The sequence below is a fragment of the Nocardia sp. bgisy134 genome, from assembly GCF_057708325.1.
Genome location: NZ_JBYIRW010000002.1, coordinates 459,801 through 517,471 on the forward strand (window position 1 = coordinate 459,801; position 57,671 = coordinate 517,471).

A 57,671-nucleotide genomic window follows, 5' to 3' on the forward strand; every position below is an offset into this window, starting at 1 on the left:
ATGTGGGAGCGCCGCGCGGGGGACAAGGACTTCTGCCACGCCCGCATCGGCATCGGCGGGCAGCGCCTCGCCACACGGCTCGTCGCGCCGGAGACCGGCCCGGTCGAGGAACTGGAACCGATCGCGGCGGTGTCGCTGCGCCGTTTCGTGCGCGCCCACTCGACGGTGCCCGACCTGCCGACCGCGATCGCGGTGAAGGGCTTCGCGACGATCGCGCTGGACGGCGATCGGGCCGAGGCGCGCGACATGGTGCGCGCGATGTTGTTGCAGCTGTGCATGTTCCAGGGCCCGGACCAGGTACTCGTCGCGGTCGTCTGCGGTCCGGACACCGCACCCGAGTGGGAGTGGACCAAGTGGCTGCCGCACACCCAGCACCCCGACGCCCAGGACGGCATCGGCACCCAGCGCATGTTCTTCGGATCGATCCGGGAGGCCACCGCCGGCCTGCATCCGCTGCTGGCCAACCGCGTCCGCTACTCGCGTAACCAGCCGGCGAATGCCGGTCTCGTGCAAGTCATTCTCGTGGTCGACGGCGGTCTGCTCGAGGCCGAGGACGACCACCTGCGCGAATCCGGCTACGAGGGCGTCACCATTATCGACCTGTGCGGATACGCACCGCGGCTGGCGGTTTCGCGCGGCATCAAGATGATCGTCGAGAACGGCGAGTGCGTCGGTCGTGGCGCCACCGGCAACCAGGAGCGGTTTGCGCTCATCGACCGGGTCAGCGCGCACCAAGCGCAGCAGGCCGCGCGCAGGCTCGCGCCGTACCGCGCCGCCACCCAGCGCAGCAGCGACGTGGAAACCGAGGACGCCGAGGTCATCTCGACGTGGGCGCAGCTGATGAACCTCGGTGACATCGGCTCGTTCAACCCCGAGAGCGCGTGGCGCCCGCGCTACGGCCGGGAGCGGCTGCGCGTCGCGTTCGGTGTCGACGCCGCGGGTCTGCCCATCGAGCTCGACATCAAGGAAGCCGCCGAGAACGGCATGGGCCCGCACGGTCTGTGCATCGGCGCCACCGGTTCCGGTAAGTCCGAGTTCCTGCGCACCCTGGTGCTGAGCCTGCTCGCGACCCACTCGCCCGACCAGCTCAACCTGGTCCTGGTCGACTTCAAGGGTGGTGCGACGTTCCTCGGTCTGGACGGCGTGCCGCACGTCGCGGCCGTCATCACCAACCTCGAGGAAGAGGCCGACCTCGTCGACCGTATGAAGGACGCGCTGGCCGGTGAGATGAACCGCCGCCAGGAAGTGCTACGCCAGGCGGGCAACTTCGCCAACGTTTCCGAGTACGAGAAGGCCCGCGCGGCGGGCGCCGATCTCGACCCGCTGCCCGCGCTGTTCGTGGTGCTCGACGAGTTCTCCGAACTGCTCACCCAGCACCCGGATTTCGCCGAGCTGTTCGTGATGATCGGCCGCCTCGGCCGCTCGCTGCATGTGCACCTGCTGCTCGCCTCGCAGCGGCTGGAAGAGGGCAAGCTGAAGGGCCTGGAGAGCCACCTGTCCTATCGGATCGGTCTGAAGACGTTCTCCGCCAACGAATCCCGCCAGGTGCTCGGCGTACCCGACGCCTACAACCTGCCCAACAGCCCCGGTGGCGGCTACCTCAAGTCCGACTCCGGCGAGATCCAGCGGTTCCAGGCGTCCTACGTCTCCGGCGCGTACGTCGGCGGCGGCTCGCAGCGCGAGGTCACCCAGGCCGGTGTCGCGGGCGGCGAGATCGACGTGAAGGCAAGGCCTTTCACCGCCCACCACGTGGACTTCCGTGCCATCGACCGGGTGCCGCTGCCCTCCCAGGCGAGCCACGAGCCGGAGGAGCATCGCACCGAAGAGGGCGAGCAGATCTCGAACGTCAACATGCTCGTCTCGCGCATCCGCGGGTACGGCCGTCCGGCGCACGAGATCTGGTTGCCGCCGCTGGACGAGGCGTCCACCCTGGATCAGCTCATCCCGCGCTCGATCCTCACCGGCGAATACTCGGCCGTCGCGACGCTGCGCGCGCCGATCGGCATCGTCGACCGCCCCTACGACCAGCGTCGCGATCCCTTGGTCGTGGACCTCTCCGGTTCGCGAGGCAACGTCGCGGTGGTCGGCGGTCCGCAGTCCGGCAAGTCGACCGCGCTGCGCACCATGATCATGGCGATGTCGATGACGCACACCGCCGAGCAGGTGCAGTTCTACTGCCTCGATTTCGGTGGCGGTACCTTGGCCAGCCTGGAGGGCCTGCCGCACGTCGGCTCGGTGGCCAGCCGTCTGGAAGAGGACAAGGTCCGCCGCACCATCGCCGAGATGACCACCATCGTCCGCCAGCGCGAGGCCCGCTTCCGTCAGCTCGGCATCGAGTCGATGGCGGAGTTCCGCCGCCTGCGGTCGATGGATCCGTCCAGCAGCCCGGGCGCTGCGGGCGCGCACGAGGACCCGTTCGGCGACGTCTTCCTGGTGATCGACGGCTTCGGCTCGATCCGCCAGGATTTCGATCCGCTCGAGCAGCCGATCATGAACCTTGCGGTGCAAGGCCTTTCGTACGGCGTGCACGTCGTCATCGCGCTGGCCCGCTGGGCCGAGGCCCGTCCCGCGCTCAAAGACCAGATCGGCACCCGCATCGAGCTGCGGCTCGGTGACCCGATGGACTCCGACCTCGGCCGCAAGTTCGCGGCGCTGGTCCCGATGGGCCGCCCCGGCCGCGGTATGACGCCGGACTGCCTGCACATGCTGACCGGTCTGCCGCGCATCGACGGCAGCGCCGACCCGACCACCCTCGGCCAGGCCGTTGCCGACGCCGTCGCGACCATCGCGCGCCTGACCCCGGGCAGGCACGCGCCCGCCGCGCGCATGCTGCCCGAGGTGCTGCCCCGCGAACAGCTGCTGCACCTGGCCGGGAATTGGCCCTCACAGCTCACCGTGGGTGTCAAGAACATGCGAATCCCGCTTGGCATCAACGAATCCGAGCTCGCGCCGGTCTACATCGACTTCAACGAGAGCCCGCACTTCGTCATCATCGGTGACACCGAGTCGGGCAAGACGACGCTGCTGCGCTCGATCATCGAGGGCATCGCCGCCGCCAACTCGCCGAACGAGGCCCGCTTCATCCTCGGCGACTACCGGCGCACCATGCTCGGCCTGGTGCCCGACGGCTATCTCGCCGGATATGGTTCCACCGCACCGCAGTTTACGCAGAACATGACCGACCTAGCCGCATACGTCGCCCAGCGAACGCCCGGCCCGGACGTCACGCCGCAGCAGCTGCGCGAGAGGTCCTGGTGGAGCGGACCGGAGCTGTTTGTCATCGTCGACGACTACGACCTGGTCGCCACCTCCATGGGCAACCCGGTCTCGGCCCTCGTCGAACACCTGCCGCACGCCCGCGATCTCGGCTTCCACCTGATCGTGGCTCGTCGCGCGGGTGGCGCCAGCCGGGCCATGTACGAGGCCACCATGGCGCGAATGAAGGACCTCGGCTCGGCAGGTCTGATCATGAGCTGCCCGAAGGACGAGGGCGTGCTGATGGGCACGGTGCGGCCGAGCCCGCTGCCGACCGGCCGCGGCACGTACATCACCCGTAACGCGCAGGAGCTGATCCAGCTGGCATGGATGCCGGCGGCCGAGTGATGTCGACGGTCGACCTTGTCCTGACGGACACCCGTATCTGGGCGCGCGGCCCAGCCACGCACTGGGACGCGCCGCCCTCGGTCGTGTTGGGCAGCAACGGAAATCTGGTCATCGGGGAGTCGTTGAACCCGCCGACCCAGGTCAGCTCCGCCGTCCAATTCGTACCCGCGGACCGGATCGCGCTACTGCCGCGCGTCCCGGCGGTGTCGGAGGCGTTGACCGCGGTCTTCGGCACGGCGTTGCAGAACCTCGGCGTCGCCGTGCCGTGTGAACGCATCACCCTCGTCTGCCCGACGCAGTGGGGCGGCCCGCGGCGCGCCGTGCTGGACGCCGCCGCCCGCCGGTTCGCGCACGACGTGGCATTCGAGGACATGGCCGCGCGCGCGGTGGCCGCCGACGAGCGCACATCGCGCAGCCGCCGCACCATCGTGCTGGAATTCGGCGCCACCACCACCGCCGCCACCGCGGTGACGCGCAGCCATCTCGGCGTCCACGTCGAAGCCTGCGAATACGAACCGAATCTCGCCCTGGCCGACCTCGGTCTCGACCAGCGAGCGTTCGACCTGCTGACCGCCCTGATCACCCGTCTGCTCGACGGCAGGCCTGCGGATGTGATTCAGGCCGTGGGTGTTTCCGATCCGGCCAAGCTCGACCTCATCGGCGCCGCGGTGCAGCAGTCCTGCGGTGCAGACGCCGAGCTGCGTCCGATCTCCGGGGCTGAACTGGTCCGCGGGACACATCAGGAACCGGAGTACCGGCCCGAAGCGGCCCCCGCCCTGCCTACCAACGAATGGCTCCAGCCGCTGCGCGAACGCGCCGCCGCCCAGGCCCCGGACCGCCCTATCGCCAAGTACGTCCTCGCGGGCGTTGCCGCGGTCGCGGTGATCGCTGCCGTCGTCGGTGGTGTCGTCGTGGCGGGCGGTTCCGACGAGGCCACGACCGCAGCCCCGACCTCCACCACAGCGGCCGCAGCGACGACCACTGCTGCCCCTGTCCGCCCGCCGCACCCGACGGGTGCACCTGGGGCACAGGAAACCTTGGGCCGCATCCGTTTCCAGGTTCCGGAGGGCTGGCGCCTCGCTCCGCCTTCCGCTCAGAGTGGCGGTCGCGTCGACCTGTCTCCACAAGACGGCGCGCGCCTGCGCATGACCCTCGTCCAGACCCCGGTCGCCCCCAACGCAGGCTACGAACAGATCGCCGCCAATCTCGAAGCCCAGATGAGAACGAAGCCGTCCATCGGCGACCTCCGCAGCGACGTCGTCTTCGGCGGCCGCTCCGGCCTCTCCTACGTGGAACGCCCGGAAGGCTCCACGGTCCAATGGCATGTGCTGGTGGAACACGGAATCCAGGTCAGCATCGGCTGTCAGTACGTGGGCAACACGTGGAGCGGTTTCGAGCCCACGTGCGAGAATTTCGCGTCGACGGTGCACGTGATTCCATAAGCGGGAACCTGCTCGGCACAAACTGATTCGGGCCCCCAGCGAAACGCTGGGGGCCCGAATCGTTCGAGTCGATCCAGTCGAACTCAGAAGAGGTTGGCGAGCGCGACGTCGGTGCCCTGCAGCTCAGCATTGCCCGTACTGACGAGCTGGCCCGCGCCGCGAAGCGTGTCGTTCAGCTGGCCGACATGCTGGTTCCAGACCCCCTGGAACTCGAGGACGGCGTTGCGGGCCTGACCGCCCTGCTCCATGAAGAACGCTTTGATCTCCGAGTGGAACCGCTGCAGCTCATCCCCGATGTCCTCGGCGCGACGGACGATCTGCTTCGCGCCCTCGTCGACGCCGGCGAAATTGGCGGAAATCGGCTTGCTCATGTTTGAAGCTCCTTCTGTGCGGGATTCTGGGTTAGACGGCAGGAAGGTCGAGGCTCGAGACCTGTGCCTGCACCTTGGCGGCGTGATCCTGGTCGTGTTCCGAGAACTGACTGGACATCTTGAAGAGCTTCTCAGAGGTTTCCATCAGCTTGTCGTTCATCTTGTCGGCCTGGAAGTAGTACCGCTCCATGAACGCGTTGAACGCGTCGCGGGCCGCTCCCTGCCAGTTGGCGCCGTTGGTGACATTGTCTTCATCCGACTTCAGCTGCCGGATGGCCTGCATGAGCCGGTCATGCTGCTCCTGGAACTGCTTCGCCTTCGCATTGATGCCCTCGGTATCAGCACTGAAGTTCGTGGAATTCCCTGCTTCAGACATTGCGATTCGCTCCTGCTTCTGCTCACGGTCAACGTCGCAACAGTCAGCTGACCTCGTTCATATGGTTGGACGCGTCTTCGGCTCGATCGGTTCCATCGAATGACGAAAAATTCGATGGATTCCGTCGCGTCTTGCCGTCTTGCGCGTTGTCGACTGGCTACACCGTGGACTGGCGGGCCTGGATGAGATCCCCCGGACATCTCGGACCGCGGTGTCTCCACGTCGGTCGCTGCCAGCGCTACGCTCCCCTCCTTCCCCCTGCTCGCGACCACTTGAACTGGCGAGTGGGCTGGCTTCGCATACCCTACCGAATGGCGCCTTGGAACGCTACAGCGTTAGCGACACTGCGGAGCGTCCGTGAAGCTTGCACGCCTGGTGGTAGGCCTATTTCACTACCTTTGCGATGACGGGCACCATCTTCTCCGCGAGTCGGCCGGGGGACTGGTCGGTCCACACCTGGAACGCTTGCACAGTCGACAGGTCGTCCACCACGACGATTTTCGCCGCACTGTTGAGCAGACTGCTCGGAAGTCCGCGCAAGCCACCGTTTCCGGCTTCGCTGTCACTGCGCAGAACGATCACCACTTCGGAATCCAGGTCGGACAGTGTGCCGCTCACCGACAATGGACGCGGTGACTTCTCCTCACCAACGGCTTTGTACTTGTTGCTGTACCGGAAACCGATGTCCTGCAGGAACTCCGCCTGATCACTCGGATTCAAGATCGCCGAGAGCGTTGCGTTGCCGAAATTCAATGCAGTGACTGTCTTGCCGTCGAATTGCGGATAGTTCTTTCGGACCTCGGCCAGCGTCTCGCCGCCGGGTCCGGCATCGGAAGGGCGAGTGAAGAAATACGTGCCCGCTGCGACGGCGATGGCGGCCACCAACGCGACAATCGCGGGCGCAAGCAGCTTGCGTGCCCGTGACGGCCGGTTCCCGTTACGCAGGGTCGTTACGCGACTCTGATCGGTGCTCTCCTGCGGCGGTTCGTACCTGGCCACCGACATGTGCGGAGCGGTCGGATAGGCGGCGCTAGGCGTGTGGGGTTCCGTCGGCTGGTGGGTAAAAGACGTGCGAGGATCGGTGTCGTGCGCGGGGCCGGGCGCCCGAAAGTGCTGCGCGCCGTACAACGCAGCCTCCGCATCGTGGATGAACTCGCGGCAGGTGCTGTATCTGGCGTTGGGATTCTTCGCCAGTGCCTTTTCCAGGACCGCGTCCAGCCCGTGGGGCAGCCCAGGGCGAGTCGCGCTCAGCTTGGGCGGCTGTTCATGGAGATGCCCCATCATGACAACCGCCGGCATGGTCGACGGATACGGGTTTTGCCCCGTCAGGAGCCGGTACAGGGAGCAGCCGAGACTGTAGATGTCGGCGCGGTGATCGAGACGGTTGCCTAGCAGCTGCTCAGGAGAGGCATACGCCACCGTGGCCATGAAGTTGCCTGTGGCGGTTAGATCCTGGCCGTCTTCGGCGGACTTGGCGACACCGAAGTCGGTCAGCAGCACGCGTTCTTCATCGCCCTCATCAGCGGCGGAGAGCAGGAAGTTGGCGGGCTTGATGTCACGGTGCAGCAACCCTCGCCGATGCGCGTAGTCGAGTCCCTTGCCGACCTCGGAGATGATCCGCAGCGCCCGCTGCGGCGTCATGATCGACGGACCCTTCTTTGCTTCTTCCGCGGCGTCGGTGCCATCGACATACTGCATCGCGATCCAGAGCTGGCCGTTTTCCTCACCGCGGTTGTACACCGCGACGATATTCGGATGATCAAGCCCCGCAGCTAGATTCGCCTCCCGCTCGAAGCGGGCGCGGAACTCGGCGTCGGTCGAGAGTTCGGCGCTCAGGACTTTCAGTGCGTCGCGTCGCGGCAGGATCGGGTTCTGGGCCAGGTAGACCGTGCCCATCCCCCCACTGCCGAGAGTTTGGATCACCCGGTATCCACCCACGATTGCGCCGGGTCGCAACGCCATTCGGTCCTCCTAGCGATATCGAAAGCACGGGCCCCGAGCCTTCCGAAGAAAAATCTAGCAAGCCGCCGTCGGGTGCACGACTCAGATCAGGCGTCGGACGAGGGTGTCCGCGGCGAACATCTGCTCAGGTCGCGCCCGCGAGGAGATCGTCTTTGCCGCGATTCACCGCGCGAGGCCCAGTCTCATCGGCAGTGCGGGACAGCGCGAGCCGGTTGGGGCTCGGCGTCGGTCACCTGCTGGTAAGCAAGGCGTACTGTGCCGAGGTCCGCTGGTGCAGGTCTTGCAGCTGCTTCCCGGATGCCTGCACCACGTAGCGATCCACCTGGAACGTGCAGAAATTCATGAGGACGGTTTCCACGCCATCGGTTTTACGAACGATCGCAAGGCATTCGACGCGATCTCCCAACCCGGACGGGCTGGCGACGATCTTCTGGTCCGGCTTCAGGTCTGCCGACGACTTCATATGCGCCCAGAACTTCTCAGAAGACTTGCTGGTTCGGCTGCGAAACACGACGGCATCTCCGAATGCGACCAGATCGACTTCACTCTGTTCCAACTCGGTGAGCAGGCTGTGGCCGGGCTGCTCCATCAGCGACAAGATGCCGCGGCCGGTGTAAGTTCCATCGGGCTCGCCTCTTGCCGGCGACTCGGGATTGCTCGCGAGCGTGCGCCCGAGGAGGCCCTGGGGGTCGAGCGGAATGCGGGGCAACTCGGCAGCCGGTGTGGGCTGGAACTTGCCGAGCAGTGGGATCTGAACATCGAGCATGCGCTCGACATGTCCGACCAGCGCCGGTAGATCGGGCGCTGCGGTGTCGTCCACGAGCTTTATGAAGACGACATAGCGGTCGTGTACGGTCCAAGAGCCGATCGATGAGACGCCAGGGCGCCAATGAGCCTGGGTATTTGGGTATTTGGCAATCTCGACCGGCTGATTGTCATGGTTGTAGGTGAAGTCGTCGTGCTCTAGCGCCGGCCCAACCGCTGCGGCCGTTGCCGCGTCGGGGAACATCAGCACGGCAATGTTCATTGTGCGCCGCTTTTCGTCTGGAGCGCCACCGGTCGACCATGAATTGACCCAACCGGCGACAAGGTCCTCTGCCACATCGTCGAACGTGTCGTTGATGACAAGATTGCCCAGTGTCTTTCGGTTGAGCACGATGTGCGGGCGAAGAAACCACGCATCCTCCACGTACGAGGGGTCGGCCTCGTAAGGAAGGGCGACATAATCCGCGAGGCGTTGCGACTCACGGGCCCTGGCTTGCTTGTCGCCCTTGGCGTTTCCGATGGTGCGCGGCTCGGTGGGGTAATTGCCGACTTCGAGTGTCGACTTGTCCGGCTCGACGCGCACGGCGGTTCCGGAGATGCTCGCGGAGCACGCGGCCGACCCGAACACCAGCAAGCCCGTTGCGCATACCGCCCAGATCGCCTGGGCTGGCCGCGATCTCGTGGTTCTGAACCTCATTCCTGCTCCCTAGCGATCGTGAGCTAGCAGCTTGTATTGCGCGGCTGCCTTCTGGTGCAGTTCTTGGATGTTCTTGCCCTGTACCCGCGCGACGTACCGGTCGTAGGCGAAGTAGCAGACCGGCGGGTAGCGATCAGTGCTGATCTTGGGACTCTTGGCTTCGAAGCACTTCGCGCTCGGCAGATTGGGCGGGCCGTCGATCGACTTGTACCCCTCGGAGGCTTGGTCGATCAGCGCGGCAATCAACCGCACCGTGCTGGCTGCGTTTTCGGTCCGATACAACCTGCCCGCGGCATTGGCAACGAGATCGACCCCGGCGTCATCGAAGGCCGCCTTCATGCGATCGGGTCGATGTTCGCGGTGCAGAGCGGTCTGTTTCGGTCCGACCGTGGACGGATCCTCGCCGTTGGCGTACTTCTCCTTGTCCTCCAGTGGCAGTGTGCGTCCGAGGAGTCCTTCCGGGTCCATGGGCAACGAAGCGAGTTGATCGACGGGGGTCGGCGTATAGCCTTTCAACATCTCCAGTTGGGTATTGAAGGCTCGCGTGGTGAAATCGATCAGCGGCGCCGTTTCGGAGGGCTCGGTGACCGGGTCTTCGATGTGTGTGTAGAGCAGAAGTGTGTCGCGGGTTAGCCAGGAGTCGAGGGTTCTCTTGCTCTCCGACCATCGCGCCCTGACTTGCGGGTGGTCCGGAATCGTTACCCGCTCGCCAGCGGTGGTCTCTGCTTGCCGATCGGCGATCCGCTGCGCAGCGGTCTCGGCCTGCGCAGCGGTTCCGAAGCGCATGACCTTCATGACAACCTGACGACCGAGCGACGGACTTCGCCGACGCTCGCCGTTGGTTTCCCATCCCGCGATGAGTCCCTCGGTCAAGCCCGAGAATTCCTCGAGGGAGCTCACATGCGGAATGTATCCCCTGAGAACCGAGCTGAGCCGCGGATCTGGATAGATCAACCGCATGTACGCGTACTTTCGATCCACGTCGTATGCCAGCGGAAACGCGTTGCCGATACGCATCGCCTCGAGGGCGAGACCCGTCTTATCCGTCCTGGTGGCATTGACGTCACGAGGTGCCGTCGGGTAGTTGCCGGAGTCCAGCTTCGAGATGTCGACTGCGGGCTCATCGAGGCGATTGTCGTTGTCGCCGCACGCGGCCGTCAGCGCGACGGTGGTTGCGATCATTGCACACAGCGCATGCCGAATTCGCATGAGTATCACTCGCTTTTCGCCAGGACGGCATACTGCGCGGCGGCCCGCTGATGCAACGTGTAGTCGACCCGGCCCGACAAGCGTGACTTCGCCACGACGACCCCGACGTAGCGGCCGAACACGACGGCGCAGAGTTCGTCGAAGTTTCGGTTCTCGTCGATCTTGTCCAACTTCACGCAGCGGGCATCGGGTAGACCCGGTGGTGGCTCGAGCTCCTCATCGTTCTTGCCGATGCGGACAAGCGTGGACTGGAGGCGAAACGCGCCGGCCAAGTCCCGAGCGCGGTACACAACGCCGCCGCGGCGCCCGATCAGGTCGACACCGCTCTCCTCGAATGCCTTCTCGAGCTCGACCGGATTGCGCTCGAAATGCAGCTCGCCTGCGGGTTGGTAGGCGGCGAAGTCCTGGTCGTCGCTGAATGGGTCACTGTAATCCGGCGCCTTCGGTAGCGCGCGTCGCATGATGCCATCCGGATCGAGCGGTGTGTCCAGAATGTCGTCCCAAGCCGGTGGCGTTTGGTTGTCCAATGCGGCGATCTGTTGATCGAGGGTGTTCTTCAGCACGCTCGACAGCGCGGCTCTATTCGGCTGTGGAACTCCGGGATTGGCCAGAATCACGTACGTCCCGTGTGCGAGGAAAGACAGCGCCGTGATGTCGTCGCCCGAAGACACCTTGGCCTGAGGATGGCCCTCGACAGGAATCGAGTGCCGTCCCGGAGCCGCGTTGGTCGCCTGATCGAACTGCTCGACCGCCTTGACGCTCGCGGCCGCGGTGGGGAATCGAAGCACTCCTATATTCAGCTTCTTGTGAGCTCGCGCGTTTCCGTTGGAGCGGGAGACGTAGGCTCCAGCGAGCATGTTGTTATCGACTACGGCGGGCCGATAACTCTCCGGGAAGACCTCGCGGATGAATGGGTACTCAGGTATGTGGAATAAATGGACTTCGCCGACCTCGGAAAGTTCGTTGTCGATATCGAACGGATGCACGACGTGGTTGATCAGGCGTTGTGCTTCGATCCTCCGCAGGTCAGTCTTGTAAGAGAGCGAACTAGGTTCGTAGTCACTAGGTTCTGGCGAATGGGCCCCGGTGTTCAGCGTCGATACGTCAACGGGCGCCAGCCCAGGCAGTGGGTGGCCGACAACAGTCGCGGAGCACCCTGCGCAGGCGACTGTCGTCGTCGCTACCAGCGCCAGCAAGCCGCTTCGAAACCTCATGGTTCCCCCTCGGATTCGCGGACCGAGTCCGCACGACTCAGCGTCGTCCTCACACACAGCATTGCCGCCCCCATAGATCGCGTACTTCCTGCCGGATCCTACGTCAACCCGCTGCACTGTGGGCGAGCAGCAGGTACTGGGCGCTCGTCCGCTGCGCGAGGTCCTGCGGTTGATTCGCCGTGACCTCTGCGACGTAGCGGCCGTGGGAGAAGTAGCAGCGGTGTTCCAGGATGATGCGGGCGCTCTGCGGTGGACCCGAGTCTTCGCGGAAGCATCGAGTCTCGGGGAGGCCGGGAGGGGCGGCTATCGGGTCGTAGCCCGATGGGGCTTGGGCGGCAAGGAAAGCGGTGAGGCGGGCCGCGGCGGCGGGGTCGCCCGCACGGTAGACACGAGAGCCCGCGTAGGCGACCAGGTCGACCCTCGCGTCGTCGAAGGCGCGGCGGGCCAGATCCGGGCGGCTTTCCAGATGCAAAGCGGCGGGCACGGTGTAGGTGCCGGTCACGTCGTCGAGGGTGCCGGGGCGTTCGGCGGCGAGAGTGCGGGCGAGCAGGTCGTCTGTGGGAGTGTCGGCGAATTCGCCGACGGGAGCCGGGGTGAAGCCGCGCAAGAGCTCGAACTGCCGGTCGAAGAGCTTCTTGGTGAAGGCCAGCAGCGGCGCGGGGTCGGGTGGGGTTGCGAGACCGTCGGAGACGAAGGTCCATAGCAGGTATACGCCCTGGGCGGTCCACGACTGCACGGAATCGTGGGCGCTGAGATAGGTGCGGCCGGTGGGGTACCCGGGCATTTCGAGGGTCTGCTTGGGCGGATACTTTTCAATTCCCTTGTTCGCGAGCAGGTGCATGGCATGGGTGGCCTGCTCGGGCGTGCCGAATCGCAGCAGCGCGATGCTGACATCGAGTCCGAAGTTGCGATTCGCGCGGCGGGAACCGCCGGTGTGCCACCCGGCGACCAGACCGGGCACCCGCTCGCCGAAGTTCTCGAGATTGCTGATCCCGCTGCCTCGGTACGGTGGATTCCGGGCTGTGTAGTGGTGACCCGCGAAGTTGGTGCGGCCGTAGACGAGCCGACTATCGAGATCCATGGGCAGCGGGACCAGGCTGCCGAGTCGGATGGATTCCCGGACGGCTCCGCTGTCCGCGGTGCGCAGCGCGGACAGGTCCCGAGGTGCGGTCGGGTAGTTGCCTGGATCGAGAGCCGAGGTGTCGACGCTCGCCTCGGGCTCGGAGCCGCAGCCGACGGTGAGGGCGAGCAGCGCCGTTAGGCAGGCGAAGGCGATGCGGGAACGGGGCATTGGTCAAGCACCCCGCGACAGGATCGAATATTGCGCAGCCGCACGCTGATACAGGCTCGGATCGAATGGCCCGCCGGGCAGCCCGTCGGCTTCGACGACCGCGACGTAACGACCGTGGACCAAGACGCAGGTGTAGTCGTAGCGCGGGTCGAAGGCGTCCGCATCGCGCTGCAGACACTGGGCGTCGGTGATGCCAGGCGGGCTCTGGAAGAGTTGCTCGTCGTCCTGGAGATCGGTGAGGGCGTGCTGGAGGCGGAACGCCGAGTCGAGATCGCGGGTGCGGTACACGGTCGCGTCGTTGCGCGCGACCACGTCGACGCCCGCGGTCGTCAGCGCTGCCTTCAGCTCGGCGCCGCGCGGCTCGAAATGCGCTTGCCCCATAGCGTCGTAGACGCCGACCGGCTGGGCGCGCTGTGAGGTCGGGCTGCCGCCCGCGGGCAGCGGCGGCAACGCCAAACGCATGACGCCGTCCGGGTTCAGCGGCAGATCGAGGATCTGGTCGACCGGTGTCGGCACGAACCCGGACAGCCGTTCGAGCTGTAGATCGAGCATCTTTCGCATTTGTGTCGCGAGGGCGGTCGGGTCGGGCTGCGGGACCGTGGACATGCTCATGATCACCATCGGTCCGCGGGCGGTGAACACATAGCCCTTCTGGTCGTTCGCGGTGGAGGCCAGGACGGCCGGGTGACCCGTGATGTCGAGGGCGTGGCGGTTCAGTGTGAGTTCGTCCATGGCGCGGTCGAATTCCGTTGCGGCGGATCGAGCCGCCTCCTCGGAGGGAAACCGCAGCAACGCGATCGACATGTTGCGCATGGCCCGCAGTTTTTGATTCGAGCGGGTGGTGACGACGCCCGCGATCAGCTGGTTGCGTTCGGCGATCGGCTCGAACTGGGCGGGCAGGGCGCCGAGAGAATCGCTGAACACCGAACCCGGGGCGGAGACAATACGCGTTGTGTCGAGGGCGGACATCTCGCTGTCGACTTCGTACGGCGCGACGAGATAGCTGAACAACCGCCGCGATTCGATCGCGAAGACGTCGACCTTGGTTTCCAACTTCGGCTCGTAGTCGACGGGCGCGGAGGGAAACGGTCCGACTGTGAGACTCGCCGGATCGACGGGAGTCATACCGGGCACGCCCCGCCCTTCGACAGTCTGCGCGCCGCAGCCAGACGTCACACCGGCGATTACGACGAGCGCCGCGGCAGCGAAAGGAAGGGCGCGGAATCCCGAAGCGGGGCGCGGCACGGTTCTCCCTTCGATCGAATGCGCGCGGCGACGGACTTTTTCACAAGGACGTGCCGACGTCCGGGTCCGGCGGGTCCGGTCCGCCGCCGTGCTCACAAACTGTTCGCGAGCAGCGCGTACTGGGCCGCCACTTTCTGGCGGACGTCGGGCTCCTTGTCGCTGGTCACCACGCCGACGTAGCGCTTGTACGGCACGTAGCAGCGGTACTTGTACTCGCGCTCCGGGTCGCCTTTGCTGTTGAGCTGCAGGCATTTCGCGCCGGGGACGTCGTTGGGGGCGCCGATCGGGTCGAATTGGTCGCCGACGGTATCGATGAGGCCGGTGACGAGTTTCTGGGCGGCGTCGTTGTCGCGGGTGCGGGTCACCGAGCTGGCGTCGACGATGGCGATCTTGTCGACGCCCGTCTCCTCGATGAGGCGCTGGGTGGCGGCTTCGTCGTCGGAGGAGTGGATGCCGTGGTTGCCGCTGTAGATGGCGAAGGTGTCCGGATCGGGGGAGTGGCCGCCGCGGTCGGCGACGGCGACGCGTGCCAGCAGGCCGTCCGGATCGACCTTCAAGGTGTCGAGCTTGGCGACCGGGGTCGGTTGGAACTTGTCCAGTGCGGGCACCTGGGCGGCGAAGGTCTTGTCCACCCAGTTCACCAGGTCGGTGCTGTCGGCGCGGGGACGCTGCACGAACAGTGAGATGACGAACTCGCGGTGGGCGAGGAAGGCGCCGACGTTGGGAACGCCTGGGCGCCAATGCAGATAGGCATCGGGGTATTTGGTGGATCCGAGCCTGCGGTTCTGGTCGGAGACGCCGATGTCGGCGTCCTCGAGTTCGCGGGCGGCGAGCTTGGCGGTGGCCTCGTCGGGGAAGCGGAACACGACATTGGTGACCGCGGTGGCGTCGGAGGCGGGGCGGGTCTGCCCGGCGGGATCGGCCTTGTCGGAACCGCTCGCGGCGAACCCGGTCACCATCTTGCGGTTGTCCAGCACCGGTTTGGAGACGTTGGCGACGAAGTCGAGGGCGGCTTCGGTGTCGGTGAGCACGGTGCTGCCGCGGCCGAACTTCAGCGACGGATCGATGCGCACGGTGGGCACCACGGCTTCGGACATGCGCATGCCCTCCAGCAGCGCGCCGTCGCCACCCGAATCCTGGTCGTAGGCATGCTTGTCCACCGGATAGGTGCCCACTTCGAGTTTGCGGACGTCGAGCTCACCTGGTAGCGCGGTGCCCGCCACGCCGCTGCACCCGGTCAACGCACCGGCCGCCACCACACACGCCGCCAAGATCGCGATGCGCGAAGTCCGAACCATGACAGGCCCCTCGTTCCTCCCGTACCTGCCCTTGAAGTTACCCGACGAACGCCGGGCAGAGCGACCGATCAGACACCGATTGCAATACGCTGGGGGACATGGCGACGACCTTGAACCAGACCCCCGGTGGAGGCCGATAACGGTGAAGGATCGGCAGGTCGAGGTCGTCGCGGGAAATCACGCCGTCGCCCGGGTCGCGGGCGCGGTGCTGGTGGTCGCGCATCGGGGCCGGGACGAGCCGACCGAGAACGCGCCGGCCGTCATGGCGCTGGAATCGCTTGCGGAACTGGTCAGAGCGGCCGTCGAGCAACAGCCGAACGGCCCCGGCGCGCTGGTCGCGCGGCAGGCGACGCGCTGGCTCATGAAGCACGCCGAGCAGATCAGCCCCGGCGTGCCGATCGATTTCGGCATTCTCTCCGCCGCGGAGAACGGCGGGGTGGCGATCTTCCTGCACGGCGCGGTGACCGCGGTGCTCGCGGGCGACGACAGGGTCGAGCGGTACCGGGGCAGCGACGCGGCGTTCACCGTCGACCGGGTCGCGTCCGTTCCTGCGCTCGGTGTCGCGCTGTTCGTCGACGACACCAAGGGCCGGGTCCCCGAAATTCCCGAGCAGCGCGGAATCGGCTGGCTGGTCGAGGGCATCGCGCAGGCCGGAGGCGCGATCGTCTGGTCGGACGGTGCCCGTTCGCGTCCGGCGCCGGTCGCGCAGCCGGAGACCGCCGAGCAGCGAGCGCCGCAGCACCACCGCACACCCGCCGCGCCGCTGCCGACCGCCCGCATCGATCCGGAACCGCGTCAGCGGCCCCGACCCGAACCGCAACCCGCGGCGACGCAGGCGTCGACCTCGATGCTGGACTCGGTGACCGACCAGGCCGATCCGCACGAGGCCGACACCCAGATCGGCGGCACCAACCCGGCGCCGCTGCCCGATCCCGATCTGCAGCGTCGCCTCGAGGCCACCGCCAAGGCCACCGCGCTCACCGTGAAGGTGATGGGATTCAAGTGCGCGCGAGCCCATCCCAGCGATCCGCGCGCGGCGTTCTGCACCGTCTGCGGCATGCCGGTGGATCAGACTCAGGCGCTGATCGAGGTGGTCCGCCCACCGCTCGGCATGCTCATCCTCGATGACGGTATGACCTACATGCTGGCCGCCGACGCGGTGCTCGGCCGCGATCCTGAGCACTCCGAGGCGGCGCAGCGCGGGCTGATTCCGCTGAAGGTCGAGGACAACTCCGGCGGAATGTCACGCGCGCACGCGGAGATTCGGCTGATCAACTGGGACGTGACCGTGGTGGACCGCGGCTCGACCAACGGCACCCGCACGCGGCTGCCCGGCTACCGCGACTGGATTCGCCTCAATCCCAACCAGCCGATGATCCTGGTGCCGGGCACCGAGGTGATGATCGGCAACCGGGTCCTGCGCTTCGAACCGGCCGCGCCGCCGCCGTTCGGGGGCTGACGGCCCGATCGACGCGTTCGCGCGGGGCCAGGGCTAGGAGTACCGCGACATGCAGGTGTTCTCGCCGTTGAGCACACCCGCGCGGAAGGCGTCCACCCTGGCGAACCCGCTCGGCACCGTCTTGCCCTGCACGTCGCTGGCCGCCAGGCCGTCGGTGAGCAGCCCCGACACCGCCTCGTCGAGATCGCCCGCGGCCAGGGAGATATCGCCCTGGGTGCGTTGGCGATTCGGGTCGGCTAGCTTGCCGGTGACCACGCCGGCCAGGCAGGCGGCGCGCAGCCCGGTCTTGGCGCCGACCAGCGACTGGCCGTGGCTCTGCTGCACCGCGAGAGTGTAGCGGGCGATGAAGACGACGTAACCGTTGTAGTCGCCGGTCACCTTGAGCGGTAGCGGATTGTCTTCGTCGATGTCGGCGGTGCCGCGTTTGGCCAGTTCGGGGATGTCGGTGGCGATGAGATTCTCGGCGGGACAATAGGAGACCGGTTCAGTGGTGGTGCCGTCGCGGCAGTCGATCTTCGCGCCGTTGTAGTCGTAGGTCGGGTTGTCCTCGACGGGCAGGATTGCGGCGAGCGCCTTGGTGAGCTCGATCAGGCTCTCCTTGTCGATCGGGTACTCGCCGGTGCTGCTGCCCAGCGTCTGCGGCAGACCGCCACGGCGCTGGTTGATCTCGTCGATGTCGATGCTTTTGCACGCCTTGGGGCCATCGGTGAATCCGATCTGCACCGCGGTGACCCGCTCGAACGCGGAGCCGTGCACGCTCTCCGGGTCGTCGGGGTCGGAGTCGCGGATCGCGACGGTGGCGGCGAGCACCGTGTTCAGGCCGTCGGAGGTGTTGATGGTGAAGTGCTTCGACTTGCCCTCCGCCACGTGACGAATGAACGCGCCCGCGAAGCAGTCGGCCTGCTGTTCCTTCACGATCACCGGATCCTTCGGATCGACGATCTTGGCCTGCGCCTGCACGGCGTGCCCGTACTCGTGGGCGAGCACCATGACCACGGCCATCTTGCCGAAAGTGTCCTCCATGGTGGGCAGCAGCACTGAGCGGTCCCACCCGATGGAGTTGTCCAAGCGACAGAAGGCCGCGTTCACCAGTCGGTAGGTGGTCTCCTTGCAGAACTCCGGCGCGTCGTTGCGCGGCGCCTTCGCACTCCAGGAGATGAGCCGCTCGACCGGTTCGAATTCGCCGTCGAACTCCTTGCCGTATTCGCCGCGCCAGTAGGTCTGGATGTCGTCGATGGCGTTGAGCGCCAGGGTGTCGGTCGCGCCGCCGTCGCCGTTGGCCGCGGTGAGGTCGGAGTCGGTCACCCCGGGACGCGGTCCGCTCGGGCCGCTCGTCGTGGGCAGTCCGGCCACCTTGAACGGGTCGTCGTAGACCGAGACCGCGCGGCCGTCCACCTCCCGCGTACATCCCGCGATCAGGGCCATCGCGCACAGCACAACCGTAATGACAGCGGTCGCTTGGAGTTTCGGCAAAGCTCCCCCTAGTCGGCCGGTAGCACGTTCTCGTCGGTCGCCGGATCGGGGCGAGAGGCACGTCGGGGGCACCGCCGATGTCCGGTTGATGGCATAGTATCCGCTGCATGTCTTTACCGGGGGCGCAGACCATCACCGTGCGCCATGATGGAACTGAACGGGTCTTCGATTCGAATCAGAAAGTCACCATGGGCCGTGCGCCCGAGGTGACGCTGTTCGTCGACAGCCCGCTGGTATCGCGGGTGCACGCGACGCTGGCCTGGCAGGGGAGCGGCTGGGTTCTCACCGACAACGGCAGTACCAATGGCGTTTTCGTGGACGCGCGCCGGCTGAGTCAGCCGGTGTCCATCGATCGGCCGACGCAGGTCAGGCTCGGCGACGCGATCAGCGGTCCGCTGCTGCACCTGCTGCCCGCCGCGGCGCCGGTGCGGCACGCGCACACGCCGCCACAACCGTCTTCGCAGCCGCAGCAGGCGGTTCGGCAACGGCCGAGTTACCAGCATCCGAACCGTCCGCCGATCGGGCAGGCATCGCATCAGCCCGCCCCATCGCATCAGCCGCCGACGCCGCATCATCCGCCGCAGCAGCACCAACCTGTCGGTGCGCACCCACCGCCTTCGCAGCCGACGCCGCAGCAGCCGAACTTCAACATGACCACCAAGGCCGACACCTCGGCGCTGCCGCCGCTGCGCACGAGGGCGTCGACCGCGCCGATCGCCAGGGCCGACCGGATCCCGTCCGGCGGCTTGGCCATCGGCCGCACCACCGACAACCAGATCGTCGTCAACGATCCGCTGGCCTCGCGCAAGCACGCCCGGCTCGTCGCGGCCACCGAGGGCCTCACCATCGAGGATCTCGGCTCCGCGAACGGCACTTTCGTCAACGGCACCCGCCAGCAGCGCGCGGCGCTGCGCGAGCGCGACATCGTCACCATCGGCAACGTCGACTTCGTCGTCCAGCAGGGCACCCTGGTGCACCGGCAGAAGCCGGTCGCCGAACAAGGTCTGCACGTGCACGGCGTCGGATTCACCGTCGAGGGCAACAAGCAGCTGCTCGTCGACGTGAACATGCAGGCGGGTCGCGGCACGCTCACCGCGCTCATCGGTCCGTCGGGCGCGGGCAAGTCGACGCTCTCGAAGCTGATCGCGGGTACCACTCAGCCGTCCGGCGGTGTGGTGACCTTCGAGGGCCGCAACCTGCACGCCGAGTACGAGGCGCTGCGTTCCCGTATCGGCATGGTCCCGCAGGACGACGTGCTGCACCGCCAGCTCACGGTGCGCCAGGCGCTCGGCTACGCCGCCGAGCTGCGGCTGCCGCCGGACACCACCAAGGCCGACCGTCAGCAGGTGATCGACGGTGTGCTGAAAGAGCTTTCGCTCACGGAACACGCCGACACCAGGGTCGACCGGCTCTCCGGCGGTCAGCGCAAACGCGCCTCGGTGGCGCTCGAACTGCTCACCGGTCCCTCGCTGCTGATCCTGGACGAGCCGACCTCGGGTCTCGACCCGGCGCTGGACCGGCAGGTCATGGTGATGCTGCGCGAGCTGGCCGACGCCGGTCGCGTGGTCATCGTGGTCACTCACTCGGTGGCCTGCCTCGACATGTGCGATCAGGTGCTGCTGCTGGCGCCGGGCGGCAAGACCGCGTTCTGCGGGCATCCGGCCGGTGTCGGCGGGGCCTTGGGCACCAGCGACTGGGCCGAGATCTTCGCGAACGTGGCGGCCAATCCGGATCAGGCGTTCGCCGCGTACCGATCCAGACAGGCGTTCGCGCCCCCGCCGCCCCCGCCGCCGCGCTACGGGCCCGCGGGCAGCCCGCCGCAGTCGAGCGGGTTCAAACAGTTCTCCACGCTGGTGCGGCGACAGATCCGGCTGATCTTCGCCGACCGCGGCTATCTGGTCTTCCTCTTGCTGCTGCCGTTCATTCTCGGTGTGCTGTCCCTGGTGGTGCCGGGCAAGAACGGTTTCGCGCCCGGCGGACTGACCACGTTGCCCACCGGTGAGATCGTGCGCGTCGGCGGCGGCGAGACCCAGCAGTTGCTCGTCGTGCTCATTCTCGGCGCCTGCTTCATGGGCGCCACCCTGACCGTGCGCGACCTGGTCGGCGAGCGCACGATCTTCTACCGCGAGCGCGCGGTCGGCCTGCTGCCCTCGGCATATCTGATGGCCAAGATCGCGGTGTTCAGCGTCACCGCGTTCCTCCAGGCGGCGGTGCTGGTCGGGATCACGCTAGCGGGCAAGAACCCGCCCGGCGCGGGTTCGTTGTTCTCCTCCGGCAGTGCCGAGCTGTACATCGACATCGCGCTGACCGCGGTGTGCTGTGTGGTGTTCGGTCTGCTGATCTCGAGTCTGGCGAAGTCGAACGAGCAGGTCATGCCGATGCTCGTCGTCATGATCATGGTGCAGCTGGTGATGGCGGGCGGGCTCATCCCGGTCACCGACCGTGTCGTGCTCGAACAGCTGTCCTGGGTGTTCCCCTCGCGCTGGGGTTACGCGGCCGGGGCGTCGACGGTCGATATCAAGACGATCTTCGCCAACGCCCAGCAGGACAAACTCTGGGACCACACCTCGGGAATCTGGATCCTCGACGTGACGCTGCTGCTGGTGATCACCGCGCTGCTCGCGTTCGTGACCTGGCAGCGGCTACGGCTCAAGAAGTCGGCGGCGTGACCACCTACTCGGGCCGCCACGACCTGGGGTCGGCCGGGATCGCGCGCGTGTCGCTCACGCAGCAGGCACACTTATGACTGTGACGGTGCGAGTAGGGGCAGTACATCTCGGCTGGGATGTGGTGTCCGTGGCAGCGGGCGGTCGACGTACTCCGATCCGGCCGGTGCAGGTGGAGGGTACGTACACGCCGCCGGCGTATTTGCTGGCCGATTCGTCGGGACGGCTGCACACCGCGGGCGTCGACCGGCAGCGTCCCGATCTCGGGATGGCCATCGCCGACGTGCGCGACATCCTCGGCCACCCGCAGATCGTGGTGGCCGGGGCGACCTGGCCCGCGGAGATGGTCTTCCGCGCCCGGATGTACAACCCGCTCGCCGCCATCGGCAAATACCTGCGCGGCAAACCGGATGTGGTGGCGCTGCCCTTCCCGGACGGCTGGCCGGACGAGAAGGTCGAGGTGTACGCCGAACTCGTCGAGACGCTCGACGTGGTGGTGGAACCGCTGCCGGAGAGCGTCGCGCTCTCGGGGTACGTGCGGGCCCTCGGTTTGGTGCGCGCGCCCGATGAGCGCAATCCGCGCGGAATCGGCGCCACCGGCGTGTACTCCGACGGCCGCACGATGCTCGTCGTCGCGGTGCACGGGGACGACGAGCAGCCCACCGAATCCGTCGACGTACCGGTGACCAGCGACGCGATGCGCGACGCGCGCTCGGCCGACAACGTGGTGATCGAGGTCATGGCCGCGGCTCGCTCCATCGGGGCGGACACCTCGACGGTGCTGCTGAGCGGCAATGTCTGTTTCAACGAGGCGTTGCGGCTCGCTTTCCAGAACCACCTCGGCCATCGGTTGCATGTCGCCGATCATCCGATGCACGCGCTGGTGCTCGGGGCCACCCATCTGCTGGTGACAGACAGCGAGGCGGGCGAGCCGGAGCAGGGCGGCAGGCATGCCGAGGGCGGGCCGCGCAACGACTACGCCCCGCCGCAGCAGGCGCATCCTCAGCATCAGATGCAGGCGCCGCAGTGGCAGGCGGATGCTGGGCAGCGGGCGCCCGAACCGCCTCAGCGTCCTGTCGAGCCGCAGCGCCCACCGGAAACGGTTCAGCGGCCCGACCTCGGTCCGCCGTCTTCACCGGGATCGCCCGTAGTCACCTACGGCCCCGGCTACCCGACCGCTCCACCGAACGCCGAACCGCCGCCCAGCGAGGAGCCGACCACCCGCGTCACCCGCGAGGATCTGGCGCGCGGTCTCCCGCCGAACCTGGCGGAGCTCGGCAGCCGGTTCACCAGGCCGCCCGGCCAGCACCCCGAGGATCAGCGGACCACCGCGCTGGGTCGGCAGGCGCCCGGCTCGCAGCCGCCCGGTTCCCCGACACCGTACCCGCCGCCCAGCCACCAGGGCTCCTGGCAGGAGCCGTCCGACGAGGACGACGAAGACGGCAAGGAGCGCAAGGGCAAGCTCTGGAACAAGATGAAGGGCAATCTGTTCGGTGCGAACGCCGTGGTGGGCGCGGTGGCGCTTGCCGTCGTGGCCATGCCTTCCGACGGCAACCGGGTCGAGTTCACCGGCGCCGAAGAGCCGGTCCGCTCGGTGATCGGCGAGGTCGTTTCCGTGTCCTGCGGGCTGACGCCGCACGTTGCGCCCGAGGACCGCAGGCAGGGGATCGCCACGGTGCGGGTGCCCTCGTCGACGGAGTCGGAATGCGCGCCGCCGAGCATGGACACGCTCCGGTATGTGGTGCCGGGACCACCGGGCGCGATCGATCCGGGGGCCCCGGTCGAGATCTGACCGGATTCGGGTCTCTCGATACCTTCCTGGTATCGTTCTGCGTTGGCGTGTGGGCGGCCGGGCGATTCCCCGTGGATCACCAGGTCGTACACCGAGGCCCGGGTCTCAACCGGCCGCCGGGGTCACCTCGACCGCACGCTTGGCCGGCAACACCGACTACAGACAGGGAAGCACTGTGCCTACGTACAGCCCCAAGGCGGGTGACGTGACCCGTAAGTGGTACGTCATCGACGCCACTGACGTAGTGCTCGGCCGTCTTGCCGTCCAGGCAGCGAATCTGCTGCGTGGCAAGAACAAGCCGACCTACGCGCCGAACTTCGACGGTGGCGACTTCGTCATCATCATCAACGCGGACAAGATTGCCATCTCCGGCAACAAGCGCACCGACAAGCTCATCCACCACCACTCCGGGCACCCGGGCGGCCTCAAGTCGCGCACTGTCGGTCAGGTGTTGGAGACCCGTCCGGACCGTCTCGTGGAGAAGGCCGTCAAGGGCATGATCCCGAAGAACAAGCTGGGCAACGCCATCGCGGGCAAGCTCAAGGTCTACGCGGGCCCGAGCCATCCGCACGCCGCTCAGCAGCCCGTTCCGTTCGAGATCAAGCAGGTGGCCCAGTGACCGCTCCCGAAGAATTCAACGAGGACTTCGCCGAAGAGGCCGCCGTCGAGGTCGTGGAGGAGGACTACGGCTACGAGGCCGAGCCCGCCGCCTACGCCCCGGTCGTCATCGACCGTCCGGTGCAGACCGTCGGCCGCCGCAAGGAGGCCGTCGTCCGCGTCCGGCTGCTGCCCGGCGCCGGTAACTTCGTGCTCAACGGCCGCACCATCGAGGACTACTTCCCGAACAAGGTGCACCAGCAGCTGGTGAAGTCGCCGCTGGTGACCGTGGAGCGCACCGAGTCCTTCGACGTGCACGCCCGCCTGGTCGGCGGCGGCCCGTCGGGCCAGGCAGGCGCCCTGCGTCTGGCCATCGCCCGCGCGCTGATCGAGGTCACCCCCGAGGACCGTCCCGCCCTGAAGCGGGCGGGCTTCCTGACCCGTGACCCGCGTGCCACCGAGCGCAAGAAGTACGGTCTGAAGAAGGCGCGTAAGGCGCCTCAGTACTCGAAGCGCTGATTTTGGCTTCGTCGATCTCCGCCATCCGGCACCCTGGAGGTGCCGGGGGCGGTATGGTCGGCGCTGCAGCTGTACGAGAGCAGGCTTCCAGCACCGCTGGTCGCCTGCTCTCGTTGTATTGACGTTCGCGGGCCTCGCACGGTTGACAGGCCGACGCCTGCGGGCTCATTCGCATGTCGCGAAACCACCTATGAGGGGCGAGGTATGGGACGTTTGTTCGGCACCGACGGTGTCCGCGGGCTTGCCAACGGATCGCTGAGTCCGGAACTGGCCCTGCGGCTTTCCGGAGCGGCGGCGCAGGTGCTCGGCCGCGGCAAGAAGCGTGCGCTCGCGGTGGTCGGCCGCGACCCGCGGGCATCCGGCGAGATGCTGGAGGCCGCCGTGACCGCCGGGCTGACCGCGGCGGGTGTCGACGTGCTCTCGGTAGGGGTGCTGCCGACTCCGGCGGTCGCCTACCTCACCGGCCTCTACGACGCGTGTCTCGGCGTGATGATCTCCGCCTCGCACAACCCGATGCCGGACAACGGCATCAAGATCTTCGCCGCGGGCGGTCACAAACTCGACGATGCCGTCGAGGATCGGATCGAGGCGCTGGTGGCCGAGGACGCCATGGTGCGCCCGACCGGCGCCGGTATCGGGCGGGTGCTGAACGCCTCCGGCGCGCGCGATCACGGCCTCGTCATCCCGGACCAGTACAGCCTGGAAGGCACCCACGAGCGGTACGTCGAGCACTTGGTCGAAGCCACCGGGCAGGACCTGAGCGGGCTCACCGTGGTGGTCGACTGCGCGCACGGCGCGGCCGCCGAGGTCGGTCCCGCCGCGTACCGCGAGGCCGGCGCGACGGTGTTCGCCATCAATGCCGAACCCGACGGCCTCAACATCAACGACGGCTGCGGCTCGACCCACCTGGAGCAGGTGCAGCGTGCGGTCCGCGAGCACGGCGCCGACCTCGGCCTCGCCCACGACGGCGACGCCGACCGCTGCCTCGCGGTGGATGCCGAAGGCAATGTCGTCGACGGCGACGCGATCCTCGCGATCCTCGCCCTCGCCATGAAGGACGCGGGCGACCTGGTCGGCGACACACTGATCGCCACCGTCATGAGCAACCTCGGCCTGCACATCGCGATGCGCGAGGCCGGAATCACCCTGCGCACCACCGCCGTCGGCGACCGCTACGTGCTGGAGGAGCTGCGCCGCGGCGGATACAGCCTCGGCGGCGAACAGTCCGGTCACGTGGTGCTGCCGAAGTACGGCACCACCGGCGACGGCATCCTCACGGGCCTGCGCCTGATGGCCAGGATGGCCCAGACCCACCGCACCCTCGCCGACCTGGCGAGCGTGCTGCGGACCGTGCCCCAGGTGCTGGTGAACGTGCCGGTCGGCGACAAGGCGGCTGTCGCCGCTGCGCCGGAGGTGCGGGATGCGGTGCTGGAAGCCGAGCGTGTGCTGGGGGATACCGGACGGGTTCTGTTGCGGCCCAGCGGTACCGAGCAGCTGGTGCGGGTGATGGTCGAGGCGACCGATCTGGTGCAGGCCAAGCAGCTTGCGGACGATCTGGCGAAGCGGGTTGCGTCGGTTTAGGTTTCGCTGAGTGATGCGGCTCGGGCGGTAGGATTTCGCACCGCGTTCAGTGGTGGCATCTGCCGCGATACTCCTGGCTCGGTCGGGTCGGTGACGGCGGCTGAGCTGCGGGGTTGCGTGTGTATCCCTGGGGTTCTGCCTGTTCGGATTTGCCTGTCTGCCATGGTTTCACCGTGAGCGGTGCTGGGCGCGTCGTGCGGCGTACCCGGCTTACCTCCCGCTGCCGGGTGGGCTGGTTCGGCTTCCGGCGTGGTCGACCGGCTGTGGTTGCGTTTCGGTCGGGTTGAGGGGGAAGTGATCGCACGTTCGTTGAGCGGCTGAGTACTTCGGACCCGAGCACTTTCGACCTGCCTTGGCTGTCAACCCCCGAACCACCATTTCTCTCCCGTCGATTTCCTCTCCTCCTCCAGCTCTTTGGACGGGACCACAGGCGGTTGACCGGGCTGGGACTTGCGCCCACTCACCTGACCGCGGGAGGTAAGCCGGGTACGGCACGCGACGCGCCCAGCACCGCTTCGAGGAATACCTGAGCACGCACCCCTTAAAGAGGACCCTCAGCAGCGGGAGTCTCGCCTCAGCCACCGCGATCACGCGAGTTGTCGGCGGAATCCGGCCTTGGCGGGCTCGCCTCAGCCACCCCGATCACGCGAGCTGTTCGTGGAATCCGGTCCGGCGGGCTTGCCTCAGCTACCGCGATCACGCGAGTTGTCCGTGGAATCCGGCCGGCGGGCGCGTCTCATCCACTCCAATCACGCGAGTTGTCGGCGGAATCCGGCCTTGGCGGGCTCGCCTCAGCCACTCCGATCACGCACGTTGTTCGCAGAATCCAGCACCAGCGGTCTCGCCCCGCCCACGCCGAACAGGCGAGTTATCTTCCACCCAGCGGCGGTCTCGCCTCGGCCGCGTTGATCAGGCGAGCTGGTCGCAGAACCGAGCGGCGGTCCCACCACGGCCGCCAGATGAGGCGAGTTGGCCGCAGAATCCGGCGGCGGTCTCACTTCAGCGAACACGGATTGCTGAGTTGCCGCGAGCCCAGTCACGGAAGCCTCACTGCACCGGCCGGACAGGGCTGTTGACCTGCAATCCAGCAGAGAGAGCCCCGAATCCGCCACCACGTACAGCCGAGTTGTCCACAGCTCCCGCGTTATCCACCGCCCAACCATTTCCGCAGGTCACCGAAACGCGTTCGCGGCGAGGTGACCGATGGTGGTCTCATGCGACCGGGACTGATGGAAGTTCGAGACAAGCAATTCGGCGCCTTCACCGCCTGGCAGGCCTTGTGCGAGTACACCCGCGCCGAAATGCGCACTCGCGTGGACCGTGGCGATTGGGTGCGCGTGTTCCACGGCGTCTACCGCGAGGCCGCGACACCGCCGACTCCGCAACTGCGGGTCGAGGCGGCGCGGCTGTCGATCGGCGCCCAGTCACTGGCCGCCGCATACGGGACCAGCGCGGAGCTACATGGATTCGCGGTGGGCGAAAGCCGGGCGACACATGTGCTCGGCGCTCAGCGGTCGCGAACCTCGCGTCTGGTCGTGCACAGCGACCGGACCGAGCCGGGCGAACTGGACCTGATCAAAGGCACCGTGACGACGAACGCCATCCGCACCACGGTCGACGTCGCGCGCACCACCGATCGGCTCGACGCACTGGCGACGCTGGATTCGGCCCTGCGCCTCGGGGTCTCCCGTACCGCATTGCTCGCGGAGAGTGAGCGGCACCGAGGACGTCGCGGCTATGTGCAGGCGGTGGAGCTGATCGAACTGGCCGACGGCCGCGCGGAGTCGCCGATGGAGTCGCGGACGCGCCTGCGCTGTATCGACGCCGGATTGCCGCGACCCGAGCCGCAGGTGGACGTGCTGACTAGCAATGGGCTACGAAGACTCGACCTGGGCTGGCCCGAGTGGCGTATCGGCCTGGAGTACGACAGCGCCGCATGGCATTCGGGCGACGCGGCGGCAGCGCGTGACGACCTGCGGCACAACTGGCTCTCGGCGGATGGGTGGACCGTCTACTACGCCACCGCCTCCGACGTGTACTTGCGACCCGAGAACTTCGTAGAACCCATCCGATGCGCGATGAGGGGGCGGTAGCTAGTGGTTGGGTTTCGCATGCTGAAGCCGCGTCGTGCGCGAGGATCAGTCTTCGATGAGCCGCCCGTTGTCCATATGCCAGCGGCGGTTCGCGCGGACCGAGTCAAGCATCCGCCGGTCGTGCGTGACGAGCAGCATTGTGCCGGTGAAGGATTCGACGGCCTGCTCGAGCTGTTCGATCGCGGGCAGGTCGAGGTGGTTCGTCGGCTCGTCCAGCACGAGCAGGTTCACTCCGCGTGCTTGCAACAGCGCCAGCGCGGCGCGGGTGCGCTCGCCGGGCGAGAGAGTGTCGCAGGCGCGCAGCACGTGCTGCCCGCGCAGGCCGAACTTCGCCAGCAGCGTGCGCGCCTCCGCGTCCGGCCAGTCCGGCATTTCCGCACTGAAAGTGTCCGCGAGGGAAGCGGTTCCGCGGAAGAGTCCGCGCGCTTGGTCGACCTCGCCGATCTCGACACCGGAGCCGAGCGACGCGGTCCCCGAGTCGGGCTGGATCTTGCCGAGCAGCAGCGCGAGCAGCGTCGACTTGCCGGAACCGTTCGCGCCGGTCAGCACGATCCGATCGGCCCAGTCCACCTGGGTCGTCACCGGGCCGAGGGTGAAGTCGCCGCGGGTGACCGTCGCGTCGGAGACCGTGGCGACCACCGATCCGCTCCGTGGCGCCGCGGCGATAGACATCCGCAGCTCCCACTCCTTGCGCGGTTCCTCCACCACTTCCAGCCGCTCGATACGGCGTTGTGTCTGACGGGCTTTGGCAGCCTGCTTCTCGGTCGACTCCGCGCGCATCTTGCGGCCCGCCTTGTCGGAATCGAGCCTCTTCGGGTCGCGTGCCTTGCGGCGGGCGTTGCGCACACCGTGCTCGAGCCAGTTGCGCTGCATCTGCGCGCGCGCCTCCAAGCCCGCCTTGGTGTCGGCGTACTCCTCGTAGGCGTCCCTGGCGTGCTGGCGGGCGATCGCCCGTTCGGCGAGATACGACTCGTAGCTGCCGTCGTAGACACCGACCTGCTGCTGCGCCAGATCCAGTTCGACGATCCGGTTCGCGGTGCGCGCCAAGAACTCTCGATCGTGGCTGATCACCATCAGCGGCACTCGCACGCCGGTGACGAACTGCTCGAGGCGAGCAAGTCCGTCCAAGTCCAGATCGTTCGTCGGCTCGTCGAGCAGCAGAATGTCGAAGCGGGACAGCAAGACCGATGCCAGTCCGGCCCGCGCCGCCTGACCGCCCGAGAGACCGGTCATCGGCGTGTCCAGCCCGCTCGCGAGGCTGGAAGTGAGACCCAGCTCCGCGGCGACCTCCTCGGCCCGCTGATCGAGGTCGGCTCCGCCGAGCGCGAGCCAGCGTTCCAGCGCGGGCGTGTAATCGTCCGCACCGCCCTCGGCGAGCCGTTCGGCGGCGGAGTCCATGGCGTGCTGCGCCGCCGTGACCCCCGTCCGTCGGCCGAGGAACTCCAGGACGGTTTCGCCCGGAATCCGATCCGGCTCCTGCGCCAGGTAACCGACCGTCGCGTCCGGCGGGCTGAGGGTGATCGAGCCGGTGGGCGCCGTGCGGTCGGCGAGCATGCGCAGCAACGTCGACTTGCCGGCGCCGTTGACGCCGACCAGGCCGATCACGTCCCCCGGAGCCAGCGTCAGGTCCAGCTCGTCGAACAGGGTGCGTTCGCCGTGTCCGGCGGAGAGTCCGCGCGCATGCAAAGTGGTGCTCACTGGGAGAAGTCTGCCGTGCTCGCGTCAGCGCACCGCACGGGGTCGCACTCGGAAGACCCTCACCGGCCGCCGAGCAGGGCGGGTTCGCGGTCGTACTCGGGGTTCCACCCTGAGTCGAGGCTTCGAGAATTCAGGGTGCCGATGGGTCACCGGACCGATGTGCGTGAGCGCGATTGTGCGGAGAGTGGATGGCACAGCGTTCGACACCAGAGAGGGAAATCCGATGACCGCACCCGCCCGCCGCCTCACCCGCACCTCCCACGACAAGTGGATCGCCGGAGTCTGCGGTGGCATCGCACAGTACTTCGGCTGGAACGCAGGCATCGTCCGGCTGCTGTTCGTTCTGTCCTGCCTGCTGCCCGGACCGCAGTTCATCCTGTACCTCGTTCTCTGGCTGGTGATTCCGAAAAAGTGACCACCACGACCGGGTCGGGGGCTGCGCCAGGGACTCGTGGATGACAGGATGGAGTGATTCCCCGCGTCCTGCGGGAGTTCCGTACCATCGCACGAGTCCCGTCCGAGGAGGAGCCATGATCACGTCCGGCGAGTTCCCGGGCATGGATCTACCCGACATCGACGCGTCCACGCCGTTGGGCGGACTCGGTGCGGTCGAACTGGACCAGCCCACCCAGGACATCAACGCCGACGGCATCCTGGATTCCATCACCACCCAGGGCGACGACGCGATGCAGGTCTGGACCGACTACGACCACGACGGCTTCGCCGACCACGTCACCGTCGTGGAAAAAGACGGCGACTACGCCGCCTGGGAATTCCACCGCCACCCCGACGGATCCTCCGAATGGGTGCGCACCGATCAGGGCAAACTCGGGCAGTAGTCGAGTCCGCCGGCGGGTGCGCCGCCAAAAGCCACCCGCCACCGACTCTTCCGAGAGGCGCCGCGCGGCCTCGTGATTCCGCACCGGCAAGACTCGTCCGACGGCGGTCCCGCACGCGGCCGAAAGCCGAGCGCCCCCAGAGGAACCCGACGATTGCGCTCGCCTCCGACTACACTCCCTCCCATACGGCCCCCGAACGCCGACCCCATGGAGGGGTGAAACAGGCCGCAGGCTGCAATGATCCGCACATCATCCGTGCGGATCATTGGAACCTGCGTCCACGTCCCCACGAGCCCGATTGAGCCTCGTTCCGGCGCCCAGTAAGTTCTCTGTACGACTGCGGCGCAGTGCTAGAGATCCGACGGAACCGAGCAACGCCCAAGCGCGTCGAAGAAAGTAAGGCGATTCTCGGCGTGCCTAGGCTCCCTAGGGTTCCGAGCTGGGGATCGGACGAAGCGACTACGGAGGGGCCCCGTACTGATGACCGACTCGAGCAGCACGCTTGGTGTGAAGACCGGTGAGCTCGGCAAGTTGAGCAACGAGCTTCAGGCGTCGACCGACGTCGTCAAGAATCAGATCAAGAAGATCAGCGACAACCTCTTCGGGCCGGGCGACGCCGGAACGAAGTACCAGAGCAAAGGCAAGGACATTCAGAGCGGGCTCGAAGCGCTGCGGCAACGCATCGACGACTGGTCGAACGCGAGCGGCGCCACCGCGGACGTGATCGGCGCCGCGGTGGTCAGCTACTCCACTGTGGACGAACAGCGTGCCAGCGAACTGAACACCAAGTGACCTGGGGGACCGAAGAATGACTGATGCGCCCGTCTCCAGCACTATCGCGCAGCTGCTGGACTACGGATCGAGGATGCTGCTGTACTTCGAAAACTTCGAGCCGCGCTACAAACGAGCCTTCGGTGACTTGCCCAGCAGCCTGAAGAGCTACGAAGACCTGCACAAGCGGTACTACGAGCAGAACGGGCTGAACGAGGACAAGCTCACGAATACGGTCGACGCCTTGAAAGAGGTCGTCAAGGCGATGCAAGAGCAGTACGGTGCGCAATCGAAGACCTCGGAGAGCATTTCGCAGGCCTGGCAGGGTGACGCGGCGACCGCGGCGCTGAACATGATGTCCACTCAGCTCAGGCTGGCCGACGCAGATGCCAAGATCGCCCAGGAAATCCTCGGGGCTTTCGAAAAGGCTCCGCAGAGCCTTCGTTTGGCCGTCAAAATCAAGTCGGACCAGGTTCTCCAGATTTTGGAGAATGGCGAACATGTAAAGATCGACGGCAAAACGCCGGAGGATGTAGACGCGATCATCTCGGGAGCGGGGGGCGTGTCGTGGACTAACACTTGGTCCGGGGACAGTGAGGCCAATAAGGTCGTCCGTATCTTCCCCGACATGCTGGAAGGGGCCAAAGACGGCTTCACAGGATGGGTCACAAACAATTTCATGGGTGGCGTGATATTCCCGGGCTCGCCCTACGAGCAGATGATCAAAGACAGATGTCAGCACTGGCTGGACAACGTCTTCAAGCCCGATTACACATCGAAGACAACGAAATTCATCGAAGCCTGTGACAAGACGGATACCAAGGTCACGGAAGCTTACGATCTGATCATCACCGCGGTGAAGAAAATCTCCGAGGAGCCGTATCCCCGGCCCGCCGGGACACCCAAGACATCCAATCCCGCACCAGGCAATAACAATCCAGGCCCGAGCCCCGGTCCTAGCCCTGGACCCAGCAACAACCCTGGTCCGAGCACCACGCCGGATGACACGACGACCGACGACGATGACGACGACTCGACGCAATCGGTGTCGTTGGAGGGTCTCGCGAGCTTGGCCGAGTCGCTGTCTTCGGCGGCGAGCACCATTGCCACGGGGTTGAGCTCGGGTCTCAGCGCGCTGAGCGGTGTCATTCAAGACGGCGTCGACACGGCGTTGGAACAGTTGGAAGCGGCTACCACACCGACGGAAGACGACGCCAAGACGGACGAGGAGAACAAGGACGACAAGGCGAAGGCCGAGTTCGATCTCGCGGGAAAGCATGTGACGGTCGAAATGGGACCGGACGGACAGTTGAAGCTGGTCGCCACCGATCCCGATGGCACATCGCACGAATACGGCATGAAGTTCGACGAGAACGGCAATCCGGTCATCACCGATACCGAGCAGAAGCCTGGCGAGGACGAGACTCCTCCTCCCGGGGAGGAGAAGCCCGCCGACGGTGGTCAGAATCCGGAGGGCGGTACCGGCAATCCCGGTGGGTCCACGCCGGTTCCGCCGGGTACCAAGCGGGAAGAGGACGGCGAGTACAAGCCGGAGCCCATTCCGGCGCCTGTCATCGAAGAGGACACCACAGAACCGGAAGAGCCGTTCGACAGCGGTGCGCAGCTGGCCGAGGCGGGACCATTGTGATTCCGGCTCGCGCAGCATGATCGGGATCGGCTAGGAGTGCAGCCATGGTGAATTACGCCCAGGAGATGGAGCGGATCGGTGACGAGTGCCGCCGGATATCCGCAGCGATCTCAGAAGATTTGATCGAGATAAACCGGAGGACGGCCGACAAGAGCCGCGAACTCGCGGAGCAGTCCGCGGCGGCGATGCGGGAGTTCTGGGAAGAGCACGGCGAAGAAATCGCCAAGGCCCAAGCCGAGGCCGAGGAGAAGGAACGGCAAGAGGTCGAGGCCAGGGCCGAACAGGAGCGGCTAGCGGCCGAGGCGCGCGAGCAGCGGGAGGCGATCGCAAGGTCCATCGCGGCACGCAAGTCGAAGGACGTCGTCACGCCGATCGACGAGGACGACGATCCCGAGTCGGAGTACTACCGACGGAAGAGCTGGTTGATCTGAGGGCCGGGAGCGTCTGAAGGCTGGGAGCGCCGCCTGCGTTCGAGCGGGCGGCGCTCTCCTCTTACTTCCGCAGCAAGTGGGCGAGGGTGCCGATGGAGAGCTTCGGCCGTTCCTCTTCTTCCTGCGGCGCGTTCGGGTCGACGAGCTGGGTGTGGGGGATGACGGTTTCCGGGTCGGCGAAGGGCCTGTAGGTCTTGTCGCCGAGGAGGGTGTAGTTGAGGTAGCCGACGAGGAGCGCGCGGGTGGTGCGAGCGGTTTTGGCTTCGTGCTTGCCCGCGCCGAGGGCGGCCAGGGCGCGGCGGCCCTCGATGATGCCGTTGTGCGAGGCGCCGTCGACTGTCCGCAGGAGCGCGTCGCCGCCCCACGCGGCGGTGAGCGGGAACGCGTTGGAGCTGACGGAGGAGACGTCGGTGGCGCCCGCCACGACGAGCGCGGGGATGTCGAGGTCGGGGGCGAGGGTTTCCGCTGCGGGAGCGGTCGGCGCGGGGTAGAGGGCGGCGAAGGCGGCGACCTTGCGCTGCGCCGCGGCGATGACGGCGGCGCCCGCACCCATGCCGTGCCCGACCAGGGCGAGCTTGTCGGGGTGCACGCTGATTTCGCCGTCGCCGAGGCGGACGCCGGTGCAAATGTCGAGGCTGGTGAGCAAGTCGGTCGCGAGGCCGAGATGTGACGGAATCGGTCCGCGCTCGGTGTCGGGAGCGGCGACAACGAAACCCCAGGACGCGAGGTGTTGGAGCAAATCGCGATAGTTGCCGACGCCGGTGAGCCAGCCGTGTCCGAACGCAACAGCTGGTAGACCGAGTCCGCTTTCGGGCGTATAGACGACCCCGGGCTGGCCCGCGATGGCCAGATTTCCCCGCAGCACCCGGTGCGGGCCGCGGCTGGTCAGGGTGCTCAGTAGCGATTTCACAGACGCCGACACGACGTGAACGTTAACCGATAAGTACTCTGGGGAGCCATGTGCGGAATCGTTGGCTACGTCGGATACCGGGACGCGCTCGGCGTCGTCGTTGACGCATTGCGCCGCATGGAATATCGCGGGTACGACTCCGCGGGCGTCGCAATCCTGGACGGACAGGGCGCTCTCGCGGTGGAGCGCAAGGCGGGCAGGCTGGCCAATCTGGAGGCCGAGCTGGCCGAAGCCGGGGCCGTGAGCTTCGCGGGCACCACCGGTATGGGTCACACGCGCTGGGCCACGCACGGCGCGCCGACCGACCGCAACGCGCACCCGCACCGGGATGTCACCGGCAAGGTCGCCGTGGTGCACAACGGCATCATCGAGAACTTCGCGCCGCTGCGGCGCGAGCTGGAGGACGCCGGGGTCGAGCTGCGCAGCGACACCGACACCGAGGTCGCGGTGCACCTGGTGGCCCATGCGTACGCCGACGGTCCGACCGCGGGCGATTTCCCGGCCAGCGCGCTGGCCGTGCTTCGCCGCTTGGAGGGCGCGTTCACGCTGGTGTTCACCCACGCCGATCACCCCGACGTGATCGTCGCGGCGCGCCGCAACACCCCGCTGGTGGTCGGCGTCGGCAAGGGCGAGATGTTCATCGCCTCGGACGTCACCGCGTTCATCGAACACACCCGCGAGGCGGTCGAGCTCGGCCAGGATCAGGCCGTGGTGATCACCTCCGACAGCTACCGGGTCACCGACTTCGCCGGCGTCGAGGACGGGGTGCGCACCCGCCCGTTCACCATCGACTGGGATCTGGCGGCCGCCGAGAAGGGCGGCCACGATTACTTCATGCTCAAGGAGATCGAGGAGCAGCCGACCGCCGTCGCCGACACCCTGATCGGGCATTTCACCACCGACGAGTCCGGCGGCCGGATCGTGCTGGACGAGCAGCGGCTCGCCGATCAGGAGCTGCGCGAGTTCGACAAGGTCTTCGTGGTGGCGTGCGGCAGTTCGTATCACGCGGGCCTGCTGGCCAAGTACGCGATCGAGCATTGGACGCGCCTGCCCGTCGAAGTGGAGCTGGCCAGCGAGTTCCGCTACCGCGACCCGGTCCTGGACCGGTCGACGCTGGTGGTGGCGATCTCGCAGTCCGGTGAGACCGCCGACACGCTGGAGGCGGTGCGACACGCCAAGGAGCAGAAGGCGCGCGTGCTCGCCATCTGCAACACCAACGGCGCGCAGATCCCGCGCGAGTCCGACGCGGTCCTCTACACCCGCACCGGTCCGGAGATCGGCGTCGCCTCCACCAAGGCGTTCCTGGCGCAAGTGGCGGCGAACTACCTGGTGGGTCTGGCGCTGGCGCAGGCGCGCGGCACCAAGTACCCCGACGAGGTGGCGCGCGAGTTCAACGAGCTGGAGGCCATGCCGAAGCTGGTCGAGCGGGTGCTGGAGACGGCGCCGCAGGTGCGGGCGATCGCCAGGGAGCTGGCGCACGTGCCGACCGTGCTGTTCCTCGGCCGCCACGTGGGGTACCCGGTGGCGCTGGAGGGTGCGCTCAAGCTCAAGGAGCTCGCGTACATGCACGCCGAGGGCTTCGCCGCCGGTGAGCTCAAGCACGGCCCGATCGCGCTGATCGAGGACGGACTGCCGGTGATCGTGGTGATGCCCTCGCCGAAGGGTCGCGCGGTGCTGCACTCCAAGCTGCTGAGCAATATCCGCGAGATCCAGGCGCGCGGCGCGCGGACGATCGTGATCGCGGAGGAGGGCGACGACACGGTGCGCCCGTTCGCCGACGACCTGATCGAAATCCCCTCGGCGCCCACTCTCTTTCAACCGCTGCTCTCGACCGTCCCGTTGCAGATCTTCGCCGCCGAGGTGGCGCAGGCCCGCGGCTACGACGTCGACAAGCCGCGGAACCTGGCGAAATCGGTCACGGTCGAATAGACCTCGGCCGGGCGTGTCCTCCCGGCTGCCGCCGCGAACGACCGAGCCACAAGCCGTCCGGCCCGTTGGCCACTTTCGGCCGAGACGACGGCCGCGGCGGACGACCAACCCAGCCGCGCGGCACCTTGATCACCTTCGGCTGAGCCGCCCAGCCGGCAGAGTGCGGGCACGCCGCGGAACCTGGATCCGTGCTGTCGCAACCGGACTCGGCGGCAAACGCCGACGGGCCTCGGAGTAGTGACACTCCGAGGCCCGTTCAACGCACGCATCACCCGCGACTGGCGATGGGTTCCCGCTCGACATCGTCGGCATCCCGAGCGCTTCCACGCTCCAGCGCACCCGACACCACCGCCCAACCCCAGCGCGCTGACCGCCGCGCCGTCCTGATCCAGTTGGGTGCGGCATACCCGTAGCCCGCGCCCGTAGCCCGCGGCGATGACCAGCCCGCCGAGCCGGGCCGAAAGCGCGTTGCCGAGGTGAAGGCGCCGATGTTCACCGCGGAGGCGAGGGTGGGGGCGCCCGCGGCCTGATCGAGAACCCGTTTCTGCGGCGGCGGGACGGTGGCGAACACGAACACGAACACGAGCACGACGGTGACGGCGGCGGCGGGCTTGCTGTGCGCGGTGAGCGTGAACAGCGCGAGGACCGCCGGCCGACCCCGAATTCGCGCTGCTCGTCGCGGCCGTCGAGGCGCTGAACACCTCGTCCGCGCGCGGTGCGCGGACCAGGGCGTATCGGCCGGTGTGACCGGAACTACTGCACGGTGACGGTGCCGCGCATCTCCGGGTGCAGGGTGCACAGGTAGCGGTAGGTGCCCGCCTGGGTGAAGGTGTAGCTCCACTCGCCCTTGTCGAAGATCGGGCTGTTGATGCCCATGGCCTTGTCGCCGATGCCCTGCACGGCGTGCGGCGCCTTGTCGGAGAACTTCCAGGTGACGGTGTCGCCGATGCCGATCGTGACGTTCTCGGGGGAGAACTTCATGTCGTCCACGTCGACGGTGACGGCGGCCGCCTTGCGTTCGCCGGTCGGGACGGCGGTCGCCGACGTGGCCTTCGCGGTGGTGGTGGGCGCGGTGGCGGAATCGTCGGAGCCGCAGCCTGCCAGTACAAGCGTCGCCGCCACGGCGAAGGCGGTGACGAACGGAGCGGGCTTGGCGCGGCTGACCATCGACATGATGTCCGAGCCTAGTCGCCGGGTGGACGGGGAACCGCCGGGGCTTGCGGCACGGCGGATTTCGCGGTGCATGGCGGTAGTGTCCGGACATGCGGGCGGCAGGCTCGCGGCACGCAGGTTCCGAACCAGTGGAGGCGCCGATGTCCGTTCAACGGGGCTATTTCACCGCCGACGAAGTGCGCGCGGCCGAGGCCGAACTGTTCACCAGGGTGCCCGAGGGTGTGCCCATGCAGCGCGCGGCGCACGGCTTGGCGACGGTCGTCGCCGGTGAGCTTCGAGCGCGCACGGGCGGCGTCGCCGGACGGGCCGTGACGCTGCTGGTCGGTTCCGGCGACAACGGTGGTGACGCCCTGTGGGCGGGTACGAAGCTGCGCCGAAGGGGCGTGGCGGTGACGGCCGTGCTGCTCGATCCCGCTCGCGCGCACGCGAAAGGGCTTGCCGCGCTGCGCGCCTCGGGCGGCCGGGTGCGCGAGGAGCTCGGCGAGCCCGATCTGGTCGTGGACGGCATCGTCGGCATCTCCGGGCGCGGATCGCTGCGGCCGCGCGCCGCGGAACTCGTTGCGGGGGTGGATGTTCCGATCGTGGCGGCGGACCTGCCGAGCGGAGTCGACCCGGACACCGGCGCGGTGACCGGGCCCGCCGTGCGCGCGGCGGTGACGGTCGCCTTCGGCGCGTACAAGCCGGTGCACGCGCTGGCCGCGCCGTGGTGTGGGCGGATCGAGTTGGTGCCCATCGGGTTGCGGCTCCCCGAGCCCGATCTCGCAGCCCTCGAACCGGCGTGGATCGGCGCGCGGTGGCCGGTGCCCGGGCCGGCCGACGACAAGTACACCCAGGGCGTCACCGGAATCTGCGCGGGCAGCGCGACCTATCCCGGTGCGGCCGTGTTGTGCACGGGCGGTGCGGTGGCAGCGACCTCCGGCATGGTGCGCTACGCGGGTACCGGATCGGCGCAGGTGCTCGCGCACTTTCCGGAAGTGATTGCGGCGCAGAGCGTCTCCGACACCGGGCGGGTGCAGTCCTGGGTGTTCGGCCCGGGGGCGGGCACGGACGCGGACGCGTACGAACGGCTCGAGGAGATCCTCGCCACCGACCTGCCGGTGGTGGTGGACGCCGACGGGCTGACCCTGCTCGCCGCCGCACCCGAGCTGGTGCGCAGCCGCACCGCGCCGACGGTGCTGACGCCGCACGCCGGGGAATTCGCCCGCCTGACCGGGCAGGAGGTGGGCGCGGATCGCGTCGGAGCGGTCCGCGACCTCGCCGAGAAGTGGCAGGTCACCGTTCTCCTCAAGGGCCGGGCCACCCTCGTCGCCGCACCGGGACATCCGGTGCTCGTCAACGAGGCGGGCGGTTCCTGGGCGGCTACCGCAGGCGCGGGCGACGTCCTCTCCGGCGTCATCGGCGCCCTGCTCGCGGCAGGGCGCGACCCCGCTTGGTCCGCCGCGGCCGCCGCCCGTGCGCATGCTCTGGCCGCCAACCTCGCCGCCCACGAGAATCACCCGACCGCCGCTCCCACTTCGGCGACCCCGCTTCTGAACCACCTCCGAGCGGCGATCCGCACTCTGCGTTCGTTGAGCGACTGAAGCCGCCGGTTGCCCACTCGACCGCGGCGTTCGCCGACCCGGGTGTCCCGTCGAGCTCGCTCCTCCGTCATCGAGGGTCGATCCCGGCCCGAAGCTGATCGAGCGGTTGTCGCTCGCTCGGGCCGCAGAACGATCGACCAGCGGTCCCCTTCATTTCGCGGATGCGCTGGGTACAGGCGCGTAGCGACGCCTCGCGATTGCCGGAGGTTGGCTGTGCTCGACAGCGGCTTTGACGAGGGCGAATGCCGTCCCGATGGACGCCAATGTTTCACTTCTCCGGCCGCGCTCGACCCGTCCGAAAGGGCTCCGACGCCGTGTTCGGGCCCGGGCCGCCGACGTCCGGTACACCTCGATGACCTGCGGTATCGGTACTCCCTCGCGACGCGGATCCCGGGAATGGCAGGATCGGCAGCTGTGAGTGCGCAAGTGGAGACGGTCGTCGATCTTGATGCCATTGCCCACAATGTGCGGGTCCTGCGTGAGTACGCGGGAGACGCGGCGGTGATGGTGGTGGTGAAGGCCGACGGCTACAACCACGGCGCGGCGGAGGTCGCGCGGACCGCGTTGGCGGCGGGAGCTCGTGAGCTCGGCACGACCACGATTCCGGAGGCGCTGCAATTGCGGGCGGCCGGGATCGACGCGCCGATTCTGTGCTGGCTCAACAACTCCGGCTCCGACTACGCCGCCGCGATCGCGGACGACATCGAGATCGGCATCTCCTCGCTGGCGCATCTGCGGTCGGTCGAGGCGGCGGCCCGGCGGGTGGGCCGGACCGCGACGGTCACCCTCAAGGTCGACACCGGGTTGAACCGCAACGGCATCGCCCCGGACGAATACCCGCGGGTCCTCGCCGCGCTGCGCGACCTGGTGGCGGAGGGCGTCGTGCGCTTCCGCGCGATCTTCTCCCACCTGGCGCACGCCGACGAGCCCGACCACCCGTTCCTCGACGTGCAGCGCGACCGGTTCGTCGAGGCCATCGCCGAGGCAGAGCGGCACGGTCTGCCGCCCGAGGTCGCGCACCTGGCCAACTCCGCCGCCGCCGTCACCCGGCCCGACCTGGCCTTCGACATGGTCCGCCCGGGCATCGCGGTGTACGGCCTCAGCCCGGTCCCCGAGATGGGCGATTTCGGGCTGCGCCCCGCGATGACGTTCCAAGCCAAGGTCGCGCTCGTGAAACGGGTGGCCGCGGGCGAGGGCGTCTCGTACGGGCACCAGTGGATCGCCCCGCACGACACCACCGTCGCCCTCGTCCCCGCCGGGTACGCCGACGGCGTGTTCCGCCCGCTGAGCGGCCGCTTCGAGGTGTGGCTCGGCGGCATGCGACGCCCCAACGTCGGGCGGGTGTGCATGGACCAGTTCGTCGTCGACCTGGGCGACAACGCCGCGGGCGTGGCGGAGGGCGACACCGCGATCCTCTTCGGCGGCGGTGTGGACGAGCCGGGCGCGCAGGACTGGGCGGACCTGCTCGGCACCATCCACTACGAGATCGTGTGCTCACCGCGCGGACGGGTCGCGCGACGTCATATCGGAGCGGATCCGGCTTGCCCGCGCTGACACCGTGTGCTGGACTCGTCGACGTGTGTGCCGCTGACAGGTGAGGGGTTCTCGATGCGATCGCGACGTCCGAAAGTAGTGCGGGGCAACAACAATCACTCGACCATCTGGCGCGGTGGGATGGCGACCGCCGGTATGGTCGGCGCGCTCGCGGGCGCGCACGCGCTACGCCGCGCGGGCGCGAAGGCGCTCTGGCCCGCGCGCCGCGACGAGTACCGCGACGAGGACTTCGCGCTCATGACAGAGGACAGCGCGGGCGCGGTGATCGCCGAGGACGGCGTCCGGCTCGCCACCAGCGAATGCGGTCCGGCCGACGCGCCGCTCACCGTCGTCTTCGTGCACGGTTTCTGCAACAGCATGGAGTCCTTTCACTTCCAGCGACGCGATCTGGAGAAGCGCTGGGGCGCGCAGGCCCGCCTGGTGTTCTTCGACCTGCGCGGACACGGGCGCTCCGGCACGCCTGCCACCGAGAGCTGCACCGTGGCGCAGCTCGGCCGCGACGTGGCCGCCGTCATCGAGGCGAGCGCACCCACCGGACCGGTCGCGCTGGTGGGTCACTCGCTCGGCGGTATGGCCGTGCTCGCCGCGGCGGCCCAGTTCCCCGAGCTGTTCGCGCGCCGGGTGATCGCGATCGCGCTGCTCTCCACGGCGGCCGCCGAGGTCACCGGGGCGGGCATCACCCAGCTGCTGCGCAACCCGGCGATCGACGGCTTCCGGCTCGCGGTGCACACCGCGCCCGCGCTGGTGCAGGCCGGTCGATCCACGGTGCGGCACTTGATCACGCCGATCCTGCACGTCAGCTCGTTCCGCGGACCGGTCAGCCCGACGCTGTCCAGGTTCACCACGCTGATGATCGACGACACCCCGGTGCAGACGATCGTCAAGTTCCTGAAAGCCATTGAGCTGCACGACGAATCGGCCGCCCTGCCGACGCTGGCCGGACTTCCGGTGCTGGTGCTCGGCGGCGCGCACGACCTGGTCATCCCGTTCCGCAACTCGCGCGCCCTCGCCCGTGAGCTGCCCAACAGCGAACTGGTCCGCCTCGCCGATGCCGCCCACATGCCGCATCTGCAGTTCCCCGACACCGTCAACTACGCGCTGCACCGGCTGCTGGTGCGCGCCGGGTTCTTCCGCGCCGACGAGGCCGACGAAGCCGACGCGGCCTCGGCAGGGTGAGCGAGGCCCGTCCCGGCGACCCCGAAGCTGATCGCGGCCGGGCCGACCCGCGCCGGTACGCTCGACCCGGATCAGCGGCAAGGCGAGAACGGATCGGAGGGCGGCGGTGACGCAGCAACGGCGAACGCTGCCGACCGTGGAGGACACCGAGGCGCTGGGCCGCGAACTGGCAGGCGAACTCGGCGCGGGCGACCTCGTGGTGCTCGACGGTCCGCTCGGCGCGGGCAAGACAGCATTGACGCGCGGCATCGCCGCCGGCCTCGGCGTGCAGGGCCGAGTGAGCTCGCCCACCTTCATCATCGCCAGGCAGCACCGCGCGGGCCTGCGCGTCGGCGCCGCGCCGGTGCCCATGGTGCACGTGGACGCCTACCGGCTCGGCGGCGATCTGGACGCGCTCGACGCCCTCGACCTCGACACCGACCTGCACGAGGCGGTGGTCGTCGTGGAGTGGGGCCTCGGGGTCGTCGAGCACTTGGCCGAGCGGCACCTGCGCGTCCTGCTGACCAGGGAACCGGAATCCGATGTGCGAACAGCGGTCTGGGAGTGGGTCGAGTAGACGCAGGTCACAGTGGGCGCCGGGCGGATCGGCCGCCGGGTTTAGCTACCCGGTAGCTCCGCGCCGCGGCGAGGTACCACCCGGTATCGTTGGGCCAATCATGCTTGTACTAGCTGTCGACACCGCGACACCCGCCGTTACAGCGGGATTGGTGGAACTGGAGCAGGCCGCGCCCGATGCGGTCACCGCGGCCGAGCTGCGCACCGTCGCCTCGCGGGTCCGGGTCGATGCCCGCGCCCACGCCGAGGTGCTGACCCCGCAGATCCTCGAATGCCTCACCGAGGCAGGCCGTTCCAGGACCGATATCGCCGCGGTCGTCGCCGGTATCGGGCCCGGCCCGTTCACCGGCTTGCGGGTCGGCATGGCGACCGCGGCCGCCTTCGGTGACGCCCTCGGCGTCCCGGTGTACGGCGTGTGCAGCTTGGACGCGATCGCCTCGGACGTCTTCGCTCAGGGCGAGTTCACCGCCGACGGCGAGCTGCTCGTCGTGACCGACGCGCGCAGGCGCGAGGTGTACTGGGCGCGCTACCGTGCCGGGCTGCGCGTCGCGGGGCCGGACGTGGTCAAGCCCGCCGCGCTCGATCACGACTCGGCCGCGGCGGTCGCGGGCTCCGCCTCGCACGTCGACCTGTTCGATCTTCCGGTGCTGCCGGTGGAGACGCCCTCGCCCGCAGGCTTGGTGCGCGTCGCCGCCGCCGAGCTGCTCGCGTGCGCCGTGCCGGAACCGCTGGTGCCGCTCTACCTGCGCAGGCCGGACGCGGTGGAGAACGCCTACCGCACCCTCGACAGGACGGGAGCGTGATGGTGGACGACGAAGTACGCACCGCCGCCTTCCGCATCGAGCCGATGAACGTGGGCGACATCGAGCGCTGCGTCGAACTCGAACAACTGCTGTTCCCGGAGGACGATCCGTGGCACGCGGTCGCCTTCCGCTCGGAACTCGCCGGACGGCACAACCGCTACATCACCGCGCGCGACGAGGACGGGCGGATGGTCGGATACGCGGGCGTGGCGCTGCTCGGTGACGCAGCACACCCCGAGGCCGAGGTGCACACCATCGGCGTCGACCCGAACTACCACCGCGGGGGCATCGGCACTCTGCTGCTCGAGGCGCTGCTCGCGGAGGCGGGCCAGCGCGGCGGACCGGTCTTCCTGGAGGTGCGCACCGACAACGCGCCCGCCATCGCGCTCTATGCCAAGCACGGATTCCACATCATCGGCTTGCGCAAGAACTACTACCACCCCAGCGGCGCCGACGCCTACACCATGCGCAGGCCGGAACTGACCGCGCTCCCGCTTCCCGACGAGGTGCTGTCGTGATCGTCATGGGCATCGAGTCCTCCTGCGACGAAACGGGAGTCGGCATCGTCCGCCGCAACCCCGACGGCAGCTGTGAGCTGCTCGCCGACGAGGTCGCCTCCAGCGTCGACCAGCACGCGCGCTTCGGCGGCGTGGTGCCGGAGATCGCCTCGCGCGCGCACCTGGAGGCGATCGTGCCCGCCATGCGCCGGGCGCTGTCGGCGGCGGGCATCGCCAAGCCCGACGCACTCGCGGTCACCATCGGCCCCGGTCTGGCCGGAGCGCTGCTGGTCGGCGTCGCGGCCGCGAAAGCTTATGCGGCGGCCTGGGATGTGCCGTTCTACGCGCTGAACCATCTCGGCGGCCATGTCGCGGTGGACACGTTGGAGCACGGACCGATGCCGCCCTGCGTGGCGCTGCTGGTGTCCGGCGGGCACACCCATCTGCTGCACGTCACCGATCTGGCCGAGCCCATCGTCGAACTGGGCAGCACGGTCGACGACGCGGCGGGGGAGGCCTTCGACAAGGTGGCCCGGCTGCTCGGTCTCGGCTTCCCCGGCGGACCCGCGCTGGACGCGGCCGCCGCGAGCGGCGATCCGAAGGCGATCGCGTTCCCGCGCGGCATGACCGGGCCGCGCGACCCGCGCTACGACTTCTCGTTCTCCGGCCTCAAGACCGCCGTCGCACGCTACGTGGAGGCCGCGCAGCGCAGCGGTGTCGCGCCCGAGGACCTGCCGATCCCGGATATCGCCGCGTCCTTCCAGGAGGCGGTCGCCGACGTGCTGACCATGAAGGCCATTCGCGCCGCCCAGGACGTGGGTGCAGGCACCCTGGTGCTCGGCGGTGGCGCCACCGCCAACTCGCGGATTCGCTCGCTGGCCGAAGAACGCTGCGCCGCGGCGGGTTTGACGCTGCGGGTGCCGAAACCGCGGCTGTGCACCGACAACGGCGTGATGATCGCCGCGCTCGGCGCGCATGTCATCGCGGGCGGGGCGAAGCCCTCACCCCTCACCGTCGCGACCGATCCGGGGTTGCCGGTATCGGTCAGCCAGATCGGCTGAGCTGTCGGGTGCCGATCTGGCTGCCTGCGGGCCGAATCGGATCGTCTACCAGCGAATGGCATTCCGTCCGGGGGTGATTCGTTCGGTCGGATCGAGCGTGCCGTTCAGCGGTGCGGGGCGAACTCGACCTCGAGCAGCGGCAGTGCGCTCGTCGTGTCCTGCCCGGCGGAGCCCGAGTTGGAGCGCGGCATCGGGATCGGAATCCTGGTGTGTGCGGGCGCCTGGGGCGGCCCACTCGCCGGAGGGGGCGCCGGGCTCGTCGACGGCCCGTATTCCTCGCGGTTCTGCTGTGTGGGCAAGAGGGGGTTACCAGGGGGATTCAGCAGCGGGCCGAGCAGTTCCGGGAACGGGATCGGCGGGAGGTTCGGGTCGGGGCGCAGCGTCGGCTGGGCCGATGGGATCGGCGCCGGTGTCGGGATCGGCGTCGGTGTGAACACGGCGCCGGTGCGGGTCGACGGCAGACCGGCCTCCTGGGTGCCCGGCGGCGGCGATGCGACGGTGGACCCCTCGGTGGTCTCGCGGCCGCCGGAGGTGACAGTCCCCGCGCCGGTCTGCGGGGGCACTGTGACCGACGTCGGCGGCAGTTGCGCGCTACTCGTCGTACCCGCGGGCGAGACCTCCTCGTCCGACGTCGGCGCGAAGGTCTTGAAGCCGTAGCCGACCACCAGGCCGACCACCACGATGGCTCCGGCGAGCGTGCCGATGACCTTGGTGAAGGTGCCCGCGGGCGCGTCGCCGCCGATCCCGGCCGCCACCGGGAACCCGGAAGGCTGTGCGGCGTCGGCCACCAGCGCGGCGCCCTTGGCGATGACCGCCTCCGGATCGTCGACGGTGAGCACCGGCACATCGAGTGCGCGTTCGAGGGTCTCGAGGACGGCGGGGATGTTGGCGCCACCGCCGATCACCGCCACCGCCTCCGGGGACTTGGGCGCCCGCGCGAACACCGCCGCGGTGAACAAGGCGGTGTCGCGCAGCAGATCTCCGATCAGTTCCTCGAAATCGGCCCTGGTGAGTTTGAGCGGCCTGCCCGCGACGTGGTCGATGGTGACGGCGGGCGAAACCGAGAGATGTTCCTTGGCGGCGCGGCCGCGGTTGGTCAGCATGCGGCGGTTCGGCCTGGTGCCGCGCCGGGCGTAGTGGAGGTCGACCAGGTGGTGGTAGATCAGGTCGTCGATCGCGTTGCCGCTGATCGCGTGGATGCGTTCGGAGCGAAGCACGGTGCCGTCGGCCTGCTCGGCGACGGTGACGCTCAGACCGGTCGCGCCGAGGTCGACGACGGCGACCGTCTCGTAGCGGTCGAGCAGCCCGGTGTGGCGCAGGAAGGTGAGCGCGGCGGTGCCTTCCGGGACCAGCTCCAGCTCACGCTGTTTGCCGGTGGCCGAACGGATCACCTGCGCCTGCTCCTTGCTGCGGTAGGCGACGGCGACGCTGGTCGGCGGCCTGCCCGCCGCCGCTTCCAGCCCGACCGAGCCGGTGCCTGCGAATCGGACGCCGACCGGCTGAGTGGGCCACGCGATGTCGTGCGGCACTTGCTGACTCGGTAGCTGGGTGGTCATCAGGTCGATGGACGACGCGACCAGATCACCGATGTCGGAATGGGCCGCGTCGGCGGAAACGACGCGGTAGTCGAAGCTTTGGGCGCCGTTCGGCGCGGTGGCGACCAGCGCCGAGCACACGACCTCGTTCCCGGCGGAGATGCCGAGGGATGTTCGCATGTTCACCTCCCTTCGAGCGGATGGTCATCCTGTCGCCGACCATCTCGAATGGACTTCCGGACCGTCGCGTGGTCGGCGAGCGATCCGAACTCGGGATCCGGCCGGACCGACGTCCGGGTGGGTCGCGAGAACCGGCCTTGGATCACGTGTGGACTTGCCCTCTGGGTGAAGCTGTGGCGCAACGGGATCTGTGACGCTGTGCTGGTTCTTTCGTAACGCTCGATGCCTCCCTCGGACGCCGGTTCGTGATGAACTCGGCGGCCGAAGAACGACCGTCGTCAATACTGTCACAATCCGTTATCCGAACGTTACAGATTTCCCGAACCAATGGAAAGCCCTGAGGCCGTGGGGCAACCAACCCTGGTGAGTGCATATCGGAACAGCGGCGGGTCGCGAAGTGGGACGACGACGCGCATTGGCACCGCCCGGCCTTGAGCGCTGGCACTCTCGTGTATAGAGTGCTAGTGGCACTGGTGAACGTGGACGGCCGGGTAACCGTCCGCCCTCCGCATTCGCCGGGTGTCAGCAGTTGTGACTACTGAGCAGGGGTCCCGGCACCCGCGACGACGGGGCTATGCGCAGGGTCAGCACCGTGACCGAACCGATGGTCCGGGACAACAGTTCCGGACGACCGTAAATCCCCTGAAAGTGGAGGGCTCAACGTGGCGAGCGTGAACATCAAGCCGCTCGAGGACAAGATCCTCGTCCAGGCCAACGAGGCCGAGACGACGACGGCCTCCGGCCTGGTCATCCCGGACACGGCGAAGGAGAAGCCGCAGGAAGGCACCGTCGTCGCCGTCGGCCCCGGCCGCTGGGACGAGGACGGCGAGAAGCGCATCCCGCTGGACGTCCAGGAGGGTGACACCGTCATCTACAGCAAGTACGGCGGCACCGAGATCAAGTACCAGGGCGAGGAGTACCTGATCCTCTCCGCGCGCGACGTGCTGGCTGTCGTCAGCAAGTGACCGCGCTCGGCGCGGTCCGGATCGGATCGCGCTTCCCGGCCACGCCCGGGATCGAGTCGTAACGACGTTGCCCCGGTTCCCCTCCCAGCGGGGCCGGGGCAACGTCGTTTCAGCCCACCGGGCGGGTTCGCACGGCCCCACCGGGCCGGACCCGCCCAGGCATCCAAGGAAAAGGACTTATGGCAAAGCAGATCGAGTTCGACGAGAAGGCTCGCCGGGCTCTGGAACGCGGCGTCGACAAGCTCGCCGACGCGGTGAAGGTCACCCTCGGCCCGCGCGGTCGCCACGTGGTGCTCGCGAAGGCGTTCGGCGGCCCCACCGTCACCAACGACGGCGTCACCATCGCGCGCGACATCGACCTCGAGGATCCGTTCGAGAACCTGGGCGCGCAGCTGGTCAAGAGCGTCGCCACCAAGACCAACGACGTCGCGGGCGACGGCACCACCACGGCGACCGTGCTGGCCCAGGCGCTGGTGCGCGGCGGCCTGAAGAACGTCGCGGCGGGCGCCAACCCGATCGTGGTCGGCGCGGGCATCGCCAAGGCCGCCGAGGCGGTCTCCGAGGCGCTGCTCGCCGCGGCCACCCCGGTCTCCGGCGAGAAGGCCATCGCGCAGGTCGCCACCGTGTCCTCGCGTGACGAGCAGCTCGGCGAGATGGTCGGCAAGGCGCTCACCACTGTTGGCAAGGACGGCGTCGTCACCGTCGAGGAGTCCTCGACGCTGGAGACCGAACTCGTCGTCACCGAGGGCGTGCAGTTCGACAAGGGCTACCTCTCGCCCTACTTCGTCACCGATGCCGACACCCAGCAGGCGGTGCTCGAGGACGCCCTGGTGCTGCTGCACCGCGAGAAGATCAGCTCCCTGCCCGACCTCCTTCCGCTGCTGGAGAAGATCGCCGAGAGCGGCAAGGCCGTGCTGATCATCGCCGAGGACGTCGAGGGCGAGGCGCTGTCCACCCTGGTGGTCAACTCCATCCGCAAGACCCTCAAGGCCGTCGCGGTGAAGGCGCCGTTCTTCGGTGACCGTCGCAAGGCGTTCCTGGACGACCTGGCCGTGGTCACCGCGGGCACCGTCGTCAACCCGGACATCGGCGTCACCCTGCGCGAGGCCGGCCTGGAGGTGCTCGGCAAGGCCCGGCGCGTTGTCGTCACCAAGGACGACACCACGATCATCGACGGCGCGGGCACCGCGGAGGACATCGCCGCCCGCAGCACGCAGCTGCGCCGCGAGATCGAGGCCACCGACTCCGACTGGGACCGCGAGAAGCTCGAAGAGCGCCTGGCCAAGCTGGCGGGCGGCGTCGCGGTGATCAAGGTCGGCGCGGCCACCGAGACCGCGCTCAAGGAGCGCAAGTACCGCGTCGAGGACGCGGTGAGCGCGGCCAAGGCCGCGGTCGAGGAGGGCATCGTCCCCGGCGGCGGTACCGCGCTGGTGCAGGCGGGCGCCAAGCTCGTCGAGCTGCGCGACTCGCTGTCCGGCGACGAGGCCGTCGGCGTCGAGGTGGTGCGGCGGGCGCTGCAAGCGCCGCTGTACTGGATCGCCACCAACGCGGGCCTGGACGGCGCCGTCGTGGTCAGCAAGGTCTCCGAGGGTAAGGAAGGCTTCAACGCCGCCACCCTCACCTACGGTGATCTGCTCACCGACGGCGTGGTCGACCCGGTCAAGGTGACCCGTTCCGCGGTGGTCAACGCCGCGTCGGTCGCCCGTATGGTGCTCACCACCGAGAGCGCCGTGGTCGACAAGCCCGCCGAGGAGGCGCACGACCACGGTCATCACGGTCACGCGCACTGACGCGTCGAGCGTGTGAAAGGCCCCCGGATGTTCGAATCCGGGGGCCTTTTCGTCATGTGGGGGTCGGTGCGCCGCTCGGCAAGCCCGCTGCGGATCGTGAGAGGCGACAGGCGTCGGGTCGATCGCGCGGAAAAGGGACTACGCGAGACGCGCGGGAAGCGGCCCGGTGCGGAGACTTCGGCGCAGCAGACGACGCGGTCGCGCGCGGAAGCTCCGGCGGGGATGGCGAGCGGTCTCTCGGCGATCGGCGCGGGAGCGCGCGAGGTCACCGGAGATCGGTGCCGTGGCGCAGCCCTGGGCGCGCCGACTGGGGGTGTAGCTCAGGAGGCGACGGGAGGTTGCTCGGCAGCGATGGCCGCGAGCAACCGACCGCGAAGCGCGGCGGGCGGCGCGGTGGCCGTCACCGCCGCGAGCGCGGCCAAGGCATCCTTGGCCTGCCGCACCTCCGCGATGAACTCGGCGTGTAGCACCGGATCCTCGCCGTCGAGCAATTCCTGTACCGCGTGATGGTCTTCGTCGTCGATCGATCCGAGCGCGACGGTGTGCGCGAGATCGATCTGGGCTTCGTTCATCTCACGTCACCCCCAAACTTTTCTTCAGTCGTGTCAATCCATCCCGAATTCGGGACTTGACGGTCGGTAACCCTACGCCGAGATAGGTGGCCACCTCCGCGTAAGTTCGGCCGCCGTAGTAGGCCAGCGAGATGGCTTCTCGCTGGGTTTCCGTGAGGCCGGTGAGTCCCTCGAGGACCGCTTGCTGTTCGAGCCTGCGCTCGACCTCTTCGATCACCTCGTCGAACTCGTTGCCGAGAACCCTTATCCCGTACGCGACTTCGCGCAGGGTATGGGCCTGCTCGGCGCGGACCCGGTCGACGGCACGCCGATGGGCGAGCGTCATCAACCACGTCACCGCCGACCCCTTCGCGGGGTCGAAACTGGCTGCGGTACGCCAGAGCTGGAGATACACCTCTTGCGTGGTCTCCTCCGCGTACCCCGGATCGTGTAGCACCCGGAGCACCAGACCGAACACGCGCGCACACGTTCGGTCGTACAGTTCGGCGAAAGCTTCCTGGTCGGACTGGCCGCAGCGATGCAAGAGAGCGGCTAGTTCGATGCTTTCGGCTGCGCGTGCCGACACCGCAGAATCCACACTCGGTGGGAAGGCTTCTCTTCGGAACGAGTCGCCCTCTGCGGCTGGCGGCCGCGTTGTCACAACGCTCCATTCTGTGTCATCGGTCACTACCGTAGCGTGCCGCTATCGCCTCCTTCCAGTGGGGTGCCAGCAAACCGCAAGCAGCTCAGCTACTTTGCGGTGAACTCCCAAACGCCGGGCGAATTCAGATGTGACACGCCAACAGCAACCGATCGCCACCGGGCCGACAATCGCGCGGCTCCTGCTCGCCGCGACCGCGGGTACGGCGGTGGTGACCGCCTGATGCCGCGCGTCGGCGTCGGTTCCGGACCGGGACAGCGGTGTGCCATCGGGTTCGGCCGGGATCGTGTTTCTGGTGTTTCAGTGGCCGGTTATTTGCTAGGCATTCGGCGCGCCACGCGGTCCGGATGGGTCGCGGATTCGCGCTGTGGCTGCGGCGATGGCTGGTCGCGGCTCAGACGGCCATGCGACGGCGGTTGCGCCGCGCGTGCATCTCGCGCTCGGTCTCCGACATGCCGCCCCAGATGCCGTAGGGCTCGCTGACTTTCAGCGCGTGGCTGCGGCACTGCATGAGTACCGGGCAGGCGCGGCAGATCTCCTTGGCTCGCATCTCGCGTGCGGTGCGGGCGCGGCCGCGTTCGCCGTCGGGATGGAAGAACACGGCGGAGTCCACGCCTCGGCAGGAACCGCGCATCTGCCAGTCCCAGACGTCGGCGTTCGGTCCGGGGAGGTGGGTCGGCATGGGCATGGTGAACTCCTCGTATTGCGAGCTCGTCGGCGTTGTCGAGCAGTTGACTGCAACAGGTGGGGGACACGTGCGATCGGCGGTGTCCCTCGGCTCGCCCTTCCGGTCGCTGCAATTTCGCGCGGCGCCGTCCGTGGCGATGAGTTACGTTAGGGGTAGCCGCGAAATTCCGTCAATAGTTCGACGCACTGGTTTTCGAAATCTGGCAATGGCGAGATTTAACCTACCCGCTGTTTACTTTTAACGTGGGTTCCGGTGATACTGTTCGGTTGGCTAGAACGCGGCGGGTAGCTGCTTGTGTCGAGTATGTCAAGGTTTCCGCAGGTCGTGAGTCTTTTTTGGGACCGCTCACAGGTTACTGGTTCCATGGGGGACAGGTAACCGGAGTGACGGTGGCCACCGTACGGGCTGTGCGCGAGCACAGCCCATATGGCGGAAACGGGGCGCGGAGGTTAATTGCGCGAAACGCGCGTGAATTTGTGTCGCGGATGATCTCGCAATGCTGAGACGAGATTTACCTGATGGAAACATGGGCGGCGTACCAGAAATGCTGACAAGTAGCCAGGTCTTCGAGCCGCCATTTACTACGCGCGGTCGTCGGCCGCGGACGGGATAGAGTTCGCGCGTGTTCGCGCCAGTTCCGACCGTGGATGTCCGATATGAAGTCCTCGCTATGGGAGCCTTCGGGGCTCGTCCCGGCCTCGCCGCTGCCGAGTTGCCGGCCGCCGAGGACGCCCTGAGTTCCTGGCTCCGGGCGGTGATTCTCGGGGGACAGGGCCGCTACGCCGCGGCCCGCGCGGAATTGTCCGCGATGCGACGGCGGACCGCCGATCCGGTACTGCTCTCGTTGGCCGCGAGCACCGAGGGCTCGCTGCTGCGTCAACTCGGCTGGCACGCTGCGGCGTCCGGCCCGGACGGACGTGCGGCCGCGCTGGCGCTGCCGGGCGGCGACCTCGCATTCGCGCCCGCCGGGTCCGCGCCGGACCGCGTCGACGCGATGTGCGACGCCCTCACCGGCCTGGCCGCCGACGCGCTGGGCGCCGGCCGCCTCGCACTGGCGCGCACGCTGCTCGACCGGAGCCGCGCCGCGCTGGATCCGGACGGCCTGCGATGGCGGGCCTGGATCCGCTGGCACTGGGTCAGCGCCGAGACCGCGTTGGCGTCGGGTGCGGCCCGGGAAGCGCTGCCGCACGCGCGCGAAGCCCTCGCCCTCGCCGAGGCCGCGCCGTCGGTGCGGCACCGCGTCAAGTCCCGGCTCCTCGTCGCCGCGGCGACGGCCGCGTCGGGTGATGTCGAACACGCCCGAGTGCTGGCCGACACGGTGGCCGCCGAATGCCGGGAGCACGATCTGCTTCCGCTGCGCTGGGCGTGCGCGATGCTGCGTTCCGGCTTGTCGGATCCGGGCGCCGCGGGCGAGGCGGCAGCGTGCGCCGCGGGAATCGCCCGTCGTGGCGGGCGTTTTCGGCCACCGGGCGCCGCGTGACGGTCGGCGAGACGTTCTCGAGACAAGTGACCATGTTGCTCGGTTCCTCGTCGCCTATCGCTATTGTTAGATCCGTTCCGCCACATCCGCGGAAGCACAGGTCATCGGGCCCGTGCCACTTGTAACGCCAGGAATATCTCTGACGATGACGCACACGGGCGAAGAGTTGGACCTCGCCGTCGCTGCCGCAGCGCAGGGCGACAGATCCGCTTTAGCTCAGGTACTAGAGCTGATCCGCCCGCTGGTTGTCCGGTACTGCCGCGCGCGTATCGGCGCGGCGGAGCGTGGACAGCTCTCCGCGGACGACGTTGCGCAGGAGGTATGTCTGGCCGTGATGACAGCCTTGCCCAGGTATCAGGACCAGGGCAGGCCCTTCATGGCCTTCGTATACGGAATCGCTTCGCACAAGGTCGCCGACGCACACCGCAACGCCGCCCGTAACAAGGCGGAGGCGATGGCCGAAGTACCAGATGTCATATCCACCGACCAAGGACCGGAACAGCGAGCTCTCGAATCGGAGACGAGTAGGCAGATGAACCGTCTGCTCGCGACTCTCCCCGAAAAGCATCGAGAGATCCTGATCCTGCGATTGGTCATGGGTTTGTCAGCGGAAGAAACCGCGGTCGCCGTGGGCAGTACGGCGGGCGCTATACGGGTGGCCCAGCACAGGGCGCTCGCGAAACTGAAGTCACAAGTGGCGAGGGCAGGTGAAATGTATGGCTAGGGATGGCGAGCGCGGTCGGGGTGACTGGAAGGCGCGACGTGGATCGCGAAATAGCGGTCCCTACGCCGGGGGGACTGGTGACACCGGACCGGTGGACATCGCCGCGGTACGCCGTGACGATGTTCTGATCGACGCCATCGCCAGCGATGGACCGGTACAGACCGATAGCGCGGAGGAGTTTCAGCTAGCCGCACTGCTGGCTGACTGGCGTGCGGAACTGATTTCGCCGCCGCTGCCGAGCGCACCGGATCTGGACGCGGTCGTTGCCGCGGTCAACCAGGAGATCGGCGCGCGCAAGGTTCGAGTCGGCGCAGTCAACCGTGGCCGTCTTCGGCTTGTCGGTCCGATCGCGGGAACCGCGGCGGCATTGGCACTGGTCTTCGGCGGTGTGACGGCGTTCTCCTACAGCGCCGAGCCCGGCGATCCGCTGTGGCGGGTCAAAGAGGTCGTGTTCAGCGAGCAGGCGCAGACCACCGTGGTGCAGCGCGCAGGCAACGAGCTGGACCAGGCCGAGCAGGCTCTGGCGCAGCGCAATCCGGCGCAGGCGAAGGCGCTGCTGGAGCGCGCGTCGGTGAACGTCGACCAGGTCAGCGACTCGGGCAAGAAGCAGGATCTGGAGTCCGAGTGGCAGAAGCTGCTCACACAGCTGCGTGAGCTGTCGCCGGAGGCGGCGGCCGCGCTCGAACAGGCCACCACGAACCAGCCGCGGCCGACCGGCGCCACCGGTTCCACCACCACCACGCCGACGCAGCCTGCCCGCGAGACCACCACCATCACCAACATGATGGTGCCGCCGATCTCGGAGACCACGCCGCCGACCACCGTGGAGCCGGCTGGACCGACCGGACCTACCGGGCCGACCGGTGGTCCGACCGCGCCGACGACGCAACAGCCGGTGACCACCGTGCCGACCACGCCTGTCGAACAGCCGCCGAACCCGGGGCCGCCCACCACGCAGGCGCCGACGACGGTCGGCGTGCCGACCGGCGGAGATGTCGAAGCACCGACTCAGCCGGCGACGAGGTCGCCGATCCTGGAGGACGGGCCGGGCACGGTGAACATTCCGACCGCGCCCTCGGTCAGCCACACTCCGAGCAACTGAGCTCGGGCGTAAGCGAGTTCGTCTTCCCCCGGTGCCTGCCGGGTGTCCGGCCGGTCGCAGGTTGGATATTCACCGTGATCGCGTGTCGTTGATCGTGTGTCGTTCGACACCGACAAGAGGAGTGCGCGCACGCCGTGCGTCGGCGTGTCGCGGAGGCCGTGAGGGCCGTCACCCGAATACGCGCGCGTCGACCGATTGCCGACCGGCGGTCGGTATTTCGTCGTGTTCGGGTGTCGGGATCGCGAGATCAGCTGTCGAAGCCGTCGAACCCGTCGCCGTGGAATGCTTCGTTCATCGACGCGTCCGCGTAGCCCCTGCAGTAATCCCAGGTGACGTACGCCTCTGGCGTCGGATCGTAGGCGGGCTCGTGTGGCCGCACCGTGCCGTCGACCAACAACTGAAGCAGGTTGGCGCGCAACATGTCCCAGTCGTGGTAATGGTCCTGCCTACAGTCCTCGCAGCTGACGACGAGCCCGCGTATTCCGCGGTGCGCGAGCAGCGCTTCGTAGACCGCGAGGTCGGCGAGATCCTCCTCGACCGCAAGGCGCTCGTGGGGATCCAGCGGCTCGCCGGGCTCGATAGCGTCGAGCGCGGCGGACGGGTCGGAGGGGTCTCCGGCAAACGGATCCGGCGGCAAGCCAGGTGGTAGATGGTCACGCACACACCCACGGTACGCAGAACAGGGTGGTCTGCGCCAGCTATGTAGGGTGCCAGTTTCGCGACCGGGCGCGCCTCCGCCTGCCACTCCGGCCGTGCGCGGTCTTCCGCCGGACTTCGTCCCGGCTGCGCCCACTGGGCTCAGTTCATCGACGAGTTTGCGGGACAGATACCATAGGTGGCAGGCGCCGGACAGTTCCCGACACGCTGACCTCGCCGCCACCGTCCATCCCATCAGTTGTGCGCGACGCCGGTCCATCCGGCGTCTCTCGCTTTCGACGTTCCAGGAGGGGTCGATCCGAATGAGTAATCCCGTACCGGGCGAACGACTGGCAGTCCGCCCCCCTACGGGTGGCGACGACCCGAACAAGATCGCCATGCTCGGCCTCACGTTCGACGACGTGCTGTTGCTGCCCGCCGCATCGGATCTGATTCCCAGTTCGGTGGAGACCTCGAGTCAGCTCACCAGGGAGATCCGGCTGCGCACCCCGCTGGTCAGCTCTGCCATGGACACCGTCACCGAGGCGCGCATGGCCATCGCGATGGCCCGTGCGGGCGGTATGGGCGTGCTGCACCGCAATCTGTCCGCCGCCGACCAGGCCGCCCAGGTGGAGACGGTCAAGCGCTCCGAGGCGGGCATGGTGACCGATCCGGTGACCTGTCGCCCGACCGACACGCTGGCCGAGGTCGACGCGATGTGCGCCCGGTTCCGCATCTCCGGCCTTCCGGTGGTGGACGAGACCGGCGCGCTCGTCGGCATCATCACCAATCGCGACATGCGCTTCGAGGTGGACCAGGACCGCCGCGTCGCCGATGTGATGACCAAGGCGCCGCTGATCACCGCCCAGGAGGGCGTCACCGCGGAGGCCGCGCTCGGGCTGCTGCGCCGCCACAAGGTGGAGAAGCTGCCGATCGTGGACGGCAACGGCCGCCTGCGCGGGCTCATCACCGTCAAGGACTTCGTCAAGACCGACCAGTACCCGAACGCCACCAAGGACCGCGACGGCCGTCTGCTGGTCGGCGCCGCGGTGGGCGTCGGCGAGGACGCCTGGTCGCGCGCCATGACCCTGGCCGACGCGGGCGTCGACGTGCTGGTCGTCGACACCGCACACGGACACCAGGTGCAGGTGCTGCAGATGGTCGCCAAGGTCAAGGCCGAGGTCGGCGACCGCATCCAGGTGGTCGGCGGCAACGTCGCCACCAGGGCGGGCGCGGCCGCGCTGGTCGAGGCGGGCGCCGACGCGGTGAAGGTCGGTGTCGGCCCCGGCTCCATCTGCACCACCCGCGTGGTCGCGGGCGTCGGCGCGCCGCAGATCACCGCGATCCTCGAGGCCGTCGCCGCGTGCAAGCCGCACGGCGTTCCGGTCATCGCCGACGGCGGCATCCAGTTCTCCGGCGACATCGCCAAAGCCATCGCGGCGGGCGCGTCCACCGTGATGCTCGGCTCGCTGCTGGCGGGCACCGGCGAATCGCCCGGCGAGCTGATCCTGGTGGGCGGCAAGCAGTTCAAGAGCTACCGCGGTATGGGCTCGCTGGGCGCCATGCAGGGCCGCGGTCAGGCCAAGTCGTTCTCCAAGGACCGCTACTTCCAGGACGACGTGCTCGCCGAGGACAAGCTGGTGCCCGAGGGCATCGAGGGCCGCGTGCCCTTCCGCGGCCCGGTGAATCAGGTGATCCACCAGCTCGTCGGCGGCCTGCGGGCCGGCATGGGCTACACCGGCGCGCAGTCCATCGCCGAGCTCCAGGAAGCGCAGTTCGTGCAGATCACCGCGGCGGGCCTGAAGGAGAGCCACCCGCACGACATCACGATGACGGTCGAAGCGCCGAACTACACCGGCCGCGGCTGACCCGACCGACGCGAGCCTCGGTAGCCGGGCAACCTGCCATCACAGGCCCGGCTGCCGCGGGCGGCGCGGGGAAGGGGCCCTGACGGAGTCGCCGGTCGAGTTCAGGACACCGGTGCACATTCCGGTTTTCGGCGCGAGGTACAGGACGCGATTGCGATCCGAGTGGGTACCCCGTGCATGATTAACCTGTTCGCGAGTCGACGTGCCCGCACGGGCGCTCCCTCCCGACCACCCCGAGGGCGAGTCTTACGAGCCCGTTCGCGGCCGTCTCGCTTCCGAGCGGTCGAAGCGCATGCGACGCAGTCGCGAGTCTCGACCGCTCGGAAGCGAGACATAAAAGGCCGCGAACACGCGCGCGCCAGCGCGCCAAAGACACGGCCGCGAACACGCGCGCGCCAGCGCGTAAATAAACACCGAAAGGACAGACAAGTGCGCGACATGGTCGAAATCGGCATGGGCCGGACGGCCCGGCGTACCTACGAACTGGACGATGTCGACATCGTTCCCTCGCGGCGTACCCGCTCGTCGAAGCAGGTGTCGCTGGCGTGGCAGCTCGACGCCTACCGGTTCGAGATTCCGTTCCTCGCGCACCCGACCGACGCCCTGGTGTCGCCGAAGTTCGCCATCGAGCTCGGCCGTCTCGGCGGGCTCGGCGTGATCAACGGCGAGGGCCTGTGGGCCAGGCACGCCGACGTCGAGGCGAAGATCGATCAGCTGCTCGAGCTGGTCGGCAAGGGCGGTTACGAGCGCGCGGTCGCCATGCTGCAGGAGCTGCACGCGGCGCCGATGCAGCCGGATCTGCTCGCGGCCGCGGTGGCCGAGGTGCGTGCGGCGGGCGTGACCGTCGCCGTGCGGGTCAGCCCGCAGAACGCCCGCGCGCTGACGCCCGCCCTGTTGCAGGCGGGCATCGATCTGCTCGTCGTGCACGGCACCATCATTTCCGCGGAGCACGTCGGTGACGGCGAACCGCTGAACATGAAGACCTTCATCGCGGAGCTGGACGTGCCCGTGGTCGCGGGCGGTGTCAGCGATCACCGCACCGCGCTGCACCTGATGCGCACCGGCGCCGCGGGCGTGATCGTTGGCTACGGCTCCTACCCCGGCGCGACGACCACCGGCGAGGTGCTCGGCATCGGGGTGCCGATGGCCACTGCCATCGCCGATGCCGCGGCCGCGCGCCGCGATTACCTGGACGAGACCGGCGGCCGCTACG

48 protein-coding genes (2 of these 48 cut by a window edge) are annotated in these 57,671 nt (G+C 68.1%); 29 read left to right on the forward strand and 19 right to left on the reverse strand.

Annotated features, from left to right (window positions below):
• Both eccCa and AC3ERS_RS05635 read left to right on the forward strand, forming a co-directional pair.
• A protein-coding gene (gene eccCa, locus AC3ERS_RS05630) for a type VII secretion protein EccCa (RefSeq protein WP_431964157.1) crosses the window boundary here: on the forward strand, positions 1-3,603 show its 3' portion. Its footprint begins 441 nt before the window's first position; the window shows 3,603 of its 4,044 coding nt (coding positions 442-4,044); its start codon lies beyond the left edge, outside the window; it ends in the stop codon at positions 3,601-3,603.
• Complete coding sequence (locus AC3ERS_RS05635; RefSeq protein WP_431964159.1) at positions 3,582-5,045, forward strand: type VII secretion-associated protein; 1,464 nt, start codon at positions 3,582-3,584, stop codon at positions 5,043-5,045. Before eccCa ends, AC3ERS_RS05635 begins: the two co-directional genes overlap by 22 nt.
• Positions 5,046-5,128: 83 nt before the next feature.
• On the opposite strand, the gene AC3ERS_RS05640 is transcribed toward AC3ERS_RS05635, so the two are convergent.
• The 9 genes from AC3ERS_RS05640 to AC3ERS_RS05680 form a co-directional block, all read right to left on the reverse strand.
• Positions 5,129-5,416 (reverse strand): WXG100 family type VII secretion target, encoded by a 288-nt coding sequence (locus AC3ERS_RS05640; protein ID WP_431964161.1) that lies wholly within the window; start codon positions 5,414-5,416, stop codon positions 5,129-5,131.
• A gap of 31 nt (positions 5,417-5,447) precedes the next feature.
• Entirely contained in the window at positions 5,448-5,792 is a 345-nt protein-coding gene (locus AC3ERS_RS05645) for a WXG100 family type VII secretion target (RefSeq protein WP_431964163.1), read from the reverse strand.
• A gap of 384 nt (positions 5,793-6,176) precedes the next feature.
• The gene (locus AC3ERS_RS05650) at positions 6,177-7,754 is read right to left on the reverse strand and encodes a serine/threonine-protein kinase (protein WP_431964165.1); all 1,578 of its coding nucleotides are present in this window, start codon (positions 7,752-7,754) and stop codon (positions 6,177-6,179) included.
• Between the two features lie 229 nt (positions 7,755-7,983).
• Positions 7,984-9,216, reverse strand: coding sequence for a DUF7373 family lipoprotein (locus tag AC3ERS_RS05655; protein ID WP_431964167.1), 1,233 nt, complete (start codon positions 9,214-9,216; stop codon positions 7,984-7,986).
• 9 nt (positions 9,217-9,225) lie between these two features.
• Positions 9,226-10,398 (reverse strand): DUF7373 family lipoprotein, encoded by a 1,173-nt coding sequence (locus tag AC3ERS_RS05660; protein ID WP_431964169.1) that lies wholly within the window; start codon positions 10,396-10,398, stop codon positions 9,226-9,228.
• A gap of 32 nt (positions 10,399-10,430) precedes the next feature.
• Entirely contained in the window at positions 10,431-11,639 is a 1,209-nt protein-coding gene (locus AC3ERS_RS05665) for a DUF7373 family lipoprotein (protein ID WP_431964171.1), read from the reverse strand.
• A gap of 103 nt (positions 11,640-11,742) precedes the next feature.
• Positions 11,743-12,930 carry a DUF7373 family lipoprotein gene (locus tag AC3ERS_RS05670; RefSeq protein ID WP_431964173.1) on the reverse strand — a complete coding sequence of 396 codons (1,188 nt, stop codon included), beginning with the start codon at positions 12,928-12,930 and terminating at the stop codon, positions 11,743-11,745.
• Positions 12,931-12,933: 3 nt separating this feature from the next.
• Positions 12,934-14,055 carry a DUF7373 family lipoprotein gene (locus AC3ERS_RS05675; RefSeq protein WP_431964535.1) on the reverse strand — a complete coding sequence of 374 codons (1,122 nt, stop codon included), beginning with the start codon at positions 14,053-14,055 and terminating at the stop codon, positions 12,934-12,936.
• A 212-nt stretch (positions 14,056-14,267) separates the two neighbouring features.
• Positions 14,268-15,473: a DUF7373 family lipoprotein gene (locus tag AC3ERS_RS05680; RefSeq protein WP_431964175.1), complete on the reverse strand. Its 1,206-nt coding sequence runs from the start codon at positions 15,471-15,473 to the stop codon at positions 14,268-14,270.
• A gap of 142 nt (positions 15,474-15,615) precedes the next feature.
• Between AC3ERS_RS05680 and AC3ERS_RS05685 the strand changes: the two genes are divergently transcribed.
• A complete protein-coding gene (locus tag AC3ERS_RS05685; protein ID WP_431964177.1) occupies positions 15,616-16,932 on the forward strand; it encodes an FHA domain-containing protein in 1,317 nt (438 codons plus the stop codon).
• 33 nt (positions 16,933-16,965) lie between these two features.
• On the opposite strand, the gene AC3ERS_RS05690 is transcribed toward AC3ERS_RS05685, so the two are convergent.
• Positions 16,966-18,357, reverse strand: a complete 1,392-nt coding sequence (locus AC3ERS_RS05690) for a neutral zinc metallopeptidase (protein ID WP_431964179.1) — start codon at positions 18,355-18,357, stop codon at positions 16,966-16,968.
• 155 nt (positions 18,358-18,512) lie between these two features.
• Between AC3ERS_RS05690 and AC3ERS_RS05695 the strand changes: the two genes are divergently transcribed.
• The 6 genes from AC3ERS_RS05695 (at position 18,513) to AC3ERS_RS05720 (ending at position 27,653) form a co-directional block, all read left to right on the forward strand.
• On the forward strand, positions 18,513-21,074 hold the full coding sequence (locus AC3ERS_RS05695) for an FHA domain-containing protein (protein WP_431964181.1): 2,562 nt from the start codon (positions 18,513-18,515) through the stop codon (positions 21,072-21,074).
• Between the two features lie 73 nt (positions 21,075-21,147).
• Positions 21,148-22,863: a hypothetical protein gene (locus AC3ERS_RS05700; protein WP_431964183.1), complete on the forward strand. Its 1,716-nt coding sequence runs from the start codon at positions 21,148-21,150 to the stop codon at positions 22,861-22,863.
• A 175-nt stretch (positions 22,864-23,038) separates the two neighbouring features.
• Positions 23,039-23,482 (forward strand): 50S ribosomal protein L13, encoded by a 444-nt coding sequence (rplM, locus tag AC3ERS_RS05705; protein ID WP_431964185.1) that lies wholly within the window; start codon positions 23,039-23,041, stop codon positions 23,480-23,482.
• Positions 23,479-23,979 carry a 30S ribosomal protein S9 gene (gene rpsI, locus AC3ERS_RS05710; RefSeq protein WP_431964187.1) on the forward strand — a complete coding sequence of 167 codons (501 nt, stop codon included), beginning with the start codon at positions 23,479-23,481 and terminating at the stop codon, positions 23,977-23,979. Before rplM ends, rpsI begins: the two co-directional genes overlap by 4 nt.
• 204 nt (positions 23,980-24,183) lie before the next feature.
• Complete coding sequence (gene glmM, locus AC3ERS_RS05715) at positions 24,184-25,560, forward strand: phosphoglucosamine mutase (RefSeq protein ID WP_431964189.1); 1,377 nt, start codon at positions 24,184-24,186, stop codon at positions 25,558-25,560.
• A 1,214-nt stretch (positions 25,561-26,774) separates the two neighbouring features.
• Positions 26,775-27,653: a hypothetical protein gene (locus AC3ERS_RS05720; RefSeq protein WP_431964191.1), complete on the forward strand. Its 879-nt coding sequence runs from the start codon at positions 26,775-26,777 to the stop codon at positions 27,651-27,653.
• Positions 27,654-27,698: 45 nt separating this feature from the next.
• Here the strand turns inward: AC3ERS_RS05720 and AC3ERS_RS05725 are convergent, their stop codons facing one another.
• Positions 27,699-29,351 carry an ABC-F family ATP-binding cassette domain-containing protein gene (locus AC3ERS_RS05725; protein ID WP_431964193.1) on the reverse strand — a complete coding sequence of 551 codons (1,653 nt, stop codon included), beginning with the start codon at positions 29,349-29,351 and terminating at the stop codon, positions 27,699-27,701.
• Between the two features lie 223 nt (positions 29,352-29,574).
• Here AC3ERS_RS05725 and AC3ERS_RS05730 point away from each other — a divergent pair, with 223 nt between their 5' ends.
• The 5 genes from AC3ERS_RS05730 (at position 29,575) to AC3ERS_RS05750 (ending at position 33,040) form a co-directional block, all read left to right on the forward strand.
• The gene (locus AC3ERS_RS05730) at positions 29,575-29,766 is read left to right on the forward strand and encodes a PspC domain-containing protein (RefSeq protein WP_067784968.1); all 192 of its coding nucleotides are present in this window, start codon (positions 29,575-29,577) and stop codon (positions 29,764-29,766) included.
• Positions 29,767-29,881: 115 nt separating this feature from the next.
• Positions 29,882-30,190, forward strand: a complete 309-nt coding sequence (locus tag AC3ERS_RS05735; RefSeq protein ID WP_431964195.1) for a DUF6802 family protein — start codon at positions 29,882-29,884, stop codon at positions 30,188-30,190.
• A 480-nt stretch (positions 30,191-30,670) separates the two neighbouring features.
• Complete coding sequence (locus AC3ERS_RS05740) at positions 30,671-30,982, forward strand: hypothetical protein (protein WP_431964197.1); 312 nt, start codon at positions 30,671-30,673, stop codon at positions 30,980-30,982.
• Positions 30,983-30,998: 16 nt separating this feature from the next.
• Positions 30,999-32,609, forward strand: coding sequence for a hypothetical protein (locus AC3ERS_RS05745; protein WP_431964199.1), 1,611 nt, complete (start codon positions 30,999-31,001; stop codon positions 32,607-32,609).
• Between the two features lie 44 nt (positions 32,610-32,653).
• On the forward strand, positions 32,654-33,040 hold the full coding sequence (locus AC3ERS_RS05750; RefSeq protein WP_431964201.1) for a hypothetical protein: 387 nt from the start codon (positions 32,654-32,656) through the stop codon (positions 33,038-33,040).
• Positions 33,041-33,101: 61 nt separating this feature from the next.
• Here the strand turns inward: AC3ERS_RS05750 and AC3ERS_RS05755 are convergent, their stop codons facing one another.
• Positions 33,102-33,962 carry a dienelactone hydrolase family protein gene (locus AC3ERS_RS05755; RefSeq protein ID WP_431964203.1) on the reverse strand — a complete coding sequence of 287 codons (861 nt, stop codon included), beginning with the start codon at positions 33,960-33,962 and terminating at the stop codon, positions 33,102-33,104.
• Positions 33,963-33,998: 36 nt separating this feature from the next.
• On the opposite strand from AC3ERS_RS05755, the gene glmS reads away from it, so the two are divergent.
• The gene (gene glmS, locus AC3ERS_RS05760) at positions 33,999-35,879 is read left to right on the forward strand and encodes a glutamine--fructose-6-phosphate transaminase (isomerizing) (protein ID WP_431964205.1); all 1,881 of its coding nucleotides are present in this window, start codon (positions 33,999-34,001) and stop codon (positions 35,877-35,879) included.
• Between the two features lie 268 nt (positions 35,880-36,147).
• On the opposite strand, the gene AC3ERS_RS05765 is transcribed toward glmS, so the two are convergent.
• Positions 36,148-36,462 (reverse strand): hypothetical protein, encoded by a 315-nt coding sequence (locus AC3ERS_RS05765; RefSeq protein ID WP_431964207.1) that lies wholly within the window; start codon positions 36,460-36,462, stop codon positions 36,148-36,150.
• Between the two features lie 170 nt (positions 36,463-36,632).
• Entirely contained in the window at positions 36,633-37,052 is a 420-nt protein-coding gene (locus AC3ERS_RS05770; protein WP_431964209.1) for a cupredoxin domain-containing protein, read from the reverse strand.
• A 140-nt stretch (positions 37,053-37,192) separates the two neighbouring features.
• Between AC3ERS_RS05770 and AC3ERS_RS05775 the strand changes: the two genes are divergently transcribed.
• The 7 genes from AC3ERS_RS05775 to tsaD all read left to right on the forward strand — a co-directional run bounded on the left by AC3ERS_RS05775 (position 37,193) and on the right by tsaD (position 44,278).
• Positions 37,193-38,632 carry an NAD(P)H-hydrate dehydratase gene (locus AC3ERS_RS05775; RefSeq protein ID WP_431964211.1) on the forward strand — a complete coding sequence of 480 codons (1,440 nt, stop codon included), beginning with the start codon at positions 37,193-37,195 and terminating at the stop codon, positions 38,630-38,632.
• 396 nt (positions 38,633-39,028) lie between these two features.
• The gene (alr, locus tag AC3ERS_RS05780; RefSeq protein ID WP_431964213.1) at positions 39,029-40,186 is read left to right on the forward strand and encodes an alanine racemase; all 1,158 of its coding nucleotides are present in this window, start codon (positions 39,029-39,031) and stop codon (positions 40,184-40,186) included.
• Between the two features lie 120 nt (positions 40,187-40,306).
• The gene (locus AC3ERS_RS05785; RefSeq protein WP_431964215.1) at positions 40,307-41,362 is read left to right on the forward strand and encodes an alpha/beta fold hydrolase; all 1,056 of its coding nucleotides are present in this window, start codon (positions 40,307-40,309) and stop codon (positions 41,360-41,362) included.
• Positions 41,363-41,468: 106 nt separating this feature from the next.
• Entirely contained in the window at positions 41,469-41,918 is a 450-nt protein-coding gene (tsaE, locus tag AC3ERS_RS05790) for a tRNA (adenosine(37)-N6)-threonylcarbamoyltransferase complex ATPase subunit type 1 TsaE (protein WP_431964217.1), read from the forward strand.
• Between the two features lie 100 nt (positions 41,919-42,018).
• A complete protein-coding gene (tsaB, locus tag AC3ERS_RS05795) occupies positions 42,019-42,720 on the forward strand; it encodes a tRNA (adenosine(37)-N6)-threonylcarbamoyltransferase complex dimerization subunit type 1 TsaB (protein WP_431964219.1) in 702 nt (233 codons plus the stop codon).
• The gene (rimI, locus tag AC3ERS_RS05800) at positions 42,720-43,238 is read left to right on the forward strand and encodes a ribosomal protein S18-alanine N-acetyltransferase (RefSeq protein WP_431964537.1); all 519 of its coding nucleotides are present in this window, start codon (positions 42,720-42,722) and stop codon (positions 43,236-43,238) included. Before tsaB ends, rimI begins: the two co-directional genes overlap by 1 nt.
• Positions 43,235-44,278 (forward strand): tRNA (adenosine(37)-N6)-threonylcarbamoyltransferase complex transferase subunit TsaD, encoded by a 1,044-nt coding sequence (gene tsaD / locus AC3ERS_RS05805; RefSeq protein ID WP_431964221.1) that lies wholly within the window; start codon positions 43,235-43,237, stop codon positions 44,276-44,278. Before rimI ends, tsaD begins: the two co-directional genes overlap by 4 nt.
• A 104-nt stretch (positions 44,279-44,382) precedes the next feature.
• Here the strand turns inward: tsaD and AC3ERS_RS05810 are convergent, their stop codons facing one another.
• On the reverse strand, positions 44,383-45,993 hold the full coding sequence (locus AC3ERS_RS05810; protein ID WP_431964223.1) for a DUF7159 family protein: 1,611 nt from the start codon (positions 45,991-45,993) through the stop codon (positions 44,383-44,385).
• 662 nt (positions 45,994-46,655) lie between these two features.
• Here AC3ERS_RS05810 and groES point away from each other — a divergent pair.
• Together groES and groL are read left to right on the forward strand one after the other, a co-directional pair.
• Entirely contained in the window at positions 46,656-46,958 is a 303-nt protein-coding gene (groES, locus tag AC3ERS_RS05815; protein WP_014349218.1) for a co-chaperone GroES, read from the forward strand.
• 179 nt (positions 46,959-47,137) lie between these two features.
• Positions 47,138-48,748, forward strand: a complete 1,611-nt coding sequence (groL, locus tag AC3ERS_RS05820) for a chaperonin GroEL (protein WP_431964226.1) — start codon at positions 47,138-47,140, stop codon at positions 48,746-48,748.
• A 320-nt stretch (positions 48,749-49,068) separates the two neighbouring features.
• Here the strand turns inward: groL and AC3ERS_RS05825 are convergent, their stop codons facing one another.
• From AC3ERS_RS05825 to AC3ERS_RS05835, 3 genes are all read right to left on the reverse strand, one after another.
• On the reverse strand, positions 49,069-49,320 hold the full coding sequence (locus AC3ERS_RS05825; RefSeq protein ID WP_357407582.1) for an RskA family anti-sigma factor: 252 nt from the start codon (positions 49,318-49,320) through the stop codon (positions 49,069-49,071).
• 1 nt (position 49,321) lies between these two features.
• Positions 49,322-49,897 carry a sigma-70 family RNA polymerase sigma factor gene (locus tag AC3ERS_RS05830; protein WP_431964228.1) on the reverse strand — a complete coding sequence of 192 codons (576 nt, stop codon included), beginning with the start codon at positions 49,895-49,897 and terminating at the stop codon, positions 49,322-49,324.
• A 457-nt stretch (positions 49,898-50,354) separates the two neighbouring features.
• Positions 50,355-50,648, reverse strand: a complete 294-nt coding sequence (locus tag AC3ERS_RS05835) for a WhiB family transcriptional regulator (RefSeq protein ID WP_067784918.1) — start codon at positions 50,646-50,648, stop codon at positions 50,355-50,357.
• Positions 50,649-51,318: 670 nt separating this feature from the next.
• Between AC3ERS_RS05835 and AC3ERS_RS05840 the strand changes: the two genes are divergently transcribed.
• From AC3ERS_RS05840 to AC3ERS_RS05850, 3 genes are all read left to right on the forward strand, one after another.
• Positions 51,319-52,128 (forward strand): hypothetical protein, encoded by an 810-nt coding sequence (locus tag AC3ERS_RS05840; RefSeq protein WP_431964230.1) that lies wholly within the window; start codon positions 51,319-51,321, stop codon positions 52,126-52,128.
• A gap of 145 nt (positions 52,129-52,273) precedes the next feature.
• Entirely contained in the window at positions 52,274-52,852 is a 579-nt protein-coding gene (locus tag AC3ERS_RS05845) for a sigma-70 family RNA polymerase sigma factor (protein WP_067784912.1), read from the forward strand.
• A gap of 91 nt (positions 52,853-52,943) precedes the next feature.
• Positions 52,944-53,954 (forward strand): anti-sigma-D factor RsdA, encoded by a 1,011-nt coding sequence (locus AC3ERS_RS05850; RefSeq protein ID WP_431964232.1) that lies wholly within the window; start codon positions 52,944-52,946, stop codon positions 53,952-53,954.
• Between the two features lie 247 nt (positions 53,955-54,201).
• Here AC3ERS_RS05850 and AC3ERS_RS05855 read toward each other — a convergent pair whose 3' ends face one another.
• Complete coding sequence (locus AC3ERS_RS05855) at positions 54,202-54,615, reverse strand: DUF5319 domain-containing protein (RefSeq protein ID WP_011207424.1); 414 nt, start codon at positions 54,613-54,615, stop codon at positions 54,202-54,204.
• A 298-nt stretch (positions 54,616-54,913) separates the two neighbouring features.
• Between AC3ERS_RS05855 and guaB the strand changes: the two genes are divergently transcribed.
• Positions 54,914-56,458, forward strand: a complete 1,545-nt coding sequence (gene guaB / locus AC3ERS_RS05860) for an IMP dehydrogenase (protein ID WP_431964234.1) — start codon at positions 54,914-54,916, stop codon at positions 56,456-56,458.
• A 429-nt stretch (positions 56,459-56,887) separates the two neighbouring features.
• Positions 56,888-57,671, forward strand: the 5' portion of a protein-coding gene (locus AC3ERS_RS05865) for a GuaB3 family IMP dehydrogenase-related protein (protein WP_141807277.1). 377 nt of this gene lie beyond the right edge of the window; only the first 784 of its 1,161 coding nucleotides appear in the window; it begins with the start codon at positions 56,888-56,890; its stop codon lies beyond the right edge, outside the window.

What these genes read in the sequence shown, in the direction of transcription:
- AC3ERS_RS05635 (WP_431964159.1), top strand. Translation starts at nt 3,582, where the DNA reads ATGGATGCCGGCGGCCGAGTGATGTCGACGGTCGACCTTGTCCTGACG.
- AC3ERS_RS05640 (WP_431964161.1), bottom strand. Translation starts at nt 5,416, where the DNA reads ATGAGCAAGCCGATTTCCGCCAATTTCGCCGGCGTCGACGAGGGCGCG.
- AC3ERS_RS05645 (WP_431964163.1), bottom strand. Translation starts at nt 5,792, where the DNA reads ATGTCTGAAGCAGGGAATTCCACGAACTTCAGTGCTGATACCGAGGGC.
- AC3ERS_RS05650 (WP_431964165.1), bottom strand. Translation starts at nt 7,754, where the DNA reads ATGGCGTTGCGACCCGGCGCAATCGTGGGTGGATACCGGGTGATCCAA.
- AC3ERS_RS05655 (WP_431964167.1), bottom strand. Translation starts at nt 9,216, where the DNA reads ATGAGGTTCAGAACCACGAGATCGCGGCCAGCCCAGGCGATCTGGGCG.
- AC3ERS_RS05660 (WP_431964169.1), bottom strand. Translation starts at nt 10,398, where the DNA reads ATGATCGCAACCACCGTCGCGCTGACGGCCGCGTGCGGCGACAACGAC.
- AC3ERS_RS05665 (WP_431964171.1), bottom strand. Translation starts at nt 11,639, where the DNA reads ATGAGGTTTCGAAGCGGCTTGCTGGCGCTGGTAGCGACGACGACAGTC.
- AC3ERS_RS05670 (WP_431964173.1), bottom strand. Translation starts at nt 12,930, where the DNA reads ATGCCCCGTTCCCGCATCGCCTTCGCCTGCCTAACGGCGCTGCTCGCC.
- AC3ERS_RS05675 (WP_431964535.1), bottom strand. Translation starts at nt 14,055, where the DNA reads ATGACTCCCGTCGATCCGGCGAGTCTCACAGTCGGACCGTTTCCCTCC.
- AC3ERS_RS05680 (WP_431964175.1), bottom strand. Translation starts at nt 15,473, where the DNA reads ATGGTTCGGACTTCGCGCATCGCGATCTTGGCGGCGTGTGTGGTGGCG.
- AC3ERS_RS05690 (WP_431964179.1), bottom strand. Translation starts at nt 18,357, where the DNA reads ATGGCCCTGATCGCGGGATGTACGCGGGAGGTGGACGGCCGCGCGGTC.
- AC3ERS_RS05695 (WP_431964181.1), top strand. Translation starts at nt 18,513, where the DNA reads ATGTCTTTACCGGGGGCGCAGACCATCACCGTGCGCCATGATGGAACT.
- AC3ERS_RS05700 (WP_431964183.1), top strand. Translation starts at nt 21,148, where the DNA reads ATGACTGTGACGGTGCGAGTAGGGGCAGTACATCTCGGCTGGGATGTG.
- glmM (WP_431964189.1), top strand. Translation starts at nt 24,184, where the DNA reads ATGGGACGTTTGTTCGGCACCGACGGTGTCCGCGGGCTTGCCAACGGA.
- AC3ERS_RS05720 (WP_431964191.1), top strand. Translation starts at nt 26,775, where the DNA reads ATGCGACCGGGACTGATGGAAGTTCGAGACAAGCAATTCGGCGCCTTC.
- AC3ERS_RS05730 (WP_067784968.1), top strand. Translation starts at nt 29,575, where the DNA reads ATGACCGCACCCGCCCGCCGCCTCACCCGCACCTCCCACGACAAGTGG.
- AC3ERS_RS05735 (WP_431964195.1), top strand. Translation starts at nt 29,882, where the DNA reads ATGATCACGTCCGGCGAGTTCCCGGGCATGGATCTACCCGACATCGAC.
- AC3ERS_RS05740 (WP_431964197.1), top strand. Translation starts at nt 30,671, where the DNA reads ATGACCGACTCGAGCAGCACGCTTGGTGTGAAGACCGGTGAGCTCGGC.
- AC3ERS_RS05745 (WP_431964199.1), top strand. Translation starts at nt 30,999, where the DNA reads ATGACTGATGCGCCCGTCTCCAGCACTATCGCGCAGCTGCTGGACTAC.
- AC3ERS_RS05750 (WP_431964201.1), top strand. Translation starts at nt 32,654, where the DNA reads ATGGTGAATTACGCCCAGGAGATGGAGCGGATCGGTGACGAGTGCCGC.
- glmS (WP_431964205.1), top strand. Translation starts at nt 33,999, where the DNA reads ATGTGCGGAATCGTTGGCTACGTCGGATACCGGGACGCGCTCGGCGTC.
- AC3ERS_RS05770 (WP_431964209.1), bottom strand. Translation starts at nt 37,052, where the DNA reads ATGTCGATGGTCAGCCGCGCCAAGCCCGCTCCGTTCGTCACCGCCTTC.
- AC3ERS_RS05775 (WP_431964211.1), top strand. Translation starts at nt 37,193, where the DNA reads ATGTCCGTTCAACGGGGCTATTTCACCGCCGACGAAGTGCGCGCGGCC.
- alr (WP_431964213.1), top strand. Translation starts at nt 39,029, where the DNA reads ATGGCAGGATCGGCAGCTGTGAGTGCGCAAGTGGAGACGGTCGTCGAT.
- AC3ERS_RS05785 (WP_431964215.1), top strand. Translation starts at nt 40,307, where the DNA reads ATGGCGACCGCCGGTATGGTCGGCGCGCTCGCGGGCGCGCACGCGCTA.
- tsaB (WP_431964219.1), top strand. Translation starts at nt 42,019, where the DNA reads ATGCTTGTACTAGCTGTCGACACCGCGACACCCGCCGTTACAGCGGGA.
- rimI (WP_431964537.1), top strand. Translation starts at nt 42,720, where the DNA reads ATGGTGGACGACGAAGTACGCACCGCCGCCTTCCGCATCGAGCCGATG.
- AC3ERS_RS05810 (WP_431964223.1), bottom strand. Translation starts at nt 45,993, where the DNA reads ATGCGAACATCCCTCGGCATCTCCGCCGGGAACGAGGTCGTGTGCTCG.
- groL (WP_431964226.1), top strand. Translation starts at nt 47,138, where the DNA reads ATGGCAAAGCAGATCGAGTTCGACGAGAAGGCTCGCCGGGCTCTGGAA.
- AC3ERS_RS05825 (WP_357407582.1), bottom strand. Translation starts at nt 49,320, where the DNA reads ATGAACGAAGCCCAGATCGATCTCGCGCACACCGTCGCGCTCGGATCG.
- AC3ERS_RS05835 (WP_067784918.1), bottom strand. Translation starts at nt 50,648, where the DNA reads ATGCCCATGCCGACCCACCTCCCCGGACCGAACGCCGACGTCTGGGAC.
- AC3ERS_RS05840 (WP_431964230.1), top strand. Translation starts at nt 51,319, where the DNA reads ATGGGAGCCTTCGGGGCTCGTCCCGGCCTCGCCGCTGCCGAGTTGCCG.
- AC3ERS_RS05845 (WP_067784912.1), top strand. Translation starts at nt 52,274, where the DNA reads ATGACGCACACGGGCGAAGAGTTGGACCTCGCCGTCGCTGCCGCAGCG.
- guaB (WP_431964234.1), top strand. Translation starts at nt 54,914, where the DNA reads ATGAGTAATCCCGTACCGGGCGAACGACTGGCAGTCCGCCCCCCTACG.